The organism is Sulfurimonas sp. NWX367 (assembly GCF_039667065.1).
GTDB classification, from domain to species: domain Bacteria; phylum Campylobacterota; class Campylobacteria; order Campylobacterales; family Sulfurimonadaceae; genus Sulfurimonas; species Sulfurimonas hydrogeniphila.
In genome coordinates this window covers 691,476-749,146 of record NZ_JALCZM010000002.1, presented here as the reverse complement: position 1 = coordinate 749,146, position 57,671 = coordinate 691,476, and the positions used below count along the sequence as shown (strand labels likewise).

The following is a 57,671-nucleotide window of genomic DNA, read 5'->3' as shown; positions in this document are numbered from 1 at the left end:
CCCGCAGGAAGCAGTGTCCATTTTTATTCCCAAAACAAGCATACCTATTATTTGATAAAAAGTGCCCTGGAGTTTGGTTTCAGACATCACGACATCATGCTCATTGCCACATTGACAAAGTACGCTAAAAACAAACTGCCGTCAAGTACCCATTTGCAACTCTACAAAAAACTTCTTCCCAAAGAACAGATTACGAAAACACTCAGTTTTCTGCTCTCTTTAAGTATAGCACTCTTAAGCCACAGACCAAGAAACCTGGATTTTGAGTTAGTGTTTGAAAAAAACACATTACATGTAAACTCTTCAAAAAAACTTTATCTCGCCAAAGAAGCCGTACTGAAACTAGAATGTGAACATAACAGTTTTAGCGTAAAATTCTAAAATCTCTGTCCCATTGTAAATTCAAAGTTTGCAGTCTGGTCGCCATCCTGAGGGTTTATCGGACGGGCAAACATTAACTGAATCGGGCCGACAGGTGAGAACCACTCCAGTCCAAGCCCGTATCCGGCTCTTGAAATATTGTTGGTTAGTAAATTATCTGTTACATTATCCGAAATCATTCCCCAGTCTGCAAAAGCCACTATACGCATTTTTGCTTTTGGTATCAAAGGCATACTCAATTCTATATTATTTGAAAAAGTTTGTGTTCCGCCCACTCTTCTTATTCCATCCACTGCAGTAGCATCCGCTACAGTCGGAGAAAGTGTATATGCCTGGTACCCTCGCACACTTCCAATCCCGCCCATATAAAATTTTTCGGCAAGCGGAATGTATCCGTTGTCTATAATTGCATAATATCTGGCTTTGTATCTAAAAATAGCATCAAATCCAAGCAGATCCTGAAGTCCATAGTATTTGGCAAAATTTGTTCTTGCCTTTATAAAGTCAGCCGTACCGCCAAGCCCTGATTTTTCAAGACTCTGGGACAGTTCAAATCCTTTACGAGGAAGATAATAATCATCAGTATTATCCCATTTTATACTCACAGAAACACTGCTTTTTGTAAAAGCTTCAAACGGATTGATCCCGCCATATACAGAAGCATTGAAGTCATCTCCAAAAGTATAACTGTTACTTGAATAAGCATATCCCAGATAACCGCTGATATAGCGTGTAAACCTGTGTCCTATTCCCATACTCAGACCATTGCTTACAACAGAATAGTCAATATAATCAAAAGCTGACTGATAAATAGAAAAGTTTCCACTGAAATCACTGTCATTGAGACGAGGATTGGAGATATTGAAAGAGTAGTTTTGTGTTGTCTGGGACTTTTCAGCCTTAATGCCGACATTAATACCCGACCCCCATATATTTCTATCATTTACCCCGATACTCAGCAACAGTCCTCCATAACTTCCGTATCCGCCTCCCAACTGAATATTCCCGGTTGGTGCTTCTTTGACTTTTACAATCAAATCCATAGTCTTGTTGTCAATTCTTTTTTCCTCAATTGTATTGCTGTCAAAAAAACCAAGCCTTCCAAGTGCTGCACGGGAATCTGTCAAATCCGTTAATGAGTATATATCATTCGGTCCCAAATACAACTCTCGACGTATTACCCTGTCAAGTGTTCTGTTATTACCTGAAATCAATACATTTCTGATTCTTACTTTCTCGCCGGGCATAACTTTGAACACTACTTCGACTGTATGGTTTTCTTTGTCTTTTTTCAAGTCAGGCACTACCTGAACAAAAGCATAACCAAGGTCTGCAACAAGTGTTTTAATCTTTTTTGAGTCCTCTCTAAAAGTTTTGATATTGAAAGTTTCATCTTTTTTCAGCGAGATGGCATCTCGTAATTTTGCATCATCTGCAACATGGACAAGTTGATTGACAGAAATTTTGCTTATTTTATATGGTTTGCCTTCTGAAATCAGATAACTCATATCAGCACTGTAGTTGTCAAAATCAACCCGCACAAAAGGTTCATCTACTTTCGCATCCAGATACCCGTACTGCATATAATAGTCACGTATTCTCAGGTTATCGTATTCCAAATCTCTCAGACTCATTTTACCGTCATTCTGTCCCCAGAACCAGCCCATGAATTCTTGCTCTTTATTGGCTATAACATCATCAAAATCATCCGGATCCAAACCGTATACACCACTGTATTGTAATTTTTTGATAATAATTTCTTCGCCTTCGTTCACAACAAAAGTAACTTTTACACTTCCGTTTTCCAAATATGTCGTTTCAACTTCTACGACACTGTCAATTTTACCTTCTTGTGAAATTGCGTCAATGATTCTTTTTTTGGCAGCTTCAATTTTCTTTTCATCATATAACGACCCTTTTTTGATTTGAATGACAGACTCTTTGACTTCATCATCATCTTCTTTCCAGCCCTTGAGTTCCACCTTGGAGATAATTGCTTTTTCTTTAAAATAAAAAGTCAGTTTTCCCTTTTCATCAAATTCTGTCCAGATATCATTAAAATAGCCTTGATCAAAATATTTTTTAATCGCTTTGTCAACCATCTCTTTGTCTATGTCATCACCTTCGCCAAATCCTAAAATTCTCAAGGCAACCGGCTTGGAAAGGTGGATTAATCCATTATAGTCAATAGTTTTCACTACACGCGCATATATATTAGTTGTCAATACAACCAGCAAAAAAGACAAAAGTATTTTCATTCATATTCCATTTAAAAAATTAGTAAAGATTTTACCCATTATGTGGTTAATATTAAGTAAATTCAGTATAATTTTACAAATTAACACAAAGAATAAACATGAATATAGCAATTATTGGATTAGGTTTGATGGGAGGTTCCCTTGCCCTTTCATTAAAAAAACAAAATTATGTTGACTCTATTGTAGGTTATGATCATAATCAAAAGCATACACAGGATGCCCTTTGCCTTGGACTGGTAGACAAAATAGTCTCTTTTGAAGAGGTGAAAAAGTGTGATGTTATTTTTCTTGCCATTCCTGTCAATGGTGTAATTAAAATATTAAAAGAACTGACGGATGTCGGGCCAGATACCACCATTATCGACCTGGGAAGCACAAAAGAAAAAATTGTAGCCTCTGTCCCGCCGCAGATACGCAAAAACTTTGTAGCCGCACACCCTATGACCGGAACAGAAAACTTTGGTCCGCATGCCGCGGTTGAAAATCTTTACTACGACAAGGTTGTTGTATTGTGCGATCTTGAAGAGAGTGGAGAACTGCAGACAAAGGTTGCCAAAAAAATATTTAAATCGCTGCATATGAAAAAACATTTTATGAAGTCTCAGGAGCATGACCGTCATGCCGCTTTTATTTCACATATGCCCCATGCCATCTCTTATTCTATTGCCAACACTGTGTTAAAGCAGGAAAACAAGCACACAATTTTAGCCTTGGCTGCAGGTGGGTTTCGTTCCATGAGTCGTCTGGCAAAGAGTTCTCCCTATATGTGGGAAGATATTTTCAGACAGAACAAAGAGAATCTGCTTGAAGCTATAGAACTTTTTGAAACAGAGCTTACAAATCTCAAACAAAACATTCAAAACGAAGAGTGGGACAAAGTCCATCAAGAGATGGCCAATGCCAACAAACTGCATGATATCCTGGATTAGGATATATCATATTTTTTCAGCAGTTCTTTTACAAGCTTTTTATCTATCTTCTCTTTTTTTGAAGAGTAAAGATTAGCTTCCAAAATATCTACAACTTTTTTCACTTCCTTATCTTTGTCTTTATACGGCAACAGTTTTATAAGCAACAGTTTTTCATCATTGAGATTCAATACTCTTTCTTTTTTCAAAAATTTCACCGGTTTTGCAAATATCATAATCAATATTCCAATGATAACTCCTGCAACAAAAGCTATACCTATAGAAAGTTTGTCATAGACTTTTGCTCTGTCCTTTACATGTAAAGGCTGTTCAGGAGTTTGAACAGACTCTTCTCTTTGTATTTTCAATGCTGTTTTTTTCACCGCACCGTTTACTTTGATATGAATGGGCTGTGTAGAGATTTTTTCTACCCGTTTTGTTTTAAGATTGTAAAATGCCAGTGAAAAAGGCGAAATTGTGAAATCTTTATCTGAAACAAAGGCTAACTTTTGTGTCAGAGTATTGCCTTTGATATTTATTTTTTCATCAAAAACATTTACACCCGGTATATAGGGTTTAAAACTCTTAATATCTTCCAAATTACCTTCACCTGTCACTTTGACGGTAACATTCACTGCTTCATTAGGATTAATCTCCAATTTGTCGGCAGTCGCTTCAATTGTAAAGTTACCGACTATTTTTGCATTATTAGGCAAAGGCTTTACATGTAACTCCACCGGATTTGAAAAATAGCTCTTCCATTTTATCTGAGGCATAAAACCTCCCCAGACATCCCTTGAAGAAATTCTTGTCGCAATTTTAAGCTGTGCCGGTTTAATTGTAAGATTTCCTTCTCTTTGCGGAGCCAGTCTGTAGCTTGCTTTTGTGATGACATACCCGTCTTTTTGAGTTCTTGTTGCCTGTGATTCGCCTTTGATCCAGAAGCCTTTAAAATCCGGCGCTATAAATTTACTGTCAACGGCTTCGGCATCTTCTTTTTGTTTCAGCACCAGATTGAGCGTAAACGGTTCCCCCACAAACAACTCTGTTTTTGAGGGAATCAAATTCAGTACAAAATCGGCATTTTTATCCTGTACTGCCGGTTTTACCGTTACTTTTACACTGTTGGATTGCTCTGTTTTTCCATCTACTTCAACACTCACCGGTGAAATCACACAGCTTTTTTGCGGCATAAACTGATAACTCAGTACATAGCTTTTTTTATAATCATTGTTTATCATCTCAATACTTGTCTGAGAACTTGTCCCCAATACATTGCTGCCGCATATTGTACTGATAAGCGGTTTATTGACTTCACCGCCTGTAATTGTCAGGGTATAGGTTGCGACTTCTCCGCTGACAACGCTTTTAGGATATACCTTTGCCACAACCTTTGCATATCCTGCCGTTGCAAGCAGGCTAAAAATTATTATTATTTTACCAAGGTTTTTCATTACTGTTTTCCTTCTTCTTGTTACTTTGGTTTAATCTGTATAAATACGTACTTTGTTCATTATTAAGGCTTTTGAGCCATTTTGCCTCTTCTGCATCACTCATCCTGTTTTTCATTTTTTCTGCCTGTGCAGCTGATGCGGAAGCAGACTTCTTTTTGTCTTTTTTCTGTTTTTTCTCCGCACTCTTTTGCTGAGATTTTTGCTGCTGTTCTTTTTTCTTTTGCTCTTTTTGTTTCTGATTTTTTTGTTGTTCGCCATTCTTTTCTTGCTGCTTTTTCTCTTCTTCGCTCGGCTTTTGAGATTTTCTCTGCTCACTCTTTTTGTCTTTTTTGCCTTTGGAGTTTTTGGAATCTTGCTTATTGTTTTGCTGCTGGTTGTTCTTTTGGTTGTTCTTATCCTGCTTTTTTCCGTTCTTTTTGTTATCTTTATTCTGCTGGTTCTGCTGTTTTTTCTGATTCTTCTGCTGCTGTTTTTTCTGATTTTTGTTCTTCTGATTTTTGTTTTTCTGCTGTTGTTTCTTCTGCTCTTTGTTCTTTAAGGCTTTTTTTACGGCTTCAAGGTTTTCTCTTGTATCTTTGTCTTCATGAAGTTTTAAAGATTTTTCATAAGATTCTATCGCCTTTTTCAAATTTGCTTCATCACCCATTTTTGCATAGGCATTACCCATATTTGAAAAATTTTTCGCACGTGCAGCTTTGTCATCAAAAGTTGCTTTTTCATAATTTCGAACCGCTTCTTTGTACTTTCCGGCCTTGTACAGGGCATTGGCTGCATTATAGTAACTTTCACTGTGGTTGCTCTTTTTTGCATAACTGTCATATATTTTTGCCGATTTTTCATACTCCTTGTGTTTGTAGGCATTTTTTGCCTCATCCAGATGCATAAAGTCCAGCAATCCCGCATATGACGGAGCAGGATTTCCGAGCAAAATGGCTAAAACAAACAATCCCGGCACCTCGACTTTTACCCGTTTACTCATAGAAGATGTCGCTATAAGCAGTAGCAGAAGTGCCAGTCCCAAAGGATAATAAAACAATGGTATATATTTTTCAATCTGCTCTGATTTGAGCTCTTTTTTCTTACTGTGACGCTCAATCTCTTTAAGCATTGCTTTGACATCGGCATCAGAATTGACACTTTCAATATAAACACCACCTGTTTTTGTTGCCAAGTCTGCAATTTTATCATTGAGTTTTGAAACAATGATTTTTCCGTTTTGTTTGATAAATTCTCCATTTTCAAGCTTTATCGGTGCTCCCTGCGGTGTGCCTACACCAAGCACAAATACCGCTATGTCATGCTTCTTTGCAAAAGCAGTCTCTTGAGAAAAATCTTTTTTGTCTCCGCCGTCACTCAATATCAGCAAATATTTTTTTGCATCTTTTTTTATACTTTTATCGACAACCTGCAGCATCGACATAAAGTCTGTGCCCTGCTCTGTTATAGAATTCGTGTTAAGTTTTTTCAGTAAAAAAGCAACAGCTTCATGATCAAAACTCAAGGGCGATACCAGATAGGAATTTTTTGCAAATGCAATCACACCGATGCGCTCATTTGGTGCCAGACGCAAGAGTTCAAGAGCCTTTTGTTTTGCCAGTTTTAATCTGTTTGGATAAACATCTTCTGCCAACATAGAATCTGATATATCCAAAGCTATCATAATATCAGCACTCTTAGCCGTCACTTCAATCTTTCCGTCTTTGATGACAGGACCTGCCAAAGCAAGTGTCATCAATACAGCAATCAGAAAAAAGAGTGCATTTCTTGCTTTGAGTGTCAAGGTGTTTGAAGAGACTCTGAGTCTTTGCATCACCTCGCTTGAAAAAAATGTTGCATGCGATTCTTTTTGTGTAAGCAACAATCCAAAGAGTATAACAATTAACGGTAACATATAGTAAAGAAATTCCGGATGTAAAAAACTCATATTACACTCCCTCTTTTATTTCGTAAATAGACATAAAGCAGCAGAGACAACAATGCTATAAACAGCGGATAAAAATAGTAATAGTTTTTATAGGAAAATGTTTCATTTTTTATCTCTGATTTTTCCAGTGCATCAATTTTTTCATAGACCTCTTTAAGCTGTGAGGCATTTGCAGCACCAAAGGCAACACCGCCTGTCTCTTTTGCAATTTTCATAAGCACGGCTCTGTTGTACTCATCAGGAGCGCCTATCCCTATCGGATAAACTTTTACCCCCTCTTTTTTGGCAATATCCAGTGCCACATCCAAAGGAATTTTATCCACTCCGGCTGTGGAGTAGCCGTCTGTAAGCAAAATAGCCACTTTTGATTTTGCCTTGCTCATTTTTAACAGGTTCACTCCCTGTGCCAATGCTTCATACAGGGCTGTATATTTTCCCGCCATTCCTACTTCAAGCTGAGCAACAATGCGGGACAGTATATGCTTGTCATATGTCAACGGTGAAGCGATAAAAGAGTAGGAACCAAAAACGACAAGTCCCATATTGTCATTTTCTCTTTTGTTTATAAAATCCCGTACAATTGATTTCACAACATCAAAGCGTGATGCAGCGGGATTGAGCGGGTCAAATCCACGCTCTTTCATAGAACCCGAAGCATCCAGAATAAGGGCTATCTCATGCCCGTGTTTTGGCTTCAACTCATACGGTTCGTCTTTTACCGGCGACATAAGTGCCAAAATCATCATAACAATTGTGAGCCATTTTAAAAAGAAAAGCAGTTTTGATGCAGAAACATTACTCTTCATAAACTGTGAAGCATGCGGAAAGTAAATTGAAGGCAGCTTCATTTTACAAAGTGTTTCACATGCTATAAAAAAGAATATAACAAACAGTAATTTTGGAAATTCGAAATATATGCCGTCAAACATCTATCATTCCCTTATATAACTCTATTACATGTAAAGTATCTGTATCAAAATTTTCTACATTTTTTTTATATTTGTATTTTTGGAGTATTTGCAACATATTTTCATAGGCTTTTAAATGACGTTCACTGTCATCTTTAAAAGTTGCTCCGTAAAATGTCAAATCATATGCCGCTTTTTTCGGATTTGAATAGTCTACCGAAAAGAGCCTCTTGTAATGCTCTGCTCTTTTGTTGTATTTTTTTCTGTTTTGCATCCATTTGTATGCCAAATATATAAAACCCGAAAGTATCAGAACAACTAAAAGGCTCACTCCGATAAGATAATATAAAGAGTACTCATGTATCTCTATAAGCGGCTTAATATCATGCAAAGGAATTTCATTTTGTTGTAGGTTTTGCATCTATCTGCCCTCAAATAATCGTCGTAAGGAAACACCGATTTTTCCGTCTGTATAAACTTTTGTAAATCGAATCTGGTGTTTTCTGAATGTTGCATAAAGTTTTCTGTCATGCACTAAAACTTTTTTCGCATACTCTTTGACTGTTTGTGCATTAAAATCACCTTCTAAAACAGCACCGCTCTCAGGATCTACCAAAGAGGTAAAGCCCATCTCCGGCGGTCTCTCTTCAAGTCTGTCACGTACAATGACAGCCACTACTTCATGTTTTTTTGCCAATACTTTAAAATCAGGGATTTCAAAAAAATCTCCGACAATGACAATCAAAGATTTTCTTTTGAGTCTTTTAAACAGAGTATCTGCCAAAACTTTGTAGTCTGCTTTTTTGTTCAAAGGATCAAAATCCAAAATTTCATTCGTACTTTTATGGACCTGAAAAAGCTTTTTACTCGGTTTTAAAAAAGACTCCAGCTTATCACTGAAGATGTAGGAACTCAGCAAATCGCCGTTTTTTATCGTCGAAAAGCTCAGCATGGCTGTAATTTCTGCAATAACATCCTGTTTAAACCGTTTGGAGCCAAAATAGACACTGCCGTTGAGCATTGATGCCACGACTACATTCAACTCTCTTTCTTCACGAAATATTTTAATATAAGGCTTTTGCAGTTTTGCCGTGATATTCCAGTCAATATGTCGAATGTCGTCACCGGGCATATATTCACGCAATTCTATAAAGTCATAGCCCTCGCCTTGAAAAATAGACGGATTGTTTCCAACCATCTCACTAAAAACCTGACGGCGGGCCCGTACAAGTATTTTTTGTAGTTTGCTCATTATGGCGACCTTATGGTATCGCTACAGTTTCAAGCACTTTTTGAATGATTTCATCTGTCGTGATACCTTCAGCCTCAGCCTCGTATGTAAGCACAATACGGTGACGCATCAACTCTTTTACGATATAAGCAACATCAACAGGAGTAACAAAGTCTTTGCCGCGCATAAATGCCATCGCCTTCACGGCTTTGAACATGTCTATACTCACACGGGGAGAAGCTCCGAACTGAATGTACTCTTTGACCTCTTCGAGTCCGTACTCTTCAGGATGTCTTGTTGCATTGACGAGTTCTATCATGTACTCTTCCACTTCTTCGTCTACATGTATATCGCGTACAACTTTTTTCAGCTCTTCAAGTTCGCTTTTATTCAAAACCGGATTGATTGTCTCAAAATTTCCGCTTGAAATTCTTCTTGCGATTTCAAGCTCTTCTTTTTTTGTGTTGTATCCGACGACAAGTTTAAGCATAAATCTGTCAAGCTGCGCTTCAGGGAGCTGATAGACGCCTTCTTGTTCTACTGGGTTTTGTGTTGCCATGACAAAAAACGGCAGATCAAGTTTAAATGTCGTATCACCGATTGTCACCTGCTTTTCCTGCATCACTTCAAGCAAAGCAGACTGCACTTTTGCCGGAGCACGGTTAATTTCATCCGCAAGCAAAAGATTTGTAAAAATCGGACCTTTTTTGATTTTAAACTGATTGTTCTGCGGGTCGTATATTTCAGCCCCCAAAATATCCGAAGGGAGTAAATCCGGTGTGAACTGTGCCCGCTTAAAGTCAAGCCCCAGAGCTTTTGAAAGTGCATTGACCGTTGTTGTTTTTGCCAGTCCAGGAACACCTTCTATAAGGATATGCCCTTCACACAACAGTGCAATCAGCAGAGAATCTATCATCTTTTCCTGCCCGACAACTACTTTTGCAACTTCTTTTTTTACCTCTTGTATTTTATTAATCATTTTTATACCTCAGTTATTACTATTTCTTTTTATTATTATTGCAAGTATATTCCCAAGAAGTAAACGGTTACTAAATACCAATATTTAACACTTTTGAAATGCCCTCTTTTTGTATGAGCGAATGAAGCTTTTTGACAAGATTCTGCCTGGCTATTTCATAACCCTGGGAAGACTGTCCGGTTACATGTATGACATTTTCTCCTAACACTTCCCCTTTATAGTTTTTCGTTACAAAAGATATTTCACTGCGGGCAAGCGTAAAACCGTACGCGCTTGCCTTTTTGATTTTTGCATGAATAAAAACAGTATAGTGCATGTTTGATTTCACATTTTTTATGATAAACTTTTGTTTGGTCAGGGCACTTCTGAGTGGTTCAGCCAGACTTTTCACATTGGAATTTACCCAAAAGCTGATATGTTTCAAAAGATAATCATACTCTTCATTTACTTTACTCATCCATGCTATGTATTTTGTGTCGTCAAAGCCTTTATGCAGCACTTTCATCACTATCAGAGCATTCTGTATATATGTAAATGATTTTTTCATCTTTTTATAATATGCCAAGCGTTTGAGGGCATCACATTTTTGTAAATTTTTGACTTTGCTCCTGTATATTTTCAGTTTTTGGTCCAGTTCATTTTTTAAGCCTTGAAACAACTTTTGTTTATTGACCTTTATAAGCACCGCATATCTTTTAAAGCCGAGTTTTTTTGTATGGAGTATTTCATATTCGCTGATTTTTATTTTTTCAACACTGCTTTGTGTTTCATTGATGTATGTTGCCTCGGAGCTGTTGACACTTCCCTCTTTTACAACTGTTTTTGCACGAAAATTTGATGAAACTGCTACATGTAATGTCGAGGCTAAAAGGCTCAAGGCATTCGTAATGGCATCTTGCTGATTTTCACCTTCCCCCAGTGCATAAAGTGTAGAACTGTCAGACTGTGGAGGTTGCATATACCATGACGGAAGCTCTTTTTTTGCAACAACAACTCTTTGCTTTGCAGCACAACCGCCTAAAAGCAGCCCTGTAATAAGAAAGAGTAGGCTTAATTTGTTCATCTGTTTAACTGCTCAAGTGTTTTTTTTCTTTTGGAGATAAGAGAGTTGATACGGACAACAGCCTCATTAATCTCCTCAACCGGCTCTATCATCAAATTGTCCGCATATTCATAGTACTCTTTCGCCTCTTCATATTTCCCCTGTGCCTCTTTTATCACACCCAAATCATAAAATGCCACATAACTTTTCATATTTGTCGCATCAATCAGCTCTTTCAAAAATTTTTCTGCTTTGTCATAACGCCCCTGCTCAATATATTTTAAAGAGATTTTCAAAAGTTTCTCTTGTTCATCTGTATAATCCAAATCAGGATCCTCAAGTAATTTTACATGAAATTTTCTGTAATGCGGAGTCAGCTTATAAATAAATGTATCTGCTATATCATCGGCAAGCTTTTGCGCCACCATCATTTTTGACGGGATCGCCCGCGAATCATCAGCACAGTGCTTAAATGAACTTGTTCTGCCTAAAGTATCAGCATAAATGATATCGCCTTTGGCAACATCCACTATTCTTACTTCTGCAGAAAGTCCTATAAGCCGTTTCATACAGCGCACACGGTATGTTTCGAGTTCTGTACATTTTCTATTTGCACAACGGACACGAGCCTCATAAAAATAACTGTCTTCTTTGGTAACAGGGCTTACATTTCCCGAAATAATAGCCTGCGCGCCTATCAGTTCTCCAACCTGGACAATCTTTTCATCATTGACAAGACCACTGTTTTGCAGTTTTTGCTCTGCTATAACTTTATTTATATCGTTTCTGCTGACAACAGTAAAATATTTTTTATTGTTTATCTCAAAATTAGAAAGCTTTGCCTCTATTTTTCTCGAAAGTCCTACTCTGTCATGTGTGAAATCTGTCACTGCTATTACTTTTGTTTGCGATATTCTGTCAATTTGTGCAGGCTCAAGTGCCTGTACAGTCACTTTCTGAGAACATCCGCTCATAAAAACAATAAAAAAAGCCATTAGTATATTTGTAATATTTTTCATAAAACTCCTCTTCGTGAAACGATTGTAGTTAAAAAGCATTTAATTGTAAATAAATCTATGCTTTCTTATAAAATTTATAAATTTTCACTCTTTTTTCTTGACATATCAATTGTATTTGTCTATAATTTCGACCTCTTAACAATAAGAGGCAAGAGTCCTGTTAGCTCAGCTGGTAGAGCACGTCACTTTTAATGATGTGGCCGATGGTTCGAATCCATCACAGGACACCATTTTTTTGTTATTTGCACCTCAGATTAAAGTTCACGTACCTTATGTACGATTCACTTTAAACTTCGGCACAACTAATCAAAAAACAACTACAAAAAGTGGCCCCGTCGTCTAGCGGTTAGGATCCATGGTTTTCATCCATGTTACAGGAGTTCGATTCTCCTCGGGGTCACCAACTTTACTCACTTTCAAACAATCATTAGAAATTTATGTCATAATAACATTATCCTATAAAGAGGGAACAACATAGTTATGCATTCATGGACTACACTTTCCCAGGCATTTGGGGGCATCGGTATTTTTATACTTGGTATGATTATCATGACCCAGGGTTTACATGCTCTTGCCGGAGATACTATCAGAAATGCTTTAATTCGTTTTACAAAAACACCCACTACCGGAGTTATAACAGGAGCTGTCAGTACCGCTGTTTTACAGTCATCAAGTGCTACAACAGTTGCTGCTGTAGGGTTTGTATCTGCAGGATTATTAACATTTCCCCAAGCACTCGGTATTATCTTTGGCGCAAATATCGGTACCACTATTACAGGATGGATGGTAGCACTTCTCGGATTTAAACTCAAACTGGGCACTCTGGTTTTGCCTTTTATACTTGTAGGGTCAAGTTTAAAACTTTTTTCAAAAGGAAAAGCAGCGGATATCGGTTTTGCCATTGCCGGATTTGGTCTGATTTTTGTCGGTATCAGCTTTATGCAAGAGGGCATGTCTGTCTATAAAGACATCATTTCACCTGAATACTTTCCGGGAGATTCTTTTTTTGGCCGATTTGAGCTCTTCTTACTTGGGATTCTTGTCACAATTATCACACAGTCATCAAGCGCAGGTGTTGCCGCGACACTCACAATGATTTACGGAGGTGCCATCAGTTTTGAGCAGGGAGCAGCCTTGGTAGTCGGCATGGATGTAGGTACAACAGTTACAGCGGCTTTAGCAACCATAGGTGGCTCTGCAGAAGTAAAAAGAACCGGCTTTTCACATGTTGTATACAATATATTTACCGGTATTGCCGCGCTTTTTTTAATAGCACCCTACACTCTGTTCTTTGAATCTTTCGCGCCCGGTTTTTTCATGCAACAGGCTGAAATTGTCTTAGTACTGTTTCATACTTTTTTCAACTTTTTAGGTGTCATTGCAATTATACCTTTTACAATACCTTTTGCGCATCTTATGGAAAAAATCATACCCGAACCAAAACAAAAGTATATACAGGATTTTGATCCTGCATTACTTGAAAATATCCCTTTGGCTTTGAGTGTTGTGCAAAAATCTCTTGAAAATGAATTCAAAACGTTATTGCGGTATATGCTCTATTTACTTGGAGCGAAAAAAAATGCACACAAAATCAATCTGCATACTTTTGACAAGCTTTTAGATGAAACACAGAATTTCTTAGACAAAATTAATTTAAAAAATACACAGGATGCAAACTGGCAACGGCTTATCAGTCTCATTCATGTTATTGACCATCTGCAACGGCTTTTTGACCGATGCCGTGAAGATGAGCACAAAGCACTGTTTCTTCAGTCATCACCCTTGTTGGTATTAGAAAAAAATCAATTTATTGGGCTTATTCAAACAAGTCTGCAACTCCTTGAAAAAACATCCTTACAGGAACTAGCCAATTATACACAGCAGAGCAACTATGACATTGACAGGAAAACAGAACAAAAGAGAGAAGAAATAACACTGTTAATGGCCGACGGGACAGTTAGCATAGATGAGGGCACCTACCACTTAGAAGCAATTCGGTGGCTGCAACGTTCATCGGTACACATTACACGTATTGCATATCATCTGCAACAGGCACTGCTCAATGCAGGAAAATAAGATATAATAAGTAACAGGAGCCAGTTATGGATAAATTGCAAAAATATAAATGTGTGTTTTGCGGTCATATTTATGACCCGAAAATCGGTGATGAAAAAAGTGGCATTCCTCCCGGAACAGCTTTTGAGGATCTTCCTGAGAACTGGAAATGTCCGGGTTGCGGTGCCCAAAAAGAGTATTTCAAGCCTGTTGAGTAAAACTGTTATTGGAGAGAGTATCGAATCGGTACACTCAACATTATATCTGTTTTCGGCTTTGGAAACTTTCCTGAAAGCTCAGCGATTGTTTTAATCGCCGCACGCGTCAAGATACCACTGCTTGAAGATATTGTTGTAATTTGTATAACAGTAGCATCTTTTAACAGCATAAAGCGAACAGTAACAGAACCCTGTATGCCTCGCTTACGTGCCATTCGCGGATAGTAGAGGTTTTCTTTTATCAATTGGGCAATCTGTGCCAGATTTTCCTGCAAATACGCTTCTTTCTCACTCACCTTTTTTTCAACAGTTTTTTTTGTCCTCTTTTCCCTGCGAAGATTTTCTTCTGCAACAGGCATGTTTTTCACGACTTCTTCTACTTTTTTTTCCGGTTTCTCTTCTGCTGTTTGTTCTATTCTTTTTTCCGGTTTTGTCTTTTCTTCAATCTTTGTCTCTTTTATTGTTTCTTCTTTCTTTTTAATCTGTTTTTTTAAAGGAATTTTTTTCTTAATTTTCTTGGGTTTTTGTTGGGTTTTTTGTTTTTTGGGAGGAATCACTTTTTTATGTTGCGGGATTTTTTTCGCTTTTTTTTCAGAGATAACTTTTTTTCTCTCTTTTTTCTTCTTGTGTGTTTCTTCAGCCTGTTGTTTAATACATCTCAAATTTACACACACTCTTTTTTCTTCTTCAACAAATGCGGCAGATGAGACCACATACTTATAAACACCAAACAGGCTCAGCAGAATAAGCGCATGAACGAGCAAAGAAAGAAAAAGAGACTTTGAGTGATTAAGCATACATTATTTTAAATGGCGCGTTTAAATTCAGGATAGGCTTCAACGCCAACCTCATTGACATCAAGCCCCTCTACCTGAATATCATCCTCTGCTCTGAATGCAACAATCTTGTTGATAATGTAAATAACAATATAGGAACTCACAAATGCAAAAACTCCGATGACTACAATCCCTTTGAGTTGTGAAACCAGTGACACTTTATCAACAAAAATACCAACAGCGAGTGTACCCCAAATACCGTTGACAAGGTGAACAGAAAGTGCACCTACAGGATCATCAAGTTTTAATTTGTCAAACATTGGTACAGCAAAAACAACAAGTGCACCGCCAATGGCACCAATCAGGATTGGTGTGTACATGTCATACAAATCAGGTCCTGCAGTAATTGCAACAAGCCCTCCTAATGCACCGTTTAATATCATTGTGATATCTAAAAGCTTATAGCGTGCATACATGATAACAGCTGCAATGATTGCACCCGCCAAACCTGCCGTATTAGTATTCATAATCGTTTTTGCAACCGTATCGGCATTTTCGATACTTGAAATAGAACCGACACTGCCACCGTTAAATCCGAACCATCCTATCCATAAAAGAAGTGCTCCAAGAACCACAAGCGGTACATTTGATGCAGGTATCACTTTTATTTTCCCGTCTTTGTATCTGTCTTTTCTTGGTCCCATAATCAAAATCGCAGCCAGCAATGCCCAGCCTCCGGTGGAGTGAATAACAGTTGAACCTGCCAAATCATACATGTCAATATCCAACACTGTTCCCGCAAGAAGATCAGCGCCCCAGCTTACATTAACAATCAAAGGATAAATAACAGCACCCATAACAACCGTAAATATCATCAGTGGTATAATTTTTACACGCTCACTCACTCCACCACTCATAATATTTATAGTTTTACCGACAAATGCCATCTGAAACAAAAATGCCGCCCATATACTCATAGAAGAGTTTTCCCAGGAACCAAACGCAAGAGAGTAGCCGACAAGTAAAAATGCCATAGATGCTACCGCATAAATCATGGTATTTACCGTCAAAACAGAAGAGACATTTTTTGTTCTTACCAGTCCGGCTTCAAGCATGGCAAAACCCGGAACCATTAAAATAATCAAAACCATAGAAAAAAGTGTAAAGAAAGTATCCAGTATGTATTTGAAATCAGCTTCAGACATTATAAACCTTTAACCCGGATTATGCAACAGAAAACTCAAGAAAGTCTCTATCATTGTACCCAAGGCACATTCATAAAATTATTGACCAACCAAAAAGGTTGGCACAACAATTTTCTAAACATCCCTTGGACACAAGCATAGAACCTACTTATTATTTTCTATTGCATAATTCGGGTTTAAATTGAACTTAAAAGCTGAGTGTAGCAAAATCTTTATATTTTAAAAATTAAATCATTATTTTTAAATGCTAAAGAAGTCAATATGTGGATTTTCTACTCCTTGTAAAGGAGTCGGCTTGAGTGCCATAGCGGCCAGCGAAGCCAAAGGGGGTGGGATACCGCCATTAAGTTAAGCATTTTTTTGCAACGCGGACTTCAGTCCTGGCTGAAAGTGGCAAGACATTGCAACAGCCGGTACTGAAGTACCGGTTCCGAGAAAGCATTATTGTTTAGATAGCTTCCTCGTCAGTTTCACCTGTACGAATTCTGATAATTTTTTCTATGTCACTTACAAAAATCTTACCGTCTCCGATTTTACCTGTACGTGCTGCTTCAACAATTGTTGCCGTAACCTGTTCTACCATGTCTGCTGTAACAACCATTTCCATTTTTATTTTCGGTAAAAAATCAACCACATACTCGGCACCGCGGTACAATTCGCTATGCCCTTTTTGACGGCCATAGCCTTTTACTTCACTTACTGTCATACCGTCAATACCGATTTCTGCCAGTGCATCTTTTACATCTTCCAGTTTAAATGGTTTGATAACCGCTTCTACTTTTTTCATTATCACTACTCCAAAGTTTTATTATTTATCAATTGTAACCATTTTTGATTACAAAATCAATACACTAATCCCAAAAAGAGATTAGTTATTCATGTATCTTTCACCTTGAACAGATTCATCCAGACCCATTGTTTCTTCATCTTCACTTACACGTGAACCACCAGTCAATGCAGTAGCAACATAGTAAACAACAACAGTACCGATAAGAGTGAACAGTCCAACAATAACAACAGACTCAACCTGAACAATAAACTGTCCTATTCTGTCACCTGATTCTTTCAGCGGTCCGTCCCATAACAGGTCATTGTCTTTTAAAGCCAAAAGACCGGTTGCAAGTGCACCAAACAAACCAGCTAAAAAGTGAACACCGAATGCATCCAAAGAGTCATCATAACCAAGTTTCTTTTTAAGCACAGTCACACCCCAAAAAGCGAAGAGCGTTCCAACGATACCAACGATAAAAGCACCACCCACACCAACAAATCCGGCAGCAGGCGTAATAGCGACAAGTCCAGAAACAGCACCTGTAGCAAGTCCCAGCAATGTAGGCTTTTTATAAATAACCCACTCAGCAAGCATCCATGTAATAGCAGCTGCGGCAGTTGCTATCGTTGTAGTCAGGAGTGCTACACCGGCAATGGCATTCGCTCCAAATGCAGACCCTGCATTGAATCCGTACCAGCCAAACCATAAAAGAGCTGCACCAAGCGCAGTCAAAAGCACTGTAGCAGGTTTCATTGCAGACTTAGGATATCCGACACGTTTGCCAACAAGAACAGCAAGAACCAAACCGGCCAGACCACCATTCATATGGACAACTGTACCACCGGCAAAGTCTAAAGCACCTAAATCAAAGAGATAAGCACCGTCTCCACCCCAAACCATATGAGCAACAGGAGCATACACGACAAGTCCCCAAAGAGCCACAAATACCAGCCATGTAGAGAATTTAATACGTTCTATAACCGAACCTGCAGCAATAGCTACCGTAATAGCTGCAAATGTACCCTGAAATGCCACAAATACATAGGTAGGATATGTTCCGCTTAAATCATGCCAGCTGATTCCGTTTAAGAAGACATTACCGAATCCACCCATTACATTCTGAACAGCGGCAGACTCTGCTGTACCAAATGCTATAGAATAACCGGCAGCAATCCAAACGACAAATGCAACTACAAACGCTCCAAAAACCATAGCGTATGTATTGAGTACATTTTTACTTCTTGTCATACCTGCATAAAACAGTGCAAGACCTGCAGGTGTCATCAATAATACTAATGCAGTTGACATCATCATCCATGCTGTATCACCTGTATCAAGTGTTGCTGTATCCTCCGCAAATACGAATGTTGGTAAAGCAAATAAAAATGCTAATAACCATTTCTTCATGTGAATCCTTTTGTTGAATATTTTCAAAACAAAGTATAGAATAATTACATCTTTTTTTTCAGCTTAAACTGATTAATTTTTAAGCAGCTTTTACAATTCCTCTATTATTTATTCAATTACACAAAAATTCATCAGTTTTAAACATTTTATTAAGCGACAATAAGATAATATATATAAATTTAAATTTTAGGTGTTTCAATGAGCAACTTGTTAAACAATGGTGATATACAAAGTATAAATATAGAAGAAACTCTTCAAAACAGCTATCTTGATTACTCTATGAGTGTTATTGTCGGTCGTGCCTTGCCTGATGTAAGAGACGGGCTCAAACCTGTTCATAGAAGAATTCTTTATGCAATGGACAAACTCAATCTCTCATTTGGTGCAAAGTATAAAAAATCAGCACGTATCGTCGGTGATGTTATCGGTCAGTACCACCCTCACGGAGATACAGCTGTTTATGATGCACTCGTGCGAATGGCGCAGGATTTTTCCATGCGGATGGAACTTGTAGACGGACAGGGAAACTTCGGTTCGGTTGACGGTGACTCAGCTGCTGCAATGCGTTATACGGAAGCCCGTATGACAAAATATGCAAGTGAACTTTTAAAAGATTTGGAAAAGAACACTGTCAATATGATAGACAACTATGACGGTACAACAAAAGAGCCGGATGTAATGCCGACACGTGTGCCGAACCTTTTAATAAACGGTTCTTCAGGGATTGCGGTCGGTATGGCAACAAACATTCCTCCCCACAACCCTACTGAAATTATGAACGGACTCAAAGCACTCCTGGAAAATCCCAATATTACACTTTCTGAAATCATGGAACATATCAAAGCGCCTGATTTTCCGACAGGCGGCATTATATTTGGGAAAAAAGGGATTATGGATGCCTATGAAACAGGGCGTGGCCGTATAAAAGTACGTGCAAAAACACATATTGAGAAAAAAGGAAACAAAGACGTCATTGTCATTGATGAACTTCCTTATCAGGTAAACAAAGCCCGTCTTATTGAAAACGTTGCCAATTTGGTTAAAGACAAGATGATAGACGGGGTAAGCGAAATCAGAGATGAGTCCGACCGGGACGGTATGCGCGTTGTCATTGAGCTCAAACGTGACACAATCAGTGAAATTGTTTTAAATAATTTATTTAAACAAACTGCAATGCAGACAACCTTCGGTATCATAATGCTCTCCATTTTAAATCAGGAACCAAGAATTTTTGGTCTTATTGACATACTCAAGCATTTTATCAACCACCGAAAAACTATTATTATCCGTCGTACAATTTTTGATTTGGAAAAAGCAAAAGCGCGTGCACATATTTTGGAAGGTTTGAAAAAAGCAATAGATATTATTGATAAAGTCATTCGCACTATCCGTGCTTCCACAAATGAAGAAGAAGCAAAAGAAAACCTGGTAACAGAGTTCGATTTTTCAGAAATCCAGGCTGCAAGCATTGTTGCAATGCGTCTTGGTCGTCTTACAGGACTTGAAATTGAAAAAATAGAAAATGAATTGGCAGAACTTATGAAACAAATTGAGTTTCTTGAGTCAATTCTACAAAGTGAAAAAGTGCTGCACGGTATAATAGGTGATGAATTTGATGAAATTTTACAAACATATACCACAAAACGAAGAACTGACATCGAAGATGACTATGATGATATAGACATAGAAGACCTGATTCCCAATGAACCGATGGTTGTTACAATTACACACAGAGGATACATCAAGCGTGTACCGCTTGCAAGCTATGAAAAGCAAAAACGCGGAGGCAAAGGAAAAACTGCTGTCACAACCTATGAAGATGACTTTATAGAAAACTTCTTTACATGTAATACGCACGATACGCTCCTTTTTGTGACAGACAGAGGACAACTCCACTGGCTGAAAGTCTATCGTATACCTGAAGGAAGTCGTACAGCCAAAGGAAAAGCTGTTGTCAATTTACTTAATTTAATGGCGGATGAGCAAATTCAGTCTATTATTCCGACAACTGATTTCAGCGAAGAGAAATCTTTGGTCTTCTTTACAAAAAACGGAATTGTCAAACGAACAAATTTAAGCGAATTCAGCAATATCAGAAGCAACGGTGTCAGAGCAATTGTTCTTGATGATGATGATGCGCTCATTACAGCAAAAATTGCGGACAAAAGCATTAAATACCTCTTTATTGTGACAAAACTTGCACAGTGCATCAAATTTGAAATTGAAAAAACCCGGGAACAGGGACGCAGTACACGTGGAGTAAGAGGGATTAAGTTCAAGTACGAAGGTGATGAAGTCGTCGATGCAAACATTATAGCAAGTGATGATCAGGAGATTTTGATTGTCGCTGAAAAAGGGATAGGAAAACGTACGGATGCAGGAGAGTACAGACTGACAAACCGTGGCGGTTCCGGTGTCATTGCCATGAAAATGACTGCAAAAACAGGCAAACATATTGTCGGCTGCCTAATGGTAGATGAGGGCATGGATATGATGGCGCTCACAAAAGCCGGTAAAATGATACGTGTTGATATGCAGACAATCTCCAAATCAAGCAGAAACACTTCCGGGGTCTATATAGTAAAAGGGGATGAAGTTGTCAGTATTTCACGCTGTCCGAAAGAAGAAAAAAGCGAAGAGGATGAGGAAGACACATCTCCTTCTTTAGACTTGGAATAGTAATTGCTGAAAGTCAAATACTACTTAATAAAGAGGAACTTAGCATGAAAAAAAATATCATTACAGGAAGTGTTATTGCTATCTTAGCATTAGGATTTTCAGCCTGTGCCTATAAACAACAGTGTGGCACTGACGAATGTGGTCATTCATATATAGATAGAACATACAGAAGTTACAACACTACTAAACAATGTAATGCACAAAAGCCGCCGATAGTGAAACAAAAAGTAAAAACTATTCAAACAGCAAAAAAAACATTACCGACACTACCTAAGAACACACAAGTTCTGCAGTGTAACAAACCGCTCAGAATCAGCGTTGTAGGGCAAGGTGTTGCACCATGCAATGGAGCATGTTCACCAGCACAAGCCTTAGCCTTAGCAAAAAGAGCTGCCATAGCAGATGCATATCGTCTTATTGCAGAAAAAGTAAAAGGTGTGTACGTAGAGGGAAATGATTATGTGAAGAATATGATGATTAAAAAATCAACAATTCGTACACATGTGGCAGCATGTTTAAGAAATACTAATATAGTAGAGACAAGCTTTAAAGATGGTCTATGTCAAGTAGAAATGGAAATAAAGCTTAAATATGCGGATATTATTCGTTAATTTTATTCTACTTTCTACTTTAGCATACGCTGACTTTTACTACATATCCTATAAATATGTGGTAAAAGATTTTCAACTTTATAATGAACAAATTCTTGTTTCAAAAGCAATGCAGTCCTGTTCTGGCAGCATCAGTCAATCTGTAATCTTTCAAAAAGAAAACAATAAAACATTTGAAAAGTTCATAAAAGAAAAAAAAGAAAAAATGATTGATTTTTTCCAGAAACTCGGACTACATGTAAAGAGTTATGACTCTTTTGATACAGTAAATTCACATACAAATACCACAATTACTTTTTTCACACAATGCTTCAAAGTCGATTTTAATGATAATTTTGTTAGAATATCAGCTTTAAAATAGCCGAATAAAAACAGGACTTTTTGTGAAAATAGCCATAGTCGAAGATGATATCAATATGCGTAAATCTCTTGAAATTGCTATGGGCGATTACAAAGAGTTTAGAGTAAAAACATTTAAAAATGCCAAAGATGCACTCAAAGTCCTTGATGACAGTTTTGATCTGGTCATTACCGATATCAATATGCCCGGAATGGACGGCATAGAATTTGTCAAAGAACTGGGCGGCAGATACGAAGTTATTATCATGACAGGGAATGCAACACTGAGTCGGGCTATTGAATCTATCCATCTTGGTGTCAAAGATTTTTTGCTCAAACCTTTTGATGTAGACACGCTTGTCGATGCGATTAAACGCGAGGCAGTTGTCCAAAAAGTAAAAAAATCGGCGCAAAAAAGCAAAAAAACGACGAATGATTTTTTGGGCTCGTCTGAAGCACTTACAAAAGTTTTAGGCATTGCCCAAAAGGCTTCCAAAACAGATGCAAGTATTTTGCTTTTGGGAGAAAGCGGTGTCGGCAAAGAAGTTTTTGCTTCTTATATACACAAAAACTCTCCAAGAGCAAAAAAACCCTTTATTGCTATCAATATGGCGGCAATTCCTGAGAACTTGATAGAGAGTGAGCTTTTTGGCTTTGAAAAGGGGGCATTTACCGATGCGACCGAAGCTAAAGCGGGACAGTTTGAACTGGCAAACGGAGGAACACTCTTTTTGGATGAGATAGGGGAAATGCCCTATGGTGTTCAGGCAAAGCTGCTTCGGGCCCTACAGGAAAAAGAGGTGCGCAGACTTGGCTCTGCAAAAGCCATTAAAATAGACATACGCGTCGTTTCGGCAACAAACGCAAATTTAAACGAGAAGATAAAAAAAGGAGAATTCAGAGAGGACCTGTATTACAGACTCAATACTATTCCTCTCCATATTCCACCTTTGAGAGAAAGAAAAGACGAAATATTGGAAATTGCACAAAAGATGATTGCACACAACTGTCAAAAGTATGGTTTTGATACAAAAAGGCTCTCTGCTGAGGCAGAAAGTGAGCTTTTATCATATACCTGGCCCGGAAATATTCGAGAGTTGCTTTCAGTAGTGGAGCGTTCTGTCATACTCAGTGAAACCAGTGAAATTCAAAAAGACGAACTTTTTTTAAATAACAGAAAATAGAACAGGAGAAAATTGAATGAAAAAATATAATGTAGCTGTTGTCGGTGCAAACGGTGCTGTCGGTGAAGAGATTTTAAGAGTATTGGAAGAAATTGATTTTCCTCTTAAAAAACTGGTACCGCTTGCAAGTGCAAGAAGCGTCGGCAAGCAGGTAGAGTTTAACAAGGAAAGCTTTGATATTATAGAACTGACACATGATGTCTTTGAAAAAGAAGAGGTGGATATTGCCCTCTTTAGTGCCGGAGGCAGTGTCAGCGCAGAATTTGCCCCTTCCGCAGTTGCAGCAGGTGCTGTTGTAATTGACAACACCTCTCACTTCAGAATGGATCCTAATGTTCCTCTTGTTGTCCCTGAGGTCAATCCTCAGGATATTGCGCAATGGAAAGAAACAGGTATTATTGCCAATCCAAACTGTTCCACTATCCAAATGGTACAGGCACTCAAACCTCTTGACGAAGCATATGATTTGGTTCGTGTTGATGTTGATACATACCAGGCAACCAGCGGTGCAGGAAAATCTGCCATGGAGGAACTTGTCAGTCAAATGCAGGCATTTTTTGCTTTTAAACTCGATGAAGCAGAGCACAAGGCATTCAACCATCAGATTGCACTCAATGTCATCCCTCAAATTGATGTATTTACAGACAACGGTTACACGAAAGAAGAGATGAAAATGGTGAATGAGACAACAAAAATCATGCACAAAGAAATTGCTCTGAGCGCTACCTGTGTTCGTGTACCTACTCTTCGCGGTCATGCAGAATCAATCACTATGACTTTTGATTCTAAAATAGATGCAAACGAAGCAAGAGAAATCCTAAAAAAAGCACCCAACATAGTGGTTTTGGACAATCCTGATGAAGCACTCTACCCTATGCCTGCTGCATGTATAGACAAAAATGAAACATTTGTCGGACGTATCAGAAATGACCTCTTTTCCAATAATATGCTGCATATGTTTGTCGTTGCAGACAATTTAAGAGTAGGCGCTGCTACAAATGCAGTAAGAATTGCCCAAAAATGGATAGAGATGGAAGAAGGATCGTAAATGATTGAAAAAATCTTTGAAAGCGGACTCTGGAGTTCGCGCTTTATGGTTTTAATGGCCGTAATTTTCGGTCTGATCGGAGCTGTAGCGCTTTTTATTGTTGCAAGTTTTGATATATATGATACAGCTAAACTTGTAATAAACACCTATGTGAACCATCATCACCCGGAGCACTTTCATGAACTGGTTGTCGGCGGAATTATAGGTGCCGTGGATTTATATCTTATCGGCGTTGTTATGCTGTTGTTTTCTTTCGGATTGTATGAATTGTTTATCTCGGATATTGATGCGGCAAGAGAAGATACTACAAGAGAAAATAAAATTTTGTCTATTCACTCGCTTGATCAACTCAAAGACAAAATATCCAAAGTAATTGTGATGGTTTTGGTTGTAGGCTTCTTTAAAAAAGTGGGACTTGCAAGCTACCAGACACCGTTAGAATTACTCTATTTGGCTTTATCTATTACTGCCGTTGCTGTCGGTTTGTATTTTTTAAGTAAAGTCGGACACAATCACTAAGGAAAAAAAATGGGAATAAAAAATAAAATATTTGTAGATGCATGTTTTGGGAAAGAGACACCATACACTCCCGTATGGATGATGAGACAGGCGGGGCGTTATCTGCCGGAGTATATGGCAGTACGTGCCAAAGCAGGAGATTTTTTAAATCTTTGTCACAATCCGGAAATGGCCTGTGAAGTCACTCTTCAGCCTGTAGATATAGTTGGTGTTGATGCGGCTATACTTTTTAGCGATATCCTTGTAATTCCTGATGAAATGGGTATGGATTTGTCATTTGTCAAAGGAGAAGGCCCGAAATTTTCTGACCCGATTAAGAATGAGGAAGATATAGACAGGCTCACAGGCGGGGAAGAAGCTGCGAGCAAACTTACCTATGTGTATGACACCATCAAACTCATTAAAACAAAGCTTGCCCAAGACAAAGCGCTTATTGGTTTTACAGGTTCCCCGTGGACACTTGCAACATATATGATAGAAGGACAGGGAACAAAAACATACAATGTATGCAAAAAAATGATGTATTCAAACCCTGAACTTCTGCACAAAATTCTTGCAAAAGTGACTGAGGTCGTAAAACTTTACATGCAAAAACAGATAGAAGCAGGCATAGATGTTGTACAGATTTTTGACTCTTGGGCTGCTGCGATTGAGCCAAACAAATATGATGAGTTTTCCTGGAAATATATGGTAGAAATTGCCGAATATCTAAAAGAAAAATATCCCCATATTCCTGTAATTATGTTTCCCAAAGGCATTCCTGCATTTTTGGATAAAATATACGGCAATTTCGATGTTTTCGGTGTTGACTGGTCCACACCTATGGAACTGGCCAAAGAAAAACTCGGTGACAAATATGTTCTTCAGGGCAATATGGAGCCATGCCGCCTGTACTCAAAAAAGGCAACAACTGAGGCAGTAGAAGAGATTCAAAAAACTATGCAGGGAAAACGCCATATATTCAACCTGGGTCACGGAATCCTTCCGGATGTTCCTGTTGAAAATGCAAAGCACTTCATACAAGAGTGCCACCGTGTCAGCAAAAAATAATATTATCTTCGGACCTGTCAACTCACGCCGTTTCGGTATGAGTTTGGGTGTGGATCTTTCACCATCAGCAAAACAGTGCAATTTTGACTGTCTTTACTGCGAACTGGCACCAAGCGCGACAGTGAAAGAACAGACACTTATCGTTTCAATTGATGAAATTATTACTGAACTGCATAAGCACCTTCATGATAAAATAGATGTCATAACACTGACTGCCAATGGAGAACCTACACTCTACCCTCACCTTGACAGACTTATTGATGCTATAAATGAGATAAAAGAAGATACTCAAACATTGATACTGACAAACAGTGCTACGCTTGTTAATGAAAAAGTTTTCAACTCCCTTTTAAAACTTGACCAGGTAAAACTTTCTCTTGATGCTGTAAGCCATGAAATATTTAAAAAGATAGACAGACCCCATCCTTCTATCAAGATAGAAAATGTTGTCCAAAAAGTTATAGATTTTTCTCAAGAATATCGAGGAAAACTTTTTATAGAGATTCTCTTTGTACATGGCTTGAATGATACAAAAGAGGAGATACAAAAACTAAATGAAGTTTTGCATAAAATAAAATGTCAGAGAGTAGATATCGGTACGATAGACAGACCTCCGGCCTACCCTGTGACAGGAATAAGCTACAAAGAGCTGCATACCATAGCCCTTATGTTTGATGCCGATTTACCCATCCATATAGCTTCACGACTCCATGCAGAGCCAAACAACTCCTATTATACAAAAGAAGATGTACTCAATACTTTAGACAAGCGTCCTTTGACTCCGGAGGATATTGCTCTGCTTTTTGATGAAAAAAGCAGAGAGAACCTGAACAATTTGCTTACATGTAATGCTGTCATGGTTAAAAAGGTCGGAAATTTAGAATTTTATGTTCCCGCCGACAATCTGAAAAGAAAGCGTCAACCTGGCAACGGACACTAGATGGAGCATTATAAGATTTGGATTGAAGCCTTTTCCGGTTTGGGACTTTTCCTCTTCGGAATGCTTTACCTTGAAGAACAAATCAAATCTTCCGCAGGGTATACTTTTAAGCGATTTGTCCAAAATGCAACAAAAACACATTTTAAAAGCCTGCTTACAGGAATCTTTTCCACAGCTGTATTTCAAAGCTCTTCCGTAGTGACACTTATGGCTCTTTCTCTTGTCGGAGCCCAGCTGATGAGTTTGCAAAGCAGTATAGCCATTATACTCGGAAGCAATATAGGAACAACTGTCACTGCATGGATTGTTGCTGTTATCGGCTTTAACATGGATATAAAACTGCTCTCCTATGCTGTTATAGGAATAGGAGGCATGGGACAGGTCTTAAGTTCTGACACATCCAAATGGAAAAACTATTTTGGTGTTTTGGTTGGTTTTGGTCTTATATTTTTAGGGCTTGAGGGAATGAAAGAGAGTTTTAGTGACAGTGCCCAAAACTTTGATATGACCGCATATCAGTTTTCGACACCCTACTGGTATGCTTTAATAGGACTCGTTTTAACCGCTGTCATACAATCAAGTTCAGCTTCCATAGCCATTGCACAAAGTGCGCTTTACACACATGTAATCGGTTTTGAAGCTGCAGCTGCTTTTGTAATTGGAACAAATATAGGAACAACCGTAACAGCTTTACTTGGCAGTATTGGCGGTATTGCGGATAAAAAAAGAGTGGCACTGGCCCATTTGCTTTTCAATGTCTCAACCGGAGTTATCAGTTTACTCTTTTTATATCAATTGATTAGTTTGGTAAATTTTGCATTTCCGCATACAGACGGCGTTATAAAAATTGCAATTTTTCATACCTTGTTTAACATACTGGGCGTTCTTATCTGGTATCCTTTTATATCATTTTTAACGGCATTTACACAAAAATACTTTCACCAGACACAGGACAAAGTTACAAAATTTATATGTAATGTATCTACAGAAGTTCCACAAATTGCTATAGAAGCACTCAAAAAAGAGATAGAGCATCTTTTGAAAAAAGTTCAGGAGTTTGCCCTGCTTGCCATCAATGTGCCTCCGTCAAAAGTTCTTGACGAGCATATGGCGATAGATAAAATTTTAGATAAATACACCCACAGTTTTAATGTAGAATTTGAAAAAGTATATGAAAAAATACGTCTTTTGGAAGGTGAAATATACCGTTATGCCTCTGAACTTTCTGCTGTCAATAATGATGAAGAGTACAATGACAAGCTAAACAGACTCATAAAAGAAGTCAATTATCTTGCCACTGCCGCTAAAGTCATAAAAGATATGCTCTATGATTTGGATTATTTTTATAATGCACATACAAAAGAAGAACAGCAGTTTTACAAAAACATACGCTATCAAATACTCAAAAATATTCAGGCTTTTAACAAAGCCATCCAGGGAGATGAAGATTCCATGAAAGAGATGGATGAAATTTACAAAAGAATTGCAGATGCTTACAGAAAAAGCACTCTTATAATAAAAGATATTGCAAGAAACCATAGTATCAAATCTGATGTGACGACTATGGCAATCAATGACATGCACTCAGTAAAGAGTTTTTCAAAGTCTATGTACAATATACTGAAATTAAACTAATTCTAAAATTTAAAAAAACAATCTAATTTTATTTCTTCAAATAAAAGCATACTTATAGATTCTTTTTTTTTATATACTGCGTGCAGGGGCATACTGACTGACTTTAGATCCTCTTTTTATATGAATGATTATCATAATTATTTAAATTCTTATAATATAATAAAATCTGATATATAATTATTTATAATCTCCGGTTTATTTTACTGTACTTAAATAATTAAATATTATTTAAGAAAAGATTTTCAGTCTTATTTGATAAGATTTTATACAAGCCATTTGAATCAGAAAGAATAACTTTTTATGATTATTATGTGCTCTTGACAATTAAGGAGAAGAGATGCCTAAATCAGCATTATCAATAGCTACAATTCAGTTGCCGAATTCAAGGTATGGAGAGATAAGTGTTGCTCATATTGAACAACCGTATGGTGACTTCAGCAGTCCCGTCGTTAGTATAGGAATTTCACTTGAAGGGGATGACGACCATGACTGGAAAGTACATTTGCCTTATGAAAAACTCGATGAAGTTATCAAAGCACTTGAAGAAGCCCGTGATATGAGTGATACTATGCCCCGAAATGACAAACATTATCTTGACCTGCATGCCGAAATTGGTGGTGGAGCGTAAGTACGCTTCACGGTTCAATACTCGCATATCCTGTTTCCGGTCTGATAGTTATAGTAACATTTTCATCACTGCCGTTTGCAAGTGTAAGATTACAATCAACTGTTAAAAGTGCACCATTATTACCCGGTACAGTATATGCAGCCGTTGTTGCGGCAAGACTTCCGACAAGCGGTCTGCCTAAATGATCGAAACTGATTATAGACTGATTGGCACAGCCGCCAGAAGTTGTAACTGAAGTTACCCCTTTTAAAACTACACTACTTATATTAGTGTCAGTTTGCGGATCTTTTGCAAATCTTGTGTTATTATCACTCACTATGGAAAACCTGTTGCCATTCAAAACAATTTGCCACCGGTCTTTGTACCAAGTATTATTTTGGGTAAACTTGTCATCTATGATTGCCAAATGCTGTGTATATCTGATTTGTGAAAGTAAATGAACAGCTGCTTCAGCAACCGGGTTTGTCTTTACTCTGGGGAGAATAACAGCAGCCAATATCCCAATCACAACTATTACAAATACCAGTTCCAGTAATGTAAATGCTTTTTTCATTAATACTCTCTCTTTTAGTCTGCCTGTAGATTCTATTTTTTTTATTATATCAAAATAGTTGTGTTTAAGCACAACCACATCCACTGCCGCAGCTGCCGCCATTGGACTTCTGTGTTGATTCAAGAGACCAGTCATCGGTAGATTCACAGCCAACATCACAACTCACACCTGTGCTGCAACCAGAAACCGCGGTAGTATTCAAAGCCACTCTTATTACAAACATATCGCCTTCGGCCAGTTGTGCATCAAAAGTGTGTTTCCCGCAGAACTCTTCATTCATAAGTTCAGCTACTATATTTGCATACTTATATGCTTCTTGCTGTGTTTGAAATGTAACATTGTTTTCGTATTCACTTTTTTTAAAACACTCACACTCTTTTTCCATTTGTACCGTATACATAAAATATTCCTTTGAATTATTAATTATCTCAGTATAGTATTTATTAGCAAAATAAGCATACTTTATAAAAAGTAATTTTTCTTTATAAATGTTTTTTTATTTTTTCGGATAATCAATAAATAGCAACTTGGCATTGTCACTATCTATATCTTTCCATTGTTTACATGTAAAAGCGATACTGACAATGCCGCAGGTTGGCAAATTTTCTGTATAACCGGCATAATGCTCTGCTAATTCATTCAGCCCCGGGTTGTGTCCTACCAAAAACACGGTATTGTATTTGTCGTCAATATCCATAAGAATATCTTCCAACGTACTCACGTCAGCTTCATAAATATTTTGGTCATAAACAATTTTCTTTTGATTATAGTGAACCTTCTTTGCAATACTCTCTGCCGTCATCTTCGCTCGTTTTGCAGGACTCGACAAAATAAGATCAGGCATAATCTTTTTTTTGCGAAGTCTTTCGCCCATCATTGGAGCATCATGCCTGCCTCTTTTGTTTAAAGGCCTGTCAAAATCATCCAAATCCATATTTTTCCAACTCGATTTAGCATGTCTTATTATATAAAGTGTTTTCATAATTATGATCCTTTGTTCTGTGTTATGCTAGCAGAAATTGATAAAAAACAGGCAAATACCGATGAGTCTTGAAAAAAATGCTGTGAGTAAACAAATTTGTTGGAAAGTTTGTATATAAGGGGTTATAATTGTTGTGGCTCCGGATACTGGATTCGAACCAGTGACCAAGTGATTAACAGTCACCTACTCTACCGCTGAGCTAATCCGGAATATGTAAAATTATCTTAAAAATGGTGTCAGAGGGGGGACTTGAACCCCCGACCCCCGGCTTATGAGACCAGTGCTCTAACCAGCTGAGCTACCCTGACATCGTTTAAGAGGGTGGAATTATACATATATTAAACTTTATTTTTACTAAAACAGGCTTTTAATTGAGTAATTTGGACACATACAGCAACTTGTCAAAGAACTTTACATGTAAGAATAAGGTAAGCTTAGTCAATATGACTAAAGGTATTGACATTTTTACTTTTTTCTTGTAATATTCTTCTCATAAATTAATCATATTTGTAAGGAGATATAATGAATTTTACACCTTTAGGAAAAAGAGTATTGGTTAAACGTGTTGAAGAGGCTAATACTACGAGTTCAGGTATTATTATCCCTGATAATGCAAAAGAGAAGCCTTCTCGCGGGGAAATTGTAGCAGTAAGTTCAGAGGTGAGTGAGCTAAAAAAAGGTGATGAAGTTATTTTTGGTAAATACTCCGGAAATGAGGTTACACTTGATGGTGATTTATATATAGTAATAGATGTTGATGATATTTTCGGAATCATTGGTTAAGTAAAAAAAATTAAAAAATATAAGGAGTTTAACAAATGGCAAAAGAGATAATATTTTCAGATAACGCAAGAAACAAACTGGCACGCGGAGTTGAAAAACTTACAGATGCGGTAAAAGTGACAATGGGACCTCGCGGTCGTAATGTTTTGATACAAAAAAGCTATGGTGCGCCTAGTATCACAAAAGACGGTGTATCTGTAGCCCGTGAAATTGAGCTACAGGACAACCTGGAAAACATGGGAGCACAACTTGTAAAAGAAGTTGCTTCAAACACTGCGGATGAAGCCGGAGACGGAACAACAACGGCAACAGTGCTTGCAAATGCGATTTTCAGCGAAGGGCTTAGAAACATCACGGCAGGTGCAAACCCTGTTGAAGTAAAACGCGGAATGGACAAAGCATGTGATTCAATTTTGGAGCACTTAAAAGCAGCTTCTAAATCTATTAAAGACAAAAATGAAATTGCACAGGTTGCAACTATTTCTGCAAACTCCGATGCAAAAATAGGAAACATGATAGCAGAAGCTATGGAAAAAGTCGGTCAGGACGGTGTAATTACTGTTGAAGAGGCAAAAGGTATCGTAGATGAGCTTGATGTTGTTGAAGGTATGCAGTTTGACCGTGGATATTTAAGCCCGTATTTCATTACAAATACTGAAAAAATGACAGCAGAAATCGAGAATCCGTATATCTTACTGGTTGACAGTAAAATTGCATCACTCAAAGATCTGCTGCCGGTTTTAGAACAGGTACAAAAGACAAACCGTCCTTTACTTATCATCGCTGAAGATGTAGAGGGTGAAGCACTTTCAACTCTTGTTGTGAACAAACTTCGCGGTGTACTCAACATTTCCGCTGTAAAAGCACCAGGCTTTGGAGACAGAAGAAAAGCAATGCTGCAAGATATTGCAACATTGACAGGCGGTACTGTAATTTCTGAAGAAACCGGTTATACTTTGGAGGGTGCAGAAATTTCTATGCTTGGCCAGGCATCACGTGTTGTCATAGACAAAGACAATACAGTCATCGTTGACGGTGCAGGAAGTGAAGAAGCTGTCAAAGCCCGTATATCTGAAATAAAAACACAGATTGAAGCAACTTCCAGCGAGTATGATAAAGAAAAACTGCAAGAACGCCTTGCAAAACTCAGCGGTGGTGTAGCCGTCATCAAAGTCGGTGCTGCAACTGAGACTGAAATGAAAGAGAAAAAAGACCGTGTTGATGATGCGCTTTCGGCTACAAAAGCAGCTGTTGAAGAAGGTATAGTCATCGGTGGTGGAGCGGCACTGGTTCATGCTGCTGCAAAAGTAAATATTGATAACCTTGAAGGCGATCAAAAAATCGGTGCTGAGATTATATTACGTGCCGTGAAAGCTCCTATAAAACAGATTGCACAAAATGCAGGATTTGACACAGGTGTTGTTGTCAATGCAATTCAAAATGCAGAAAATGAAAATATTGGTTTCAATGCGGCAACAGGTGAATATGTAGATATGTTTGAAGCGGGTATTATCGATCCGTTTAAAGTTGAACGTGTTGCGCTTACAAATGCGACTTCCGTTTCAAGCCTGCTCCTTACTACAGAAGCGGCAATTTTTGAAATTCCAAAAGAAGAAGCTCCTGCAGCAGATATGGGAGGAGGAATGCCTCCGCAAATGGGAATGCCGGGAATGATGTAAGAAGCAGTGAGTAAAAAAACTGTCTCCTTGGTTCTTGGAAGCGGTGGTGCCCGTGGTCTAGCCCACATTGGCATCATCAGATACCTCGAAGAAAACGATTACGAAATAAAATCTGTTTCAGGATGTTCTATTGGTGCACTCGTCGGTGGATTTTATGCAGCCGGAGTGCTGCATATTTATGAAGAGTGGCTCCAGCAGATAGATACTCTTGAAATGCTAAAACTGCTTGACTTTAAAGGTTCAGGCGGTCTTGTATCAGGGCAGAAACTGATGCAAAAGCTTGAAAACCTTGTCGGCGACTGCCTCATCGAATCTTTAGATATAAAATTTACAGCTGTCTGTACAGATATAGAAGCTGAGAAAGAAGTATGGATTAATAGCGGTTCTTTATTAAGTGCCATTAGAGCGTCCATCTCTCTGCCTCTTTTTTTCACTCCTTTTATCACACCATCAGGAAAAAAACTTGTTGACGGCGGGGTACTCAATCCGGTACCTATTGCGCCGACATTTCATGATGATACAGACCTTACTATTTCGGTAAACCTGGGTGCTGAAGCTGCTCCTGATATGCCAATAAAAAAACGTAAAAAAACTGACACTCCAATACGGCAAAAACTGCAACACTATCTGAAGACTCTCTCATTACCCGATACATTTGTCAAAGAAGACAATATGTACAGCATTGCAAACAAATCTTTTGAAACACTCCAGGGAGCACTCGCCCGTATGAAACTTGCAGCTTATCCTTCTGATATAGAAATAGATATACCCAGAAACCTGTGCAACACTTTTGACTTCGACAAAGCAGAAGAATTGATTGCCTATGGTTACAATTTATGCAAAAAAAGAGCTGATTTATAATTTATTGTCTTATAATGACTACACTTATACATAACGAAAGGAAAACAGATGAGTAATAAAATTTTCATAATAACAGTCTTTATAGGAAATATTGCATTTGGTGGTGTTTTACCAAAAATAGATCTGCAGGGAACCATTCACACAAAAAGCACAAACAGTTTTAGAGCAAAAGTCAGCAAAAAACTTTTTGAACATGGTCTTGACAAAAAAATCGCAAAAGCCAACGTTGACAATGTACTTCTTCATGATGATGCTCTTAATGAGTTGATGACACAAAACATTCTCAAAAACATCCCTTTGCTCAAAGATGAAGATATATTAAACTTTATCACACACTCTGCCTTACGAAAAAAAACAGTCGATTTGAGTTCCTATGCCACACTGGTTTCTTTGGTGCAAAAACACGCAGCCGCTTTCATAGATAAAGACTTAATCTCACAGATAGAACAGACAAGCATTGAAAATGAAAAATTAAAATCGATGAAGGTTTTTGTTTAGATGAAGATTGAAAACCCGTTTGAGTCTGGGCATATAAAAAACTATATTTTACTTTATGCAAGTGTTGTCATAATAATGATTTTATTTTTCTTCGCTTCAACACTCTTTCAAGAAGATGCAAAAAAAATAGAAAAAAAGAGTTTTAATACAAAAGCACCTGAATTAAAAAAGCCACAGGCTGCAAACAAAAAAACATCTGTAAAAGAAAAAAAGTTTAAACTGCTGCAGACAAATTACTAAAGGGCACCTCTGAATGTAAAACTACTCTTTCGTAACTATATACAACTGTTCGTGTCCCAGTTTCTTTAAAATATCCATCACATTTACAAAGTCCTGAAACTTGGACTCTTTGTCACTTCGAAGCACTACCGTCTGGTCTTTGGAAACAGCAGAAAGTTTTTGTTGTAACTCTTTGAGGTTTACTTTCTCTTTGTCAAAAAATATCTCACTTTTTGCATTCACATAAACCGTCACCTCTTTTTTCGTATCTTCTTTTTCTGTTGCTTTTGCTTCTGGCAAATTCACGGGAATAACGCCCTGCTTTATAAAAGTAGCTGTTGTCAGCACCATGACAAGCAGAACAAGCATAATATCTATAAAAGGAATGACATTGATCTGGTCAAACTTTTTAAACTGTTTTTTACACTTCATGGGCCACATCAAACTTTGTTAAAATTCTTTCAACTTTACGAAGAAGAATTGTATAGGCTACGATAGCCGGCATAGCCACAACAAGTCCCATCGCCGTAGCTTTGAGTGCAAGAGCGAGTCCTATCATGATTTTTTTTGCATCTACTGCACCCAAATCACCCAAAGTATAAAAAGTGATCATAATACCGATGACTGTTCCAAGCAGACCGACATAGGGTGCATTTGTTCCTATTGCACTGATGACATTGATATTGTCCGTTAAGTCAAGTTCTAAATTGTCTCTGTGTTTATAATCTTCTATACGTACACTCTTGTAAAACATCATTCTCTCAATAAAAAGCCACAAAGTGACAATACTCATAAGAATCAAGGTTCCCATAACACCATAATCAAGGGCCTGTTCTGCATATGTCATTATATCATTTGTTATTTGCATTCATATTCCTGTTTAAATTTTAATTCTACTGTTGTTCCAATATTTTTTGATGACTGCAACAGTAATTCTATATTGTTTCTTTCGCAAAATCTTTTGACAAGATTTAATCCTATGCCAAAACCCTGCATATTTTTATTTGACTGGTAATAGTTGTCAAAAATACGAACAAGTTCAACCTCATCCATCCCTATTCCGTAATCTTTTATTTTTATACTGTTGTTTTTTACCTCAATATCTATATTTCTTGAAGTGCCTGAGTATTTTACCCCATTATCAATAATATTGTCAATTACTTTTCCCAAACCTTTTTGATCGCTCAATACAGAAATTTTTTCCAGCACAAGATTAAATTTCATTTGAGGATATATTTTTTTTACAAAGCCAACTCTCTGTTTGACTAACTCATCAACAAAAAACTCCTCTTTTATCTTTTGATTTGTCTGCATCTTAATCAGATAATCCAATTCATTATAACGCTCTTTAAGCATCATACAGGCTGTATTTATACGTCCAATGCGTTTGAGTATTTTCTCATCATGGCAATTTTTACCTAAAAGCTGTGTCGTTGTTGTAATGGTGCTGATAGGCAGATTAAGCTCATGGAGGGTCTCTTTTGAAAGGTTTTGCAACTCTTGAACATACTCAGCCAAGGGATCAACTGCAAGTTTGGATATAAATACTCCTGAAAGTATAACAATACAAAGAACAATAAAAGCAAACATATAAAGATTCTCTACATGTAATACGTTGAGAAAGTAGTATCCGAGCAGTAAAAAACCTGCTACAGTAAAAAAGTAATAAATAAAGATAATTATTCGAAGATTACGAAACAAGTTTGTATCCGATGCCGCGAATATTTTCTATGCACATAGTAGGCAGTAATTGTTTGAGTCTGTTTATATAGACGCGTATAGCGCCATCACTTCCTCCTCCGTCAGCCGTTGTCCACAACTCTTCATATATCAGCTCTTTTGGTACAGGAGAGTTGACATGATTCATCAGCAATGCTAAAAGTTCATACTCTTTTTTTGAAAGTTCCAAAACCGTTTTATTATAATAAATACATTTATGCAGCTTGTCATGACACAGTTCACCTATACATTCCGCTTCTTTTATCTTGGTTCTTTTTATAAGCGCCTGTATGCGAAATAAAAGTTCTGCATTGTCAAAAGGTTTTGTTAAAAAGTCATCACAACCGCTTACAAAACCACGATGAAGCATCTCTTTTTCTTTATGCGAAGTTAAAAAAATGGCAGGTGTTTCATCCTGGGCAGAGCGTAAATCACCGAGCAGAGAAATACCGTCTATAAGAGGCACATTGATATCCAAAAGATAAATATCAAACTTTGTATCATAGGTGGCATCAAGAGCATCCTGCCCGTTTGGATAATGAAGCACTTCATACCCCTCTTCCTCGAGTAAGTCCACCAGGGTCTCCCCAAAAAGAAGGTCATCTTCAAGCAGCAGTATTTTAATCGACACTCTCTATAGCCCATCCTATCGTTTCACCCGCATACATAGGCACAACTCCTGCATAGTTCTGGGGAACTACAAAGGGTCTTTTTTCAAGCGTCACTTCTTTAAACTCAGGACAGATTCCGTAAATATTTTGTGCATTGTCACTGACAAATGCCTGTAAATTATCCAACTTGTCAAACTGGTCAAATATTTCTGTCAGAAGCTGTAGTGAAATCGGTGCGGTAAAAATACCCGCCGCACAGCCACAGGACTCTTTTTTATGCTGAGGATGCGGCGCAGAATCTGATCCGAACATTACTTTTGGATGCGCTTCAAGCGCTACACTTAAAAGTGCATCCAAATCTTCCGGTCTTTTGGCAATCGGTTTGCAAAAAAGGTGCGGCCGCATCAATCCGCCGATGACATCATCCAGCGTTAACAGCAGGTGATGTACAGTAATCGTCGCATACAAATTCGGATATTTGTCCAGCATAGCAACCGCTTCTTTGGTTGTAATATGCTCCATTATAATTTTCAAATCAGGAAAATTCTGTGCCAAAAGCTCATAAATACTCATAAACTCCGCTTCTCTGTCCATCACAAAACCATCCGTCTCACCGTGCACGCATAAAGGAATACCCAAACTGCTCATCGTCTCCAAAGTAGTACGCATCTCTTCTATATCAAAAGAGCTGACACCGCCCTCTGAATTTGTAGTAATTCCCGCAGGATAGAGTTTAATCGCTGTTATTTCATCTACTATGCTTTCTAAAAAAGCTTTATCATAATTTTTATAAAACAGTGTCATGTAGGGTTCAAAATAATCATTTGGCACAGCCGCCATAATCCGCTCTCTGTACGCCAAAAGATCTTCTCTTGTCTCAACAGGAGGCACAAGATTGGGCATCACTATGGCCCCGCTGTAACTGTATGCCGTCAAGGGCGCTACATTTTCAAGCATTACACCGTCACGAAGGTGCAGGTGCATATCCAGAGGCATCAAAAGTGTATGGGTTTTCATAAAAATTTCCTTAAGTTTATCAATGAAAACATTATAACAAATTCGTTGTTAAATGCCCCATAAATATATATCGGCAAACCAAAGAAGCATACCTATAGGTGCCAAAAACCTATATAAATGACTGAGCTTGACAAAAGGTTTTCCTTCTATAAAAACACCTACCTGGACAGCAGAAACCATGAGTGAAGCGAGAATAAGAAAAAGATAAGCGGCAAGTAAAACTGTGTACCATGTTTTATGGGTAAAACCATACACAAGCAAAGCCACGATTGCAATAAAAACAAGAGTGTTTTGAATATTCATATTGAGATTGGATTTTTCTTCTTTTTTGTAAACGCGGGCAATTTTAAAGTAAAGAAAAGCAAGAAAAAGCATTGTATAGTAAAGCATTGGCAAAACTCCGTATTTTTTACAGGAATTCTACCTAATTAAGATTAACTAATCTTTATTATACATATAAATTATAAACTTTCTTTTGCCTGGGCTATTAAATCATTGATTGCATTTTCATAGCGTTTGGCTTCCTCTTTGTCTGTTGATTCAAATCGCGTCACTAAAACCGGTGTTGTGTTACTCGCCCGTACAAGCCCCCAGCCTTTTTCAAAGTTGATGCGTACACCGTCCACGTCTATCATATCTTTTATAACAGGAAAATCGGCAGGCGGATTTTTAAGCAGTTCTTTTACTTTTTCTATGATTTTAAATTTCTGTGCTTCTGTTGTCTCTACTTTAATTTCTTCGGTAGAATAGACTTGCGGGAGTCTGGCAAGTTCTGCATCTAAATCTATCCCCTCATGTACCAGTTCCAACATTCTGAGTGTTGCATAAATCGCATCATCATAACCAAAATAACGGTTTTTAAAAAAGACATGCCCGCTCACCTCACATGCCAAATCAGCATTGATTTCTTTCATTTTCACTTTGAGGTTTGAATGTCCTGTTTTATACATCACGGCCTTGGCACCACGACGCTCCAACTCATCATACATCACCTGTGAGCATTTCACTTCTCCTACAACGGTCGGCTTGTCCATCTTCATGGCATATAAAAGTGCCATCATATCGCCTTTGATGTTGTTCTTATGCGTAAGCACCGCTATACGGTCTGCATCCCCGTCATACGCAAAAGCAATATCCCCCTCTTTTTCAAGCAGGGCTTTGACATCTTTGAGATTTTCCTCTACCGAAGGATCAGGATGATGGTTTGGAAAAGTTCCGTCAGGCTCTACATATATTCCCTTTACATGTAATGCGAGTTTTTCAAAGATTTCAGGCAGCACAACACCTGCTACACCATTGCCGCAATCATAGACAATCTTTGTTTGCAACCCTTTAAGGTGTTGAAATTCATTGACCATAAAGTCTATATAACGCTCTTTCGCCTTGATTTTACTTACATCTCTTGGTACTTTTGGCGGCATTTGCATCGTCTCGCACTCACGCCCAAGCGCATAAATATCTTCCCCAAAAAAAGGCGCTTTGTCTACCGTAATCTTAAAACCGTTGTATTCACTCGGATTATGCGAACCTGTTATCATAACAGAAGCCGAAGGCACAATGCCATCCCACTCTTGATAATTTGTGAAGTAGTTTACCGGTGTCGGCACAAGCCCCATGTCAAGAACTTTTTTCCCACCTGCATTGAGCCCTGCCACCAGATACTCAAAAAGAATCGGCGAGTGGCTTCTGGCATCATAACCCACTGCCACATATTCGCCCTCTATTTTAGATGCAAGCCCATAGCCTATTTTTGTGACACTCTCTTTATTTAGCTCTTTTTCATATATTCCGCGTATGTCATATTCTCTGTAAATGCTCAATTGTCCAGCCTTGTAAAATTATTACAGAGATTCTACATAAATATTTATTAAATATTACTTTTTGTGTTTATACTTTTATGTCAAGCTTTTGAAAATCTGCCTTTTCAAACATCTTTTTAAGCATACGTTCGCCTTCTTCTTTTGACAACTCAGCTATTGATTTTTTACCGTCATAGCCTACATTCTGCAAAAAATTTTGAAAGTCTTGAAAATTGGAAACTATTTTATTGATTGTTTCATCTACACCGTTTGGCTTTTTGTTTACATGTAAGGCTATCTCTTTCATATTTTGCGCTATCTCTTTTTTAATTGCTTTGACATCATCAGCAGAGAGTTTTTTTGTGTATAAATTTTTAATTGCACTGTTTGAAGATATGTCCATAAATATTGCCTTCTCAATGATTTTTTTCGGAATCGGTACTTTAGTGCCGACTGGTTGTTATAGAACTTTATGTATTACTATCGGTTTTATGCACAAAATCTTAACTTCGTACAAAGAATTTATTTAAATTTACATATTTTCTTGGTAATTTAAAAAAAAGCTGATATACTGTTGCCAAGTGAAAGATGAGGCGTGAATTCATCTTTAGTGTGTTTTTTGATCTATGTGTTAAAACCTCCTAAAGACTCTCCCAATTTTTTGACAAAATAAATATACAAGGCTAGACAATGGCAGAATTACAAGACGGTAAAGTTAAATGGTTTAACGACGAAAAAGGTTATGGTTTCATAGAACAAGACAATGGTGGAAAAGATGTATTCGTACATTTCCGTCAAGTGAACAACAACGGTGGTGGACGTGTTTCACTTGAAGAAGGTCAAAGAGTAACTTTCGAAGTCGGTGAAGGTCAAAAAGGCCCACAGGCTGAGAACGTAACTCCACTTTAGTCTCTCTTTAAACCCCTGTTTTAAGGGGTTTGAGAACTTTCTAAAACAATACAAGACAACAATAAGACAACATCTTTCCAAACTTTCAATCATATTTACAAAATTACACTAGTATAGAAACAAATATCTTTAGAGGGATGAAAAGGCAAGTATTATGCTATGCAACATCTTCAAAAGCTAAAAAATTGGCAACTTCTAAAATTGGAAATATATATCTTGCTTTTTGTGAGCTTCCTATTCTCTTAAATCTTATAGGCAATGTTTTATTACTAATTAATGTGTCTAAAGAAGTCAGGGAAATTTCTAATACTTCAGCTACTTCTTTTCTTGTTAATTGCGTCTTATTATATTTTTTGTATAATAAATTCATATATTGTTCAGTATTAGTCATATGCCCTCCTTCTTTAAATTTTTTCTTTTCCGTTGTTTAGTTTTTTATGCATTTTCGATTGCGTTGCTTGATAGTGCAAATTCATACAGTTCTTTTTCTTTCCAATCTTCTAAACAAAAATCTATGTCTTTCAAATATTTTATGACATCTTTAATATGATCAAATCCATATTCATAATTGATTTCTGAACCATCAGTATCAAACATTTCTTCATGTGTTAAGTATTCATTGATTCCATAACTATATCCTTCGCCCTCATAATTACTAAAAGTAATGAAAATAAATTTCTCTATATTTGGATCATATGCAACCTTTATAGAGCCATAAATTGAAGACTCTATTTCATATGCTTCTAATTCTTCAAACCATAATTGTTTTCTTTTTAATTCTTCATCTGTACTCCATTCTGATTTTATGATATCTTTAAATTCATTATAAACTTTCAAAGCTTTTTTATATGATGTAGTTATTTCAATAACATCATCCTCATTACCTCTCCCATTATCAATCACAAAATAAACAGAAGCTCTTTTATTATATATATTTGTAATAGAATAAATAGAACCTCCAAATAATTCATCATCATAAAAGAAATATTTTTTTCCTCTTACTTTAAATGTTTTTTCTTCAAACTCAAAGTCACAGTGTTTATTTTTAATGCCTAAATAAGCTAACATATTTAATTTTTCTTTACTATACATATTTATTTCCTCGTATGAATTATTTCAAAACCTACTCTAAAAAAAGTAGATAGTTTTCTTGAATGCTTTAACAACTTATTTGTTCAAGCTAAATCTCAACCACTGAATAACTATACAAACATTCTACGACTTATAAATCGTATATGTTTTAATATTAAGATTATTCTAAATTTAAATCTAATTTAATTTGAGCTAAATACTTTGCAATAGTTTTATGAGACATCCTCTTATCCAACTCTTTTGATACTTGTACGATATGTCTGATAGAAAAATTAGGATTTGGTTCTCTCTCCACTATATGTTTAAGCACCTCTTTAAGCTTATTTTGTGCAGTTACAGATCTTTTTATATTAGCTTGTGCTGTCAGTTCTTTCCTTTCTTTTAATGGCATTGCTCTCTTTGTGACACCTGACTTATGACCACCATAAGCTTTCTTTTGTTTTATAATTTTCTGGCACATTTGAGACTCTTTATATTCATCAAGAATTTCCTGAAATACACCTATTTCAAATATATTGCCACTAAGATAAAAGGCATTTTGTAAAAAATTACTATATATTTTTGTTTCATTGTACTTATCAACAGTTACATCCCAGTTTGCTTCCAAGCTATGAGTTAATGCTGTCCTAACATCTTTGAAGTAGTTATACTTTTTTAAACGTTTTGTTTGTAATGTTGTTGGAGCATTTGGGAAAAAATAGCCTGCAAGAACTTTATACACTTCTATTGCTATGAGTGTAGGTTCTAAGCCTGTCTCTGACTCAATATACTCTCTTGTATATCTTATGTTTTCATTTTCTGACAGATTGGTTTGTACGTCAAACTCTAAAATCATCCAGCTTACTCTCTCTTTTGAGTTGAACTGAAAATTTGGAGCATCTGCTTTGTAATTAGGTGTGCCTGCTTTTAAGAGAACTGCTAAGTACTCTTTTTGCATATCTGCACTGTTTTTAATTGATTCATCTATATGATTGAGTGTAAAAATATTTTTTACATTTTTGCTGTTAAAAACCTCTTTACCCATTTGAGATATATTAATAATTGAGTTATAAAAGTCTGTCACCCTTCTTTTGCTCATTTTCATATTATTTATCTGCTGTTTAAGCGATATTTTGTCTTCTGTTGTATTCATGCCATCCTCGTTAATCTAAATATATAGATTAGTTTTAAGGAAAACTTTTTGATTTTCATTTACTTTTGGTATTTGATGGAGATTTTTGACTTAAATCTTGTTGTATTTTTTAAGGATGACTTTTGATAGATGCAGTTATTATAGGGATATCTATATAAAATCTATCAAAATACATTTATGTATTTTTATCAAATATAATAATAACATTCATCTATCAAAAGTCATCCCTTGTAAAAGTAGATCTAATGAATAAAAAATAACAGATGAAAGAAATTTTATTTTCCATGTGTTCCACACATTGTTTACAATATGGTTTGCTTACTTCTTTTTTGTCCAAACTATCTTCTATATTTATCTTCATTTTTTGTATTTTTCATTTTATTTACATTTGTTGCTTAAAACTGTAAAGGAACAAAGGATAATAAATATATGGAAAAGATAAGTTTATGTAAAAATGAAGAGAGTATATACTCAAAGGATTGGTTTACAAAAAGTATTGATAGTCAAGAAAAGTTGATTGAAATGGTAAAAAACTATGCATACTCAAATGCTTACTTTAAAGGTAATAGACGTTCACAAAAAAATATTCTTGGCTACCATCACCTGCTCATACTTGATATTGATAATGATGAAACTGATTTTACAATAGAAGATTGTCAAAAAGTATTAAACAGAAAAGGAATAAAGGCACTCATAGTTCCAAGCAAAAGTCATTTAAAAAATAAAAATGGATCAATCAAAGAGAGATACAGAGTGTTTTGCTATTTGGATCAGGTAATCCCAGCAGATATATCAAAAGAGATATATAAAGAGATGATGGCTCTGATTGTAAAAGATCTTGATATGAGTGCCTACATTGATACAAAGGCTCTCTTTGATCGGGCAAGATTTTACTACCCAACTCATAATTTAAAGGAAAAATATATCACCAGTATTTCAGGATCACTTGTTCCACTTGACAAATATCTTGATCAGGCAAAGAACAATATTCAAAACAATACACCAATAGTAAAAAAGAATAAAAAAACAAAAAAGAGCCACTCAGTGGATGCAAGTCTCAATCAAGAAAGTACTTATATAGCACCTTCTGTAAACTATACCATTGATAAAGGAATATATTCTTATGATATTGTTGCAATCTCCAAAGAATTGGACTATGAATCACTGATTTATGATTTGGAAGGTGTCTGCTTTACTGAATATGGCAATAAAGGTACTAAAATAAAAACAGATTTGAGCAATACTTATCAACATTTCAGTGAATCCGGAGTTATCTATGATTTCAAAAAGGATGTCAGTTATCATCTTGTCAGTTACATTCAGGAGATAAAAAATTGCTCTCATACTGAGATACTTGAACTTCTAAAAAATTATGTTGATATAGAACACTTTAAAACTGTCTCTTCAAAATGGCAGAATGCTTTACTTGAAGCATTAAAAGTTGCAAAAAATAGACAGGAGTTTTTAGATAAACTTATCGAAAATATGAATTTTACTTTCATTAACATTCACAGAGATAAAGAGGACCTAATTTATGTTGCCGGTAAGCAGTATCATATTTCAGATTTTTTGCTTCAAAATTATAAAAGTAAGCAGGATATTATCAGACAATTTCAACATAATAGAGCTAAAAAGAAGTAAAAAAAAAGCAAACCATATTCTATACAACAGCGGTAGCCCTTTGTGATCTCTGTTGTATTTCACAATAACACTAAAATAGAGTATAATATTAACAATGAAATTAACTAGTAAATATAAAGGATAAGAAAATGGTTAAATATGCACAAAATGAATTATTCTCCATTACAGACTTTACAAAACAGATAGGAAGTGTAGTTAGTAGCATAAAAGCACATTCTCTTGAAAAGATAGGGATTCTTAAAAACAACAAGCTTGAAGCTGTTGTTATCTCAACAGATGAATATGAAAGGCTCAAAGCTCTTGAAGAGGCAATGGAACTTGCTGAACACAGTGAAATCTATAATATGATTGAGCAAAGAAAAGATACACCTCTCTCAGAGTATATATCTGAAGATGATATGGCTGCCAAATTTGGTATCAGCAAAAGTCAGCTATAAAAAATGTATAAGATTATTTACCATCCTCTTGTCGAAGAGGATCTCAAAAAACTCAACAACTCTGTTCGCATTGAAGTCTTTAAAAAATTAGAGAAGATAAAAGTCTCACCAGAACTTGGTCCACTTCTTGGCAATAAGAACAATCTGAATCTCTCAGGTTTGAGAAAAGTCTATGTTGCCAAAAAGCAGGTTCGTATAGTCTATGAGATTGTTGATGATATTTTAGTTGTCAAGGTTATAGCTATTGGCAAAAGAGAGGGAATGAAAGTATACACTGAAGCTCAAAAAAGAAGAGAATAATATATAAATATGTGCCTATAACAAGGCACATAGTAAATATTTTATAACTTTTAAAATCCATTGAAATTTATCTGAAGATATACCAGATTTAGTTGGTATCTCTTTAGACATAAATTTCAATCACTAAAATTTTAAAAAGTTGTCGAATGGTATCAGGTACCAAGTCCCTACTATAAAAATATTTATTTTTACGGAGGCTTAAATCTCCTTTTTATGCTTGATAAAATAATAAGTACATTTGTTCTATAAAGCATACTATGCAACCAATGGAGTTTCAAACTGCTCACCAGAGGAGCTTTTATTACTTCTTTTTGGAAGTTTTGTCATGCAAACTTCAACAGCCTTGGTTCTATCTTTTAAAACACCATTGGCATATGTTCTGATATTTTTACTATATCTATAGGAGTATCTTGTTGCAAAATTTTCAATTAATGGATTATGATTGTTGTAATAGATAAAGTCTGCCTGTATATTTTTCATTTTATTCAGCAGCTCTTTATGGTTAAAGTCTATTCCATAGGTAAAAGAGGAGCTGTTGTTTGATACTTTTTCAGAATATTCAATATAGGGAGGATCTATAAGTAGTAAAGCATCTGAACTGTTTTTATATTTTTTCAATAGTGTTTGATACTGTACAGACTTAAATGTAATCTTTGTACTTGTAAGTATCTTATGATAAAGAGCTACTTTGTTAATCAGTAGTTCTATATTGATAATTTTATAGGATGTCTCAAAAAAACAGGTTTTTGTTTTCATATCATAATCCAGCATGGCTCCGGTAGACTTGTGAATCAAAAAAAGGAATAAAGCTGCTCTTCTAGGTGACATTTTCTTTTGTAATTCAAGATCTTTAAATTCTTTTTCTATACTGATATGTAATTCACGAGCCTCTTCTCTGCTTACAGGTGCAAATTTTCCATATTTTTTATAGTAGTCAAGAGGGATGGAAGCTAAATGACGTTGTACTTGTTTTGATTTCCTCTGTATTTGTCTGTAAACATTGATAATGGACTTGTTGATATCATTGATTACAACTTCTTCAATACTGTTTTGCAGTAAAACAGGTAATACATTATATGTAGCACCCATACCACCGGCAAAAATATCTATAAATTTTGTATATTTTTTATTTTTAAATGCATTGATAGCTAATTGCTGCATATCTGTCTTGTTTACACCTTGCTTACCACCGGCATAAGGAAACAGTACAAATTTTTTAGTATTAGTGTCATCTGAAAAGCTGTCATAGTTTATGATTTCCAAATCTCTCTGCTTGAGAAAAATCTGCAGTTCTTTTTCATTCATACTTTTCAAAGATGCAAACAGATCTTTATCTTTTGAGTAGCTGATTAATGCCTGATTAACATACATATTTTTTGATACAAAGGGTTTGGTAATATTCTTTACAATTGTTTGAGAACTTCGTCTCAATTCCTCAGAGCGTATCTTTTTGATATTCTTTGTAATAATATCAGAAGAGATATTCTTCATACTTTTTAAAGTTTGTAGAAGACTCTTAGTTTTTTGCTCTGTTTTTCTTGATGAGCTTTTGAGAGATGTCGGCTTTATGTATAAAAGCAGATTTTCGATTATTGCTTCAAGTACAGAAATTGTAATAGAGTTACCAATTTGTTTTTTCTTCTGAGCATTTGAAACAGGAAATACAAAATCAGATGGAAATCCCTGGATTGCTGCCATCTCTTCGAGTGTCAGATATCGGAACAGTTTGTTTTTTGTATCATAGAACTTTGTCTTTGCAGATGAAGCAACTATACAGGGTGCAATACCCTCAGTAGAACATATACGTTGATCAGAAGCATATTTAATATGTGGAAGTTTCCAGAGTTTTATGATATCTGTAACTCTTTTTGCATTAAAAGGAACTCTCTTGGAAGCATCATATAAACAGCAAGAGTAGTTTTTGTTTATCTCTATATATTCATTTACAGACTTTCGATTGCTTTGAGGTTCTGGAAAATGATATCCATGCTGAATATCTTTTCTTATTGCTACAAGAAACAGTCTTTCTCTGTTTTGAGCAGAACCAAAGTGTTTGGAGTTTAATACCTGGTAGTAAATTTTGTAATCAAGTTCTTCAAATGCAGCCTTAATCACTTCAAAAGTATTACCCTTATCATGATTGATTATGCCTTTGACATTTTCAAAGATAATGTATTTAGGCTTGGTCTCTTTAACAATTTTTAAAGCATCAAATGTTAGGGTTCCTCTTGTGTCATTAAAACCACCTCTTTTTCCTTGCATACTGAATGATTGACAGGGTAGTGAGAGCACCAGCAAATCAACATAAGGCATTTTTGTAGAATCTAACTGCGTTAAATCCTTATAAGTGTGTTCAACAGTATGATTTGCCTCAAAAGTCTTGCGAGCAAATTTGTCTATCTCTACCATATATTTATTTATATGTGTAATACCTATATTTTTTAATGCCTGTTCAAATGCACCAATACCACTGCATATAGAGCCACAAGTGAGTATATTAGACTCATTAAGACTATTCTTGTATGAAGATAATCCTTTTATTGGATTTGGGTTAGTTTTTTTGATAAGATTTTTCATCTGATCTCCTTTTGTTATTGATAAAAAGGGTTATGACATTCATATCCGATTCATAAGTCGTATTTGAAAAAATAGGCTAGGAAATAATTTAAAAAAGAAGCTCTGTATGAAGAAAAAAACAATTGATAAAGCAGCAAAGAAAGAGATTGCACAAAATCTGGAACTATGTGGAAGTGATGAAGTTTATTATCAGGAGTTAAATAGGATATGTACAGAATATTCTGAGGCTGATGAACAAAAAATTGAACAATATCTACAAACACTAATAAAAGAGTCTGATGAAAATAAGGCACCATATAGAACAGGTATTCAAAATGTAAATTTTGCAATAATTGCTGTATTAGTTAGGCTTATTAACGAAACTAACTATCCAATTAAAACAGCAGATATCTATAAAATCAATACAGAGGAAATACATAAAATTGTTGAGACTCACATACAGCTACTTCAAACAATAAATGCTAAAAAAAGGAAAAATCTACAAGAAGAACTGCACTCTTTGCAAAGAGAAGATCCTCTAAAACACAAAGAAAAAATAAACTCATTGTCTAAGCATATTGAAAGGCTAAAAGATAGTAAAAAAAAGATAAAAATTTCAGTTTTTGCAAATGATGGTTCAACATACAAACCAAAGAGGGATGCTATAGAAAAAGCATTAAAATTTTTATCTGTGTACAATGTTGTCACATATGTTTCTCCTAATGCTTATAAACTAAATATGCAACATTGGTTTAATTACCAGAGATTTTCACTTAATAATACATATCTTTTGGTAGATCTCTTACCGCTGCTTGCTGCCTTTTTAAAATATAATGCACCTAATCGAGTTGATAATTTTTTAAGCCATATAGACAAGATAGTAGGTTTCACTCTGCAAGCTCCTAAAAATCATGCTGCTTTTGCCAATATAGAAAACTATATTATTAAAATACTTAGCGATGATACCTCCACTCTGAGTTTTAAACTTAATAAAACGAACAGTTCACTTAATAACAAGCTAGAATTTGAAAATGTTGACACCTTACAAATTCTATTTGAACAAGATAGAAAAAAGTATCTAAAATTTGAAGAGCATAACAAAAAATATCAAGTACGAATTGAAGATATTTTATATTTAAAAGTTCCAGATAAGACAGAAACTTCGGTATATTGGAAAGATACAAAGTGTTTCGTGATATTTAATGATATGTATGAACATAATCATAAGATATATCAAGACAGGAAAAAAGAGAAAATAAATGAAGGAAGTACTCATTACTACAAAGAAGATATTGAGGTTATTTTTGAAGCCAATACAAACATGAAAGATTTGTTTGATTTACATGTTTTAAAAAATACAGTGATGTATATAGAAGAAGCAGAAAAAGAGAGCTTTACAGCTGAAATCAAAGACAAAATTGATCTATCTAAAGATATAGACTTTCGAAATAAAATTTATATTACTGGAAAAGGATGTAAAGATGATATCTTAAGCTATGCTCAACGAAGTGGAACAGATATCAAGTTGTTATATCCCAAATATTTGGTTGCAGAGTTAAAAAAAATAATAAGAAAATGTGAATTGATGTATGAATGAGAATAAAATTGTAATGCTTTTACACAGATGAAGAAATTGTTGGCTGTTGTTCCTTAAAATAGAGTCTAACAAGGAACATTTATGAAAACAATTATTAAAAGCGAATTTATACATGACAATATGTATGACAAAGCATATGTAGCAAAACTTTCTATAGAAAAAAGTACAGGTAAACTCTCAAGAGTTTTTATACACAAAAAGAATATCCAAAGTAAGCCGTACAGTTTTTATTTTCAATGGGCCTTAACACAAGGTGGAGTCTATGAAAAAAAAGAACAACATCATTATCAAGGTCAAATAACAAGTTATTTTGCTGTTAATTATAATGGTGACATTATTAAACTGCGCAATAGAAAAATTGCACAGATTCTTTTAAAAAAAGGGATTAGAAGTTGGGGAAGAATTTCCCCACTAAGAATACAAATGTATAATTTGATGGCTAGAAAATCTTAAGATGCCATATCTAAAACTTTTATACCATAATTTCTAAGTTCACCCGTAGGTCCAACATATCGATATAGTGTTGGTCTGGTAACTCCAAGTTCTTTGCAAAGTTCAGAAACTGAAGTATCTCTATTTTTCATAGCCACCTGAGCAAGTCGCACTTGTGATTTTGTAAGTTGAAATTTTCGACCACCTGTACGACCACGGGCACGAGCAGATTTGATTCCAGCAACAGTGCGTTCACGGATGATAGATCTCTCATATTCTGCCAAAGCTCCAAAAATTGAAAAAATCATTTTTCCTGCAGGATTAGTAGTATCAATATTTACACCTGTACCTGATATGACCTTAAAGCCAATTCCTCTTGAAGTCAGATTATCGATTGTTTCGATTAAATGTTTTAAATTTCTACCAAGGCGATCAAGCTTCCATACAACCAATACATCATCTTTGCGTAATGCTTTTAAACATGCTTCAAGCCCAGGTCTCTCATTTTTTGATCCTGAGATTTTATCAGTATAGATATTTTCTTTGTTAACTCCGGATTCAACTAAAGCATCAATCTGTAAATCTAAGACCTGACTTCCATCTGATTTTGAAACTCTTGCATAACCTATCAACATTAAAATCCTTTAAAAATCAAGGTGTAAATTAAACCTTCGTTTGTGAAACACATCTCTCAGAGATCGTATTACAGGCCTTTTTTGTCAATTAACCCGTTTCACAATCTAAGTTTAGCGAACCCCTATTAGATCTAGATTAATTTACACATTTTTCATCAAATTTAACTGATATAAATATTTTAGAAAAACTATTGCTTAAAATAGATTTAAAAGAAAAGGATTAAAATGAAAAAACAACAAGATATAGAAAATGAAACAATAGAGTTGATAGTATCAGATATGAATAAACTTTCCAGTCACCAAAAATTCAGTATTGCACAGGCATTTAATGGCAAAAGTGAAATGCTTTTACAGGCATTAATAGATGACAATAGTACTTTGAGCTTTCCAAATGCCGAAGGTAAATTACAAGAAGTCAGTATTTTGGCAGTGCTGCTGGAGAATAAAAGTATCGTTGGAATTTTAAGAGATAAACTTATTCAAGCCTGTGCTGACAGTCAAGATCAAGAGGTGAAAATAAGATTGGCAAAAGATCCAAAAACACCTCTTGATATTCAAAAAAATCTTGCCAAGGATCCAAATGGGGATATACGTGTTGAGTTGGTTTGGAGAGACAAACCGGAAGCATCTATTTTAAAAAGTCTTGCACAAGATGAAAACTGGGCAGTCAGAAGAGAAGTAGCCAAATCAAAATATGCAACACCTGAAATCTTAGAACTTTTTATAAACGAAAAAGATGATGATGTTGTTTTGGAAGTTTTGCAAAATCCCAACTCAACAACTGATATAATCAACAAGTTTGCAGAAAAGTTTATTGAACAGGATGGTTGGATTGGAGAGAATGGAGATAAATTTGATACAGTTTGGAATCATAAATTTCTTACTTTAGCCGTTGATAAAATACTTGATAGTGATGAATTCATAAGAGACCATCCACTTCTACACTATATTGCTGATCATGATGAAGAGATGTATAGAGTTATATTGGCAAAAAGAGAAGATGTTCCGGTATCAATTTACAATAAACTTTACAGGGAAAGTGATGAAATAATATTTCCCTATTTGGCATTATCAAATTTATCCAATGAAGAGATGCTTCTTACAATGGCAGACAGTAAGAGTGCTCAACCTATGCTTCTTATGAGTCTTACTGACAGTTGGTATGATAAAGTAAAACTCCATGTCATAAAACATCCAAATACACCGGAGATAGCTCTGAAAAAACTCTCTTTCGATAAATCAAAAGAGGTGAGGAAATCTTCAAAAAATGCCCTTTCTGAACGGAAACAGCAAGCAAAAGCTCAAAATAATAACACTGATATTGAAAGTAGACAAAAGCCAATCTAAGCACTAACTTCAAACTGCTCTATAAGATTATTTACTCTATTTTTACATAGATACGGATAGTTTTTTAGAGCAGTCAAAGAGTGATAGTGTTAAAAATTCCGTGTCAACAAAACCTGTAAAATAAAACTTTTTGTGCCACAAGTTCTACTTTTATATTCTCAGAAAGCATCTATCACTCTATCAACCTTGCAACACTGCCGGAACACTTTTCACATTTACCAGTTAGAATCAACTCCTCTCCATCCATCTTTGCTTCAAAATCAACAATTTTGACGATAGCTTTACAGTGAGAGCAATATACATTTGAGAGTATTTTAGGTTTAACTTCATCAGGTATTTCATTGAATTTCTGCATCGCTTTTTTATCGAACTTTATCATGTAACATCCTAAGTATTTAATCTGTTGTTTATACCATATCTTCTATGTAATTTTCAACTTTCTCATTCCAATACCGAATATAAGATTCATATTGTTTTTTGCTTAAAAGATAGTTTGCTAACTGCTCACCTGAAACCTGATAAGAGTTTATATATGTTCGTCCATCATCAAGTGCTTTTTTCATACGATGATTGCCATCAATTATCTCATACCTATTGATTCTAATCTCTGCTTGAATAACTGGTGTACTTAAATCTACTGACTTTAAATGTTTTTTATTGATTGTACTAAAATCAGCTGAATGCTCTTCAAACCACTGTTTTAGATAAATTCTTTTCTGTTGAGCAATGAGTTTTTTAGATGAAATATCACTAATAATAGCAGAAATATTGAACTGTAAGAAACCTCCATAAACTTCTTCTGCCGGAATTGGTGAAGGTTCAAAATTTTTATTGAGTTTCAAGATTCTACTTTTTACCACCATTAAACTTTCAACATCTTTTTACGAAGTTGATGAAGAAATACTTTGAGCCTAATATAGTAAATATCTAAAAATTTCAAACTCTTCTCCTGATAGTAATTATGCATAATTATACTCCGTAAAGATTAAATACCTGATTTTATTTTACGAACAATAAAAGCCTTAACTTCAAAAATTTCAGCTATTGTAGTTATCGGTCCACTGGAATTATATATGTTCATATAGAGTGTTTCAGCATTGAGACCAAAAGGATCTTCCTTAACTGTTTTTTCAAGCTCTTTCTTTAAAGCATCATCCAAATCTTCAAACTTTTTCATATCTTCAAGTCCCCAAATTTAGTTGGTGTAAAATATAAATCTCTTTCAACATGCAGCCCCATATGTCCTCTGACCTGTTCAAGTTCATCCAAACTCACATACCCAAGTTCCTGATCCAAACCATCAACAAGAGCAAAAAAACTATTACTCTCTTGATCATACTCTAAAATGTACCAAGTCCAGTTTACATCAGTTAAAAAAAACTTGGCATATACCATTTTCTCTTCTAATTCAACATCCTCACTACTGTAAAAAGGTGGAATAATTTTTCTTAGTTTATCCGTTAATAACTGCATATTTATTCTCCGTTTAGATTAAGTCCATATCTGTTATCTCATTTGAGACTGACTCTTGTGAAAGTTTTATGTTGGTGTACAAAGCTTTAAATTTGGCAAAGCTGAAATATCTACTGCTTTTTTCACCATCAATTCCCAGCACTTTTAAAATTCTACGATGTACATTCTCCAAATCATTTGCATCTATCAAGTGAGCATTTCTTCTAACTGCTGCTTCTATTTTTTGATTATTAAAAATATATATCGGTGTGCAGGCTTCATCAAGTCTCCTGTCAATACTCTCACTCATTTTGCACATCCAAAAATTCACTGATCTCTCGTTCTCTTTTTTCTATGTAACTCATAAGTGAAGGTTTTGAAGTAACATTTTGTTTTCTGAGTTTGACAGAGTAGTTCTTAATTATTGTATCTATCATCTGTTTTGCATTCAGCTCTATATCTGCATCTCTTAGTTTCATAACAGTTATATTTCCATCTTTTGATTTAAGTTCAATAAGATTTTGCTGATAGAGATAGGGATTAAACTGCACTATTTTGTGCTGATCTTCTTTTGGAATACCAAGGTAATCGTAAAGTTTATTGATTTTGCAGTATTTTAAAACCGCTTCAAATACTGCATCATGATCAAGGAAGAATGGTTTTGCAATATATTTTCTATCGCTCTTTTTATAATAGTACTCAAATGTTTCCAGTTTGGATGTCTCAAAATCCTGGAAGTCCAGAGAATTTGCAAAAACATATGCAGAAGAGAGATTTTGAATAAGGGCATAAAACTGATCTGAACCAAGTTTGTTAATCATTAATTGATGGTTTTGAAAAGCCAGAAAAAGTTCAACTTTGGACTCACGCAGTACATCTGAATGCAGCGATCCAAAATCTTTATTTAAAACCCTCTGCGCTTCATCTATAAATATACTGACACCTCTAATCTCTTTTTGCTGAACTCTTTTTGAGAGTTCCTGAAGTATTGAAGAAGTCAATGTGGCAAGAGCAATATCTTGAAATTCTTGAGCATTGAGTATGACTACTTTACCTTGACTCAGACTATCTGCAATTTCAATACCGTTATAATCATTTATGCTTTTATTATTGGCAACAGATGCAAACGTTGTACTCATTGACAAAAGAATTGTCTGAATTGTTGTTGTCTGATTAGAAGCGTTCTTGGAGTCTGTAAATATCTGCAAAGATTTCTTCTGCTCATTGAGAATATTTTTAAAAGCTATGTTTTTTGAGACCAGCTCAAGATAACTCTCTTGTATACTCAAAGAGTCAATTTTCATAACAAGTTCGTGAATATTAGCTTCTATTATCGTACCAAAACGTTCATGAATTTTTTTTGTATTGCTTATAAAACGAACAATATTTTCATGAGAAGAGAGAACCTCTGCAATATCTGAAAAAGTCACCCTTGCAGGAAGTCTAAATCTTACAATTGCACTGTACAAGTTCTCCTGAATATTATAATCTTCAGTTGCTTTGATGACATCAATATAGGCTTTTATAATCTTCCATACAGAGATAACAAGGTTCGAAGCTGTGGTTGACCAGTAAGCATCTTTTTCATTCAGATTCATAATTCCTGTAACAAAATTGCCAAGCTCTTTTTCATTAAAGTATTGAATAAGATTGCAACTCTTACCCCATGGAATACCAAGCTCAATAATATCCTCTAATCTATTATGCTTGTCTGCTAAATATTTAACACTTGCATGCTCTTTGCCTTTATAGTCAAAGATTAAAACTCCATGACCTTTTGATAGTCTATCATCAAGATTTGGATAGACAAAAGAGGATGTTTTTCCACAGCCTGTTTGACCGACACAATAAGAATGTCTAAATGTATCATCAACAATCAGTGTATCTTTTTCTCTTTGTTTATTGGATGTTTTGTTCTGTAAAAAGCCCATTGTTGCCATAAAAAATACCTTTCAAATGGAGTAACTCTGACAATAAAGTCATCTGTGTATGTCACAGTGTTTTTGGAAATGTTTTAAGAGAGAGACCACCTTGTTTTTATATGAAGATTGTAGAAAAAGATTGCTCTTATTTAAGAGAAACAGCTACTTTTTTTAGATGCAATATTGTAGCGGAAGCATCCTCTACAGGGGCTTAGATCATCTTTTTTTTCAAAAGAATTTTATGGTTTAAAGAGCAAAAACATCTTTGGATTTTAGATGTAAAATATTCCAATTTATGTAAAAGTCACCATAAAAAAAGATGAAGAGTCTCAGAAAAAATCTTATCCCTTTTTACATTTTTTCAAGCATTTTTTGAGTTGCTTATTCCGGTAAAAAACAAGAGAGATTTTCTGATTCTCAACTCAAAAAATGATCTAAAAAACAAAGAACAGGAGTCATTTTTTGAATGAAAAACAGTCAATAATGGCTCATTTTTTGATGCGAATAAACTGCTGAAGAACTCATTTTTCATCTGAAAGTTCCTATATTTTTTGCTCAATAAACTCAAACAACAGTAAAAAAAATAGAGATAAATTACAATAGAAAAGAGTAAAAAAAGAAGTAAAAGCAAACCCTATTTTACAGAGTTTCGGAGAAAGAAGTACAAAATATTCTCTTTTTAAGTTGCAAAAAAACCATCTCATTTCATCTAAAAAAACAATTGTTTTACACTCCAATAAGATCAAAAAATGAACCCTGTTTACAGATGATTTTTGGATGAAAGTTCAAAATTTTTTTTGATGTAATGTTAGATCTTTTTTTGATACAGATTACAGATGAAAACTGATGCTTATTTAGTCCTTTTTACTCTAAAAAATGATCTAGAGTCCAGATATAAAAATGGAGTAATTTGAAAAGTTGAAAATTTCCTATAGATAATATAGTAATATATGCACATTTTTGAAGTTCTCTTTTTTAAGATGAGAGCTTATAAACAAAAAAAATGTTTCACAGCTTGTGTGATAAGAAAAAATATCTACGCACTTACTAATATTTTTCCAAAGAAGAAGAGATGACACATTCAATATTTTCCGTCTTTAAGAGAGAAGAAAATATAACACTCTTTTGAAACTATTGAAGATATTTAAAAAGATATCGATGAAAGTTTTATGTAAGTTTGGAAGATTAAAAAACATAAAACACATCGACTGTGCTTTATGTATATGCTTGGACTAAGACTCTAAAAAATCTAACAGATCTGCCCGAATATTTTTTTTAGAAAGCAAACTGATCTCTTTTGAGATTTTTGCCGTCAGTTTTTTAAAAGGTAGAAGTGCACCTGTTTTATCAAGAGGGTTGATTTCATTTATAAAACACTCTCCTTTAATTGCATACTCCAATTTTTTTCTTGTAGCACTGTCAACTTTTGTAAGAGGCTTTTTACCTTCAACTAAAGCCAGAATCTGATTTCTAACCGGTGAGAAAATTTTTGGGTACTCTTCACTCAAAAGCTTTAATAGTTTTTCATTATCTTGATAACCTATAACTTTTACCTCTGCATCGAGAACTTGAGCTTTTAGTTCTTCTAGCTGTTTGATCTTTTTTTGTATTTCTTTGTAATTCATGTAAATATCCTTTTTTATTTACATGATTATTTTAAGCTAAATAATAAAGAAAATTATTATTTTCTTAATATTGAGCACCTCTAAAAGTAAATTTTTTTAGTAATTCTTTACATTTTAAGTGTTTTTTTTTGAAAAGAATTTAATTTTTGTTGATATAACAAGGAGAGTAAGAGATTTTTGAGTGGCCTTTTTTTATATTACATTAACTACTTTCAATAGAGCGACCTTATCCATTTCAAGCTTTCCTTTCATATACTGTCCTTTATTGTAGGCAATCCATTGTGTTTGATTTTTTGAGAGGGACTCATTATCTTGAATTGGTCGTAAACTTTTATCATCTTTGATGTAAGCATTAGACCATCCCCAAGGGAAATTGCCAATGCTCTTAAAAGTTATGTCTTTCCACTCCCTTTTACACCAATAATCAGATTAAAGTCCTTGTGAAAGGAAAATTCTTCTTCGGAAAATATTTTAAATTTTTTTATTTTTATTTCTTTTATAACCATTATTTTTAGAACTCTTTTGAATTTACATTGTCTAATTCTACCTAAATAATTTAAATTTTAATCATTTGTACTCGAGTAATGAAAATTTCATATTTATATGCTAAAGTACTAAAGTGATTATTCTATTGGGAGTTGTGAAATGATGTTTAACAAGATGCAGTTAAAGACAAGGTTATATTTAACACTTGGAGGTTTGA

62 protein-coding genes and 4 tRNA genes (2 of these 66 cut by a window edge) are annotated in these 57,671 nt (G+C 35.6%); 28 read left to right on the top strand and 38 right to left on the bottom strand.

Features of this window, described 5'->3' with window-relative positions; translation table 11 throughout:
• Positions 1 to 381 carry the final stretch of a Ppx/GppA phosphatase family protein gene (locus MNY28_RS08530; RefSeq protein WP_346389544.1) on the top strand. The gene continues 1,086 nt to the left of window position 1, outside the view, so only the last 381 of its 1,467 coding nucleotides appear in the window; its start codon lies beyond the left edge, outside the window; it ends in the stop codon at positions 379 to 381.
• Here MNY28_RS08530 and bamA read toward each other — a convergent pair.
• Positions 378 to 2,639 (bottom strand): outer membrane protein assembly factor BamA, encoded by a 2,262-nt coding sequence (bamA, locus tag MNY28_RS08525; protein ID WP_346389543.1) that lies wholly within the window; start codon positions 2,637 to 2,639, stop codon positions 378 to 380. The genes MNY28_RS08530 and bamA overlap by 4 nt on opposite strands.
• A 98-nt stretch (positions 2,640 to 2,737) precedes the next feature.
• On the opposite strand from bamA, the gene MNY28_RS08520 reads away from it, so the two are divergent.
• On the top strand, positions 2,738 to 3,568 hold the full coding sequence (locus tag MNY28_RS08520) for a prephenate dehydrogenase (protein ID WP_151900806.1): 831 nt from the start codon (positions 2,738 to 2,740) through the stop codon (positions 3,566 to 3,568).
• On the opposite strand, the gene MNY28_RS08515 is transcribed toward MNY28_RS08520, so the two are convergent.
• The 8 genes from MNY28_RS08515 to MNY28_RS08480 all read right to left on the bottom strand — a co-directional run bounded on the left by MNY28_RS08515 (position 3,565) and on the right by MNY28_RS08480 (position 12,104).
• Positions 3,565 to 5,001 (bottom strand): BatD family protein, encoded by a 1,437-nt coding sequence (locus tag MNY28_RS08515; protein ID WP_346389542.1) that lies wholly within the window; start codon positions 4,999 to 5,001, stop codon positions 3,565 to 3,567. The genes MNY28_RS08520 and MNY28_RS08515 overlap by 4 nt on opposite strands.
• Positions 4,985 to 6,925 (bottom strand): VWA domain-containing protein, encoded by a 1,941-nt coding sequence (locus MNY28_RS08510; RefSeq protein WP_151900808.1) that lies wholly within the window; start codon positions 6,923 to 6,925, stop codon positions 4,985 to 4,987. The genes MNY28_RS08515 and MNY28_RS08510 overlap by 17 nt, the downstream gene beginning before the upstream one ends.
• The gene (locus MNY28_RS08505) at positions 6,922 to 7,854 is read right to left on the bottom strand and encodes a VWA domain-containing protein (protein WP_151900809.1); all 933 of its coding nucleotides are present in this window, start codon (positions 7,852 to 7,854) and stop codon (positions 6,922 to 6,924) included. Before MNY28_RS08505 ends, MNY28_RS08510 begins: the two co-directional genes overlap by 4 nt.
• Positions 7,847 to 8,254 (bottom strand): hypothetical protein, encoded by a 408-nt coding sequence (locus MNY28_RS08500; protein ID WP_346389541.1) that lies wholly within the window; start codon positions 8,252 to 8,254, stop codon positions 7,847 to 7,849. Before MNY28_RS08500 ends, MNY28_RS08505 begins: the two co-directional genes overlap by 8 nt.
• Positions 8,255 to 9,085, bottom strand: a complete 831-nt coding sequence (locus MNY28_RS08495) for a DUF58 domain-containing protein (RefSeq protein WP_346389540.1) — start codon at positions 9,083 to 9,085, stop codon at positions 8,255 to 8,257.
• Between the two features lie 10 nt (positions 9,086 to 9,095).
• Positions 9,096 to 10,043 (bottom strand): MoxR family ATPase, encoded by a 948-nt coding sequence (locus tag MNY28_RS08490; protein ID WP_151900811.1) that lies wholly within the window; start codon positions 10,041 to 10,043, stop codon positions 9,096 to 9,098.
• 70 nt (positions 10,044 to 10,113) lie between these two features.
• On the bottom strand, positions 10,114 to 11,106 hold the full coding sequence (locus MNY28_RS08485) for an LPP20 family lipoprotein (RefSeq protein ID WP_346389539.1): 993 nt from the start codon (positions 11,104 to 11,106) through the stop codon (positions 10,114 to 10,116).
• Positions 11,103 to 12,104, bottom strand: coding sequence for a CsgG/HfaB family protein (locus MNY28_RS08480; protein ID WP_346389538.1), 1,002 nt, complete (start codon positions 12,102 to 12,104; stop codon positions 11,103 to 11,105). Before MNY28_RS08480 ends, MNY28_RS08485 begins: the two co-directional genes overlap by 4 nt.
• A 154-nt stretch (positions 12,105 to 12,258) precedes the next feature.
• On the opposite strand from MNY28_RS08480, the gene MNY28_RS08475 reads away from it, so the two are divergent.
• The 4 genes from MNY28_RS08475 (at position 12,259) to rd (ending at position 14,377) form a co-directional block, all read left to right on the top strand.
• Positions 12,259 to 12,334 (top strand) — tRNA-Lys (locus MNY28_RS08475).
• Between the two features lie 98 nt (positions 12,335 to 12,432).
• Positions 12,433 to 12,507, top strand: a tRNA-Glu gene (locus tag MNY28_RS08470).
• Between the two features lie 77 nt (positions 12,508 to 12,584).
• Positions 12,585 to 14,180 (top strand): Na/Pi symporter, encoded by a 1,596-nt coding sequence (locus MNY28_RS08465; RefSeq protein WP_346389537.1) that lies wholly within the window; start codon positions 12,585 to 12,587, stop codon positions 14,178 to 14,180.
• Positions 14,181 to 14,215: 35 nt separating this feature from the next.
• Complete coding sequence (gene rd / locus MNY28_RS08460; RefSeq protein WP_151901536.1) at positions 14,216 to 14,377, top strand: rubredoxin; 162 nt, start codon at positions 14,216 to 14,218, stop codon at positions 14,375 to 14,377.
• A 5-nt stretch (positions 14,378 to 14,382) separates the two neighbouring features.
• Here the strand turns inward: rd and MNY28_RS08455 are convergent, their stop codons facing one another.
• From MNY28_RS08455 to MNY28_RS08440, 4 genes are all read right to left on the bottom strand, one after another.
• Complete coding sequence (locus MNY28_RS08455) at positions 14,383 to 15,039, bottom strand: TonB family protein (protein ID WP_346389536.1); 657 nt, start codon at positions 15,037 to 15,039, stop codon at positions 14,383 to 14,385.
• A gap of 143 nt (positions 15,040 to 15,182) precedes the next feature.
• Positions 15,183 to 16,358, bottom strand: coding sequence for an ammonium transporter (locus tag MNY28_RS08450; RefSeq protein WP_346389535.1), 1,176 nt, complete (start codon positions 16,356 to 16,358; stop codon positions 15,183 to 15,185).
• A gap of 448 nt (positions 16,359 to 16,806) precedes the next feature.
• Positions 16,807 to 17,145 carry a P-II family nitrogen regulator gene (locus tag MNY28_RS08445; protein WP_151900817.1) on the bottom strand — a complete coding sequence of 113 codons (339 nt, stop codon included), beginning with the start codon at positions 17,143 to 17,145 and terminating at the stop codon, positions 16,807 to 16,809.
• Positions 17,146 to 17,226: 81 nt separating this feature from the next.
• Positions 17,227 to 18,537, bottom strand: a complete 1,311-nt coding sequence (locus MNY28_RS08440) for an ammonium transporter (RefSeq protein ID WP_151900818.1) — start codon at positions 18,535 to 18,537, stop codon at positions 17,227 to 17,229.
• A 198-nt stretch (positions 18,538 to 18,735) separates the two neighbouring features.
• Between MNY28_RS08440 and gyrA the strand changes: the two genes are divergently transcribed.
• The 9 genes from gyrA (at position 18,736) to MNY28_RS08395 (ending at position 29,170) form a co-directional block, all read left to right on the top strand.
• Positions 18,736 to 21,216: a DNA gyrase subunit A gene (gene gyrA, locus MNY28_RS08435; RefSeq protein ID WP_346389534.1), complete on the top strand. Its 2,481-nt coding sequence runs from the start codon at positions 18,736 to 18,738 to the stop codon at positions 21,214 to 21,216.
• Between the two features lie 44 nt (positions 21,217 to 21,260).
• A complete protein-coding gene (locus tag MNY28_RS08430) occupies positions 21,261 to 21,827 on the top strand; it encodes an LPP20 family lipoprotein (protein WP_151900820.1) in 567 nt (188 codons plus the stop codon).
• A 383-nt stretch (positions 21,828 to 22,210) separates the two neighbouring features.
• A complete protein-coding gene (locus tag MNY28_RS08425) occupies positions 22,211 to 23,350 on the top strand; it encodes a sigma-54 dependent transcriptional regulator (RefSeq protein ID WP_346389533.1) in 1,140 nt (379 codons plus the stop codon).
• Positions 23,351 to 23,366: 16 nt separating this feature from the next.
• Entirely contained in the window at positions 23,367 to 24,398 is a 1,032-nt protein-coding gene (locus tag MNY28_RS08420; RefSeq protein WP_346389532.1) for an aspartate-semialdehyde dehydrogenase, read from the top strand.
• On the top strand, positions 24,399 to 24,917 hold the full coding sequence (locus tag MNY28_RS08415; RefSeq protein ID WP_346389531.1) for a YqhA family protein: 519 nt from the start codon (positions 24,399 to 24,401) through the stop codon (positions 24,915 to 24,917).
• A 9-nt stretch (positions 24,918 to 24,926) separates the two neighbouring features.
• Positions 24,927 to 25,967, top strand: a complete 1,041-nt coding sequence (hemE, locus tag MNY28_RS08410; RefSeq protein WP_346389530.1) for a uroporphyrinogen decarboxylase — start codon at positions 24,927 to 24,929, stop codon at positions 25,965 to 25,967.
• Positions 25,951 to 26,907, top strand: a complete 957-nt coding sequence (locus MNY28_RS08405) for a radical SAM protein (protein ID WP_346389529.1) — start codon at positions 25,951 to 25,953, stop codon at positions 26,905 to 26,907. Before hemE ends, MNY28_RS08405 begins: the two co-directional genes overlap by 17 nt.
• Entirely contained in the window at positions 26,908 to 28,542 is a 1,635-nt protein-coding gene (locus tag MNY28_RS08400; RefSeq protein WP_346389528.1) for a Na/Pi symporter, read from the top strand.
• 337 nt (positions 28,543 to 28,879) lie between these two features.
• On the top strand, positions 28,880 to 29,170 hold the full coding sequence (locus tag MNY28_RS08395; protein ID WP_151900825.1) for a hypothetical protein: 291 nt from the start codon (positions 28,880 to 28,882) through the stop codon (positions 29,168 to 29,170).
• A 7-nt stretch (positions 29,171 to 29,177) separates the two neighbouring features.
• On the opposite strand, the gene MNY28_RS08390 is transcribed toward MNY28_RS08395, so the two are convergent.
• The 5 genes from MNY28_RS08390 to MNY28_RS08370 all read right to left on the bottom strand — a co-directional run bounded on the left by MNY28_RS08390 (position 29,178) and on the right by MNY28_RS08370 (position 31,013).
• Entirely contained in the window at positions 29,178 to 29,825 is a 648-nt protein-coding gene (locus MNY28_RS08390) for a type II secretion system protein (RefSeq protein WP_346389527.1), read from the bottom strand.
• The gene (locus tag MNY28_RS08385; protein WP_346389526.1) at positions 29,788 to 30,123 is read right to left on the bottom strand and encodes a hypothetical protein; all 336 of its coding nucleotides are present in this window, start codon (positions 30,121 to 30,123) and stop codon (positions 29,788 to 29,790) included. The genes MNY28_RS08390 and MNY28_RS08385 overlap by 38 nt, the downstream gene beginning before the upstream one ends.
• A 96-nt stretch (positions 30,124 to 30,219) precedes the next feature.
• Positions 30,220 to 30,705: a histidine phosphatase family protein gene (locus tag MNY28_RS08380; protein WP_346389525.1), complete on the bottom strand. Its 486-nt coding sequence runs from the start codon at positions 30,703 to 30,705 to the stop codon at positions 30,220 to 30,222.
• Between the two features lie 134 nt (positions 30,706 to 30,839).
• Positions 30,840 to 30,914: transfer RNA gene (locus tag MNY28_RS08375), tRNA-Asn, on the bottom strand.
• Positions 30,915 to 30,936: 22 nt separating this feature from the next.
• Positions 30,937 to 31,013 (bottom strand) — tRNA-Met (locus MNY28_RS08370).
• 214 nt (positions 31,014 to 31,227) lie between these two features.
• On the opposite strand from MNY28_RS08370, the gene groES reads away from it, so the two are divergent.
• From groES to MNY28_RS08345, 5 genes are read left to right on the top strand one after another with little or no spacing between them, the layout of a single operon-like run.
• A complete protein-coding gene (gene groES, locus MNY28_RS08365) occupies positions 31,228 to 31,488 on the top strand; it encodes a co-chaperone GroES (protein ID WP_151900829.1) in 261 nt (86 codons plus the stop codon).
• Positions 31,489 to 31,523: 35 nt separating this feature from the next.
• Positions 31,524 to 33,167, top strand: coding sequence for a chaperonin GroEL (gene groL / locus MNY28_RS08360; RefSeq protein ID WP_151900830.1), 1,644 nt, complete (start codon positions 31,524 to 31,526; stop codon positions 33,165 to 33,167).
• Between the two features lie 6 nt (positions 33,168 to 33,173).
• The gene (locus MNY28_RS08355) at positions 33,174 to 34,028 is read left to right on the top strand and encodes a patatin-like phospholipase family protein (RefSeq protein WP_346389524.1); all 855 of its coding nucleotides are present in this window, start codon (positions 33,174 to 33,176) and stop codon (positions 34,026 to 34,028) included.
• Positions 34,029 to 34,076: 48 nt separating this feature from the next.
• Positions 34,077 to 34,526, top strand: coding sequence for a hypothetical protein (locus tag MNY28_RS08350; protein ID WP_346389523.1), 450 nt, complete (start codon positions 34,077 to 34,079; stop codon positions 34,524 to 34,526).
• Positions 34,527 to 34,766 (top strand): hypothetical protein, encoded by a 240-nt coding sequence (locus MNY28_RS08345; protein ID WP_151900833.1) that lies wholly within the window; start codon positions 34,527 to 34,529, stop codon positions 34,764 to 34,766. It abuts the gene before it with no gap.
• 21 nt (positions 34,767 to 34,787) lie between these two features.
• On the opposite strand, the gene exbD is transcribed toward MNY28_RS08345, so the two are convergent.
• The 8 genes from exbD to MNY28_RS08305 form a co-directional block, all read right to left on the bottom strand.
• Positions 34,788 to 35,177 carry a TonB system transport protein ExbD gene (gene exbD / locus MNY28_RS08340; RefSeq protein ID WP_151900834.1) on the bottom strand — a complete coding sequence of 130 codons (390 nt, stop codon included), beginning with the start codon at positions 35,175 to 35,177 and terminating at the stop codon, positions 34,788 to 34,790.
• Positions 35,167 to 35,613, bottom strand: a complete 447-nt coding sequence (gene exbB, locus MNY28_RS08335; protein ID WP_188109973.1) for a TonB-system energizer ExbB — start codon at positions 35,611 to 35,613, stop codon at positions 35,167 to 35,169. The genes exbD and exbB overlap by 11 nt, the downstream gene beginning before the upstream one ends.
• Positions 35,604 to 36,335 (bottom strand): HAMP domain-containing sensor histidine kinase, encoded by a 732-nt coding sequence (locus tag MNY28_RS08330; protein ID WP_346389522.1) that lies wholly within the window; start codon positions 36,333 to 36,335, stop codon positions 35,604 to 35,606. Before MNY28_RS08330 ends, exbB begins: the two co-directional genes overlap by 10 nt.
• 100 nt (positions 36,336 to 36,435) lie before the next feature.
• Positions 36,436 to 37,095: a response regulator transcription factor gene (locus MNY28_RS08325; RefSeq protein WP_151900836.1), complete on the bottom strand. Its 660-nt coding sequence runs from the start codon at positions 37,093 to 37,095 to the stop codon at positions 36,436 to 36,438.
• Positions 37,085 to 38,092, bottom strand: a complete 1,008-nt coding sequence (gene pyrC / locus MNY28_RS08320) for a dihydroorotase (protein ID WP_151900837.1) — start codon at positions 38,090 to 38,092, stop codon at positions 37,085 to 37,087. Before pyrC ends, MNY28_RS08325 begins: the two co-directional genes overlap by 11 nt.
• A gap of 48 nt (positions 38,093 to 38,140) precedes the next feature.
• Positions 38,141 to 38,482 carry a hypothetical protein gene (locus MNY28_RS08315; protein WP_151900838.1) on the bottom strand — a complete coding sequence of 114 codons (342 nt, stop codon included), beginning with the start codon at positions 38,480 to 38,482 and terminating at the stop codon, positions 38,141 to 38,143.
• Between the two features lie 71 nt (positions 38,483 to 38,553).
• Positions 38,554 to 39,912: a phosphomannomutase/phosphoglucomutase gene (locus tag MNY28_RS08310; RefSeq protein WP_346389521.1), complete on the bottom strand. Its 1,359-nt coding sequence runs from the start codon at positions 39,910 to 39,912 to the stop codon at positions 38,554 to 38,556.
• 67 nt (positions 39,913 to 39,979) lie between these two features.
• Positions 39,980 to 40,294 carry a hypothetical protein gene (locus MNY28_RS08305; RefSeq protein WP_346389520.1) on the bottom strand — a complete coding sequence of 105 codons (315 nt, stop codon included), beginning with the start codon at positions 40,292 to 40,294 and terminating at the stop codon, positions 39,980 to 39,982.
• A 287-nt stretch (positions 40,295 to 40,581) separates the two neighbouring features.
• Here MNY28_RS08305 and MNY28_RS08300 point away from each other — a divergent pair, with 287 nt between their 5' ends.
• Positions 40,582 to 40,800, top strand: a complete 219-nt coding sequence (locus MNY28_RS08300) for a cold-shock protein (protein WP_151900841.1) — start codon at positions 40,582 to 40,584, stop codon at positions 40,798 to 40,800.
• A gap of 157 nt (positions 40,801 to 40,957) precedes the next feature.
• Here MNY28_RS08300 and MNY28_RS08295 read toward each other — a convergent pair whose 3' ends face one another.
• From MNY28_RS08295 to MNY28_RS08285, 3 genes are all read right to left on the bottom strand, one after another.
• Positions 40,958 to 41,191 carry a hypothetical protein gene (locus tag MNY28_RS08295; protein ID WP_346389519.1) on the bottom strand — a complete coding sequence of 78 codons (234 nt, stop codon included), beginning with the start codon at positions 41,189 to 41,191 and terminating at the stop codon, positions 40,958 to 40,960.
• Between the two features lie 44 nt (positions 41,192 to 41,235).
• The gene (locus MNY28_RS08290) at positions 41,236 to 41,892 is read right to left on the bottom strand and encodes a hypothetical protein (protein ID WP_346389518.1); all 657 of its coding nucleotides are present in this window, start codon (positions 41,890 to 41,892) and stop codon (positions 41,236 to 41,238) included.
• Between the two features lie 160 nt (positions 41,893 to 42,052).
• Positions 42,053 to 43,024 (bottom strand): hypothetical protein, encoded by a 972-nt coding sequence (locus MNY28_RS08285; protein ID WP_346389517.1) that lies wholly within the window; start codon positions 43,022 to 43,024, stop codon positions 42,053 to 42,055.
• Between the two features lie 429 nt (positions 43,025 to 43,453).
• Here MNY28_RS08285 and MNY28_RS08280 point away from each other — a divergent pair, with 429 nt between their 5' ends.
• The 3 genes from MNY28_RS08280 to MNY28_RS08270 all read left to right on the top strand — a co-directional run bounded on the left by MNY28_RS08280 (position 43,454) and on the right by MNY28_RS08270 (position 45,402).
• A complete protein-coding gene (locus tag MNY28_RS08280; RefSeq protein WP_346389516.1) occupies positions 43,454 to 44,665 on the top strand; it encodes a hypothetical protein in 1,212 nt (403 codons plus the stop codon).
• Between the two features lie 128 nt (positions 44,666 to 44,793).
• Positions 44,794 to 45,102, top strand: a complete 309-nt coding sequence (locus MNY28_RS08275; protein WP_346389515.1) for a hypothetical protein — start codon at positions 44,794 to 44,796, stop codon at positions 45,100 to 45,102.
• 3 nt (positions 45,103 to 45,105) lie between these two features.
• Positions 45,106 to 45,402 (top strand): type II toxin-antitoxin system RelE/ParE family toxin, encoded by a 297-nt coding sequence (locus tag MNY28_RS08270; protein ID WP_346389514.1) that lies wholly within the window; start codon positions 45,106 to 45,108, stop codon positions 45,400 to 45,402.
• A 255-nt stretch (positions 45,403 to 45,657) separates the two neighbouring features.
• Here the strand turns inward: MNY28_RS08270 and dcm are convergent, their stop codons facing one another.
• On the bottom strand, positions 45,658 to 47,979 hold the full coding sequence (gene dcm / locus MNY28_RS08265) for a DNA (cytosine-5-)-methyltransferase (RefSeq protein ID WP_346389513.1): 2,322 nt from the start codon (positions 47,977 to 47,979) through the stop codon (positions 45,658 to 45,660).
• Between the two features lie 106 nt (positions 47,980 to 48,085).
• Between dcm and MNY28_RS08260 the strand changes: the two genes are divergently transcribed.
• Entirely contained in the window at positions 48,086 to 49,555 is a 1,470-nt protein-coding gene (locus MNY28_RS08260; protein ID WP_346389512.1) for a hypothetical protein, read from the top strand.
• An 81-nt stretch (positions 49,556 to 49,636) separates the two neighbouring features.
• Positions 49,637 to 50,008 carry a hypothetical protein gene (locus MNY28_RS08255; RefSeq protein ID WP_346389511.1) on the top strand — a complete coding sequence of 124 codons (372 nt, stop codon included), beginning with the start codon at positions 49,637 to 49,639 and terminating at the stop codon, positions 50,006 to 50,008.
• Here the strand turns inward: MNY28_RS08255 and MNY28_RS08250 are convergent.
• Positions 50,005 to 50,622, bottom strand: a complete 618-nt coding sequence (locus MNY28_RS08250) for a recombinase family protein (RefSeq protein WP_346389510.1) — start codon at positions 50,620 to 50,622, stop codon at positions 50,005 to 50,007. The two genes, MNY28_RS08255 and MNY28_RS08250, sit on opposite strands and share 4 nt — an antisense overlap.
• A gap of 225 nt (positions 50,623 to 50,847) precedes the next feature.
• Between MNY28_RS08250 and MNY28_RS08245 the strand changes: the two genes are divergently transcribed.
• Positions 50,848 to 51,969, top strand: a complete 1,122-nt coding sequence (locus MNY28_RS08245) for a HEAT repeat domain-containing protein (RefSeq protein ID WP_346389509.1) — start codon at positions 50,848 to 50,850, stop codon at positions 51,967 to 51,969.
• Positions 51,970 to 52,141: 172 nt separating this feature from the next.
• Here MNY28_RS08245 and MNY28_RS08240 read toward each other — a convergent pair whose 3' ends face one another.
• From MNY28_RS08240 to MNY28_RS08210, 7 genes are all read right to left on the bottom strand, one after another.
• Positions 52,142 to 52,348: a hypothetical protein gene (locus tag MNY28_RS08240; protein ID WP_346389508.1), complete on the bottom strand. Its 207-nt coding sequence runs from the start codon at positions 52,346 to 52,348 to the stop codon at positions 52,142 to 52,144.
• A 28-nt stretch (positions 52,349 to 52,376) separates the two neighbouring features.
• The gene (locus tag MNY28_RS08235) at positions 52,377 to 52,811 is read right to left on the bottom strand and encodes a hypothetical protein (protein WP_346389507.1); all 435 of its coding nucleotides are present in this window, start codon (positions 52,809 to 52,811) and stop codon (positions 52,377 to 52,379) included.
• Between the two features lie 143 nt (positions 52,812 to 52,954).
• Positions 52,955 to 53,146 (bottom strand): hypothetical protein, encoded by a 192-nt coding sequence (locus tag MNY28_RS08230; RefSeq protein ID WP_346389506.1) that lies wholly within the window; start codon positions 53,144 to 53,146, stop codon positions 52,955 to 52,957.
• Positions 53,143 to 53,442: a DUF2958 domain-containing protein gene (locus tag MNY28_RS08225; RefSeq protein ID WP_346389505.1), complete on the bottom strand. Its 300-nt coding sequence runs from the start codon at positions 53,440 to 53,442 to the stop codon at positions 53,143 to 53,145. The genes MNY28_RS08230 and MNY28_RS08225 overlap by 4 nt, the downstream gene beginning before the upstream one ends.
• A gap of 13 nt (positions 53,443 to 53,455) precedes the next feature.
• Positions 53,456 to 53,731: a hypothetical protein gene (locus MNY28_RS08220; protein WP_346389504.1), complete on the bottom strand. Its 276-nt coding sequence runs from the start codon at positions 53,729 to 53,731 to the stop codon at positions 53,456 to 53,458.
• Entirely contained in the window at positions 53,724 to 55,361 is a 1,638-nt protein-coding gene (locus MNY28_RS08215; protein ID WP_346389503.1) for a hypothetical protein, read from the bottom strand. Before MNY28_RS08215 ends, MNY28_RS08220 begins: the two co-directional genes overlap by 8 nt.
• Positions 55,362 to 56,575: 1,214 nt before the next feature.
• Positions 56,576 to 56,968, bottom strand: a complete 393-nt coding sequence (locus MNY28_RS08210) for a hypothetical protein (protein WP_346389502.1) — start codon at positions 56,966 to 56,968, stop codon at positions 56,576 to 56,578.
• A 645-nt stretch (positions 56,969 to 57,613) separates the two neighbouring features.
• On the opposite strand from MNY28_RS08210, the gene MNY28_RS08205 reads away from it, so the two are divergent.
• Positions 57,614 to 57,671, top strand: partial view of an EAL domain-containing protein gene (locus tag MNY28_RS08205; RefSeq protein ID WP_346389501.1) — the beginning only. Its footprint extends 2,015 nt past the window's final position; the window shows 58 of its 2,073 coding nt (coding positions 1–58); it begins with the start codon at positions 57,614 to 57,616; the stop codon falls past the right edge of the window.

Coding starts and splice junctions, on each gene's coding strand:
- exbB (WP_188109973.1), bottom strand. CDS start 35,613: ATGCAAATAACAAATGATATAATGACATATGCAGAACAGGCCCTTGAT.
- MNY28_RS08240 (WP_346389508.1), bottom strand. CDS start 52,348: ATGATAAAGTTCGATAAAAAAGCGATGCAGAAATTCAATGAAATACCT.
- MNY28_RS08330 (WP_346389522.1), bottom strand. CDS start 36,335: ATGTTTGCTTTTATTGTTCTTTGTATTGTTATACTTTCAGGAGTATTT.
- MNY28_RS08510 (WP_151900808.1), bottom strand. CDS start 6,925: ATGAGTTTTTTACATCCGGAATTTCTTTACTATATGTTACCGTTAATT.
- MNY28_RS08210 (WP_346389502.1), bottom strand. CDS start 56,968: ATGAATTACAAAGAAATACAAAAAAAGATCAAACAGCTAGAAGAACTA.
- MNY28_RS08380 (WP_346389525.1), bottom strand. CDS start 30,705: ATGAAAACACTTTATATAATAAGACATGCTAAATCGAGTTGGAAAAAT.
- MNY28_RS08225 (WP_346389505.1), bottom strand. CDS start 53,442: ATGCAGTTATTAACGGATAAACTAAGAAAAATTATTCCACCTTTTTAC.
- MNY28_RS08500 (WP_346389541.1), bottom strand. CDS start 8,254: ATGCAAAACCTACAACAAAATGAAATTCCTTTGCATGATATTAAGCCG.
- MNY28_RS08450 (WP_346389535.1), bottom strand. CDS start 16,358: ATGTCTGAAGCTGATTTCAAATACATACTGGATACTTTCTTTACACTT.
- MNY28_RS08215 (WP_346389503.1), bottom strand. CDS start 55,361: ATGGCAACAATGGGCTTTTTACAGAACAAAACATCCAATAAACAAAGA.
- groL (WP_151900830.1), top strand. CDS start 31,524: ATGGCAAAAGAGATAATATTTTCAGATAACGCAAGAAACAAACTGGCA.
- MNY28_RS08400 (WP_346389528.1), top strand. CDS start 26,908: ATGGAGCATTATAAGATTTGGATTGAAGCCTTTTCCGGTTTGGGACTT.
- MNY28_RS08300 (WP_151900841.1), top strand. CDS start 40,582: ATGGCAGAATTACAAGACGGTAAAGTTAAATGGTTTAACGACGAAAAA.
- MNY28_RS08305 (WP_346389520.1), bottom strand. CDS start 40,294: ATGGACATATCTTCAAACAGTGCAATTAAAAATTTATACACAAAAAAA.
- MNY28_RS08250 (WP_346389510.1), bottom strand. CDS start 50,622: ATGTTGATAGGTTATGCAAGAGTTTCAAAATCAGATGGAAGTCAGGTC.
- MNY28_RS08220 (WP_346389504.1), bottom strand. CDS start 53,731: ATGAGTGAGAGTATTGACAGGAGACTTGATGAAGCCTGCACACCGATA.
- MNY28_RS08270 (WP_346389514.1), top strand. CDS start 45,106: ATGTATAAGATTATTTACCATCCTCTTGTCGAAGAGGATCTCAAAAAA.
- gyrA (WP_346389534.1), top strand. CDS start 18,736: ATGAGCAACTTGTTAAACAATGGTGATATACAAAGTATAAATATAGAA.
- MNY28_RS08440 (WP_151900818.1), bottom strand. CDS start 18,537: ATGAAGAAATGGTTATTAGCATTTTTATTTGCTTTACCAACATTCGTA.
- MNY28_RS08520 (WP_151900806.1), top strand. CDS start 2,738: ATGAATATAGCAATTATTGGATTAGGTTTGATGGGAGGTTCCCTTGCC.
- MNY28_RS08415 (WP_346389531.1), top strand. CDS start 24,399: ATGATTGAAAAAATCTTTGAAAGCGGACTCTGGAGTTCGCGCTTTATG.
- groES (WP_151900829.1), top strand. CDS start 31,228: ATGAATTTTACACCTTTAGGAAAAAGAGTATTGGTTAAACGTGTTGAA.
- MNY28_RS08260 (WP_346389512.1), top strand. CDS start 48,086: ATGAAGAAAAAAACAATTGATAAAGCAGCAAAGAAAGAGATTGCACAA.
- MNY28_RS08230 (WP_346389506.1), bottom strand. CDS start 53,146: ATGAAAAAGTTTGAAGATTTGGATGATGCTTTAAAGAAAGAGCTTGAA.
- MNY28_RS08345 (WP_151900833.1), top strand. CDS start 34,527: ATGAAGATTGAAAACCCGTTTGAGTCTGGGCATATAAAAAACTATATT.
- MNY28_RS08430 (WP_151900820.1), top strand. CDS start 21,261: ATGAAAAAAAATATCATTACAGGAAGTGTTATTGCTATCTTAGCATTA.
- bamA (WP_346389543.1), bottom strand. CDS start 2,639: ATGAAAATACTTTTGTCTTTTTTGCTGGTTGTATTGACAACTAATATA.
- MNY28_RS08350 (WP_346389523.1), top strand. CDS start 34,077: ATGAGTAATAAAATTTTCATAATAACAGTCTTTATAGGAAATATTGCA.
- MNY28_RS08395 (WP_151900825.1), top strand. CDS start 28,880: ATGCCTAAATCAGCATTATCAATAGCTACAATTCAGTTGCCGAATTCA.
- MNY28_RS08490 (WP_151900811.1), bottom strand. CDS start 10,043: ATGATTAATAAAATACAAGAGGTAAAAAAAGAAGTTGCAAAAGTAGTT.
- MNY28_RS08495 (WP_346389540.1), bottom strand. CDS start 9,085: ATGAGCAAACTACAAAAAATACTTGTACGGGCCCGCCGTCAGGTTTTT.
- MNY28_RS08295 (WP_346389519.1), bottom strand. CDS start 41,191: ATGACTAATACTGAACAATATATGAATTTATTATACAAAAAATATAAT.
- MNY28_RS08290 (WP_346389518.1), bottom strand. CDS start 41,892: ATGTATAGTAAAGAAAAATTAAATATGTTAGCTTATTTAGGCATTAAA.
- pyrC (WP_151900837.1), bottom strand. CDS start 38,092: ATGAAAACCCATACACTTTTGATGCCTCTGGATATGCACCTGCACCTT.
- MNY28_RS08255 (WP_346389511.1), top strand. CDS start 49,637: ATGAAAACAATTATTAAAAGCGAATTTATACATGACAATATGTATGAC.
- MNY28_RS08485 (WP_346389539.1), bottom strand. CDS start 11,106: ATGAACAAATTAAGCCTACTCTTTCTTATTACAGGGCTGCTTTTAGGC.
- exbD (WP_151900834.1), bottom strand. CDS start 35,177: ATGAAGTGTAAAAAACAGTTTAAAAAGTTTGACCAGATCAATGTCATT.
- MNY28_RS08445 (WP_151900817.1), bottom strand. CDS start 17,145: ATGAAAAAAGTAGAAGCGGTTATCAAACCATTTAAACTGGAAGATGTA.
- MNY28_RS08480 (WP_346389538.1), bottom strand. CDS start 12,104: ATGAAAAATATTACAAATATACTAATGGCTTTTTTTATTGTTTTTATG.
- MNY28_RS08245 (WP_346389509.1), top strand. CDS start 50,848: ATGAAAAAACAACAAGATATAGAAAATGAAACAATAGAGTTGATAGTA.
- MNY28_RS08315 (WP_151900838.1), bottom strand. CDS start 38,482: ATGCTTTACTATACAATGCTTTTTCTTGCTTTTCTTTACTTTAAAATT.
- MNY28_RS08390 (WP_346389527.1), bottom strand. CDS start 29,825: ATGGCGGCAGCTGCGGCAGTGGATGTGGTTGTGCTTAAACACAACTAT.
- hemE (WP_346389530.1), top strand. CDS start 24,927: ATGGGAATAAAAAATAAAATATTTGTAGATGCATGTTTTGGGAAAGAG.
- MNY28_RS08275 (WP_346389515.1), top strand. CDS start 44,794: ATGGTTAAATATGCACAAAATGAATTATTCTCCATTACAGACTTTACA.
- dcm (WP_346389513.1), bottom strand. CDS start 47,979: ATGAAAAATCTTATCAAAAAAACTAACCCAAATCCAATAAAAGGATTA.
- MNY28_RS08420 (WP_346389532.1), top strand. CDS start 23,367: ATGAAAAAATATAATGTAGCTGTTGTCGGTGCAAACGGTGCTGTCGGT.
- MNY28_RS08515 (WP_346389542.1), bottom strand. CDS start 5,001: ATGAAAAACCTTGGTAAAATAATAATAATTTTTAGCCTGCTTGCAACG.
- MNY28_RS08280 (WP_346389516.1), top strand. CDS start 43,454: ATGGAAAAGATAAGTTTATGTAAAAATGAAGAGAGTATATACTCAAAG.
- MNY28_RS08505 (WP_151900809.1), bottom strand. CDS start 7,854: ATGTTTGACGGCATATATTTCGAATTTCCAAAATTACTGTTTGTTATA.
- MNY28_RS08465 (WP_346389537.1), top strand. CDS start 12,585: ATGCATTCATGGACTACACTTTCCCAGGCATTTGGGGGCATCGGTATT.
- MNY28_RS08385 (WP_346389526.1), bottom strand. CDS start 30,123: ATGTATACGGTACAAATGGAAAAAGAGTGTGAGTGTTTTAAAAAAAGT.
- MNY28_RS08285 (WP_346389517.1), bottom strand. CDS start 43,024: ATGAATACAACAGAAGACAAAATATCGCTTAAACAGCAGATAAATAAT.